The organism is Methylobacterium sp. Leaf118 (genome assembly GCF_920984675.1).
Lineage (GTDB): Bacteria > Pseudomonadota > Alphaproteobacteria > Rhizobiales > Beijerinckiaceae > Methylobacterium.
The window spans coordinates 1-47,772 of sequence record NZ_CAKLBV010000033.1 but is presented as its reverse complement, the minus strand read 5'-3'; the positions used below and the strand labels follow the sequence as shown (position 1 = coordinate 47,772).

Here is a 47,772-nt window from a genome sequence, read left to right as displayed (position 1 = left end):
TCCTTGCGCTCGGGTCCGGGCTGATTGCGGGGCAGGAACGGCTCGATCACCGCCCACTGCTCATCCGAGAGCCAGAACAGATCCGCCACCGCCGCCTCCGCGCTGCAAACGGCGGCCTCGAATCATAAAACTACAGCCCACGCAACACCTTGATGCGGTTTTGACCCTAGGGCGGCCTCGTCCATGCGCGGAACCTGCTGTCCGTGCTGATGCAGTGTTTCTCCATCTGCTGCCTCGCCTCAGTGCTCTGGGCGATCTGCGGCTAAAGCCTCGTCTTCGACGGAGACGGGGCGCTGATCGGCTCGGTGAACAAGGCGTTCCTCGCCGGGCTCGAGCCGGTCCGCTCCGGCACGGTGCTGCCGGAGACCGTGTTCGCGCTGTTCCAGATGACCTTCGCGGTGATCACGCCGGCGCTCATCATCGGGGCGATCCCGGAGCGCGTCGCCTTCCCCTTCGTGGCCCTGTTCTCGGCCTTGTGGCTGCTGGTCGTCTACGTGCCGGTGGCGCACTGGATCTGGGGCGGCGGCTGGCTCGCGGGGCTCGGCGCCCTCGATTTCGCCGGCGGCATCGTGGTCCACACCACGGCGGGCGTCTCGGCCCTCGTCCTGGCGATCCTGGTGGGCCGACGCCGCGGATTTCCGACGACTCTGACCCCGCCGCACAGCCCCGGCCTGACGATGATGGGCGCGGGCATGCTCTGGGTCGGCTGGTTCGGCTTCAACGGCGGCAGCGCGCTGGCGGCCGATGCGGGCGCCGGCAACGCTATCCTCGTCACGCATCTCTCGGCCGCAGCGGGGGCGATGGCCTGGACGGCGGCCGAACGGGTGAAGATCCGCAAGCCCACCTCGATCGGCATCGTCACCGGCTGCGTGGCCGACCTCGCCCCCATCACGCCGGCTGCGGGTTACGTCTCCCCGGCAGCGGCGCTCGCCATCGACACGGCGGGCGGTCTCGTCTGCTTCTTCGTGACCCTGTTCGGGAAGCACCGCCTCGTCATCGACGACTCGCTCGACGTCTTCGCCGTCCACGGCGTCGGCGGCATCCTGGGCTCCCTCCTGCTCGCGGTGTTCCTCCTGCCCGGTCTCGGCGGCATCGGTCTGGCCGAAGGGAATACGGTCCTCGGACAGCTCGCGGTCCAGGCCCTGGCCATCGGCGTCACCGCCGCGTGGTCCGGCCTCCTGACCGTGGGCCTCGTGCGGCTGCTCAGCCTCGTCACGCCCCTGCGCGTCGACGTGGAAGCCGAGCATGACGGGCTCGACCTCGCGAGTCACGGTGAGCGGGCCTACGAATTCACGCCGATGCGCTGAGGCCGAGCCCCCCGGCGAGCGTGCGCCCTCCCGGACGCGCTGATCGCGACTGCCCGCGACACCCGGTCAAGAGCCAGACAGCGCGCCGTCCGATCCCATCACCTGCGGCCCAGATGCAGATGGGGAGCGATCGATGATCGCCCCCCTCGTTCTCACATGGCCGACACCCTCGCGCGGACGGGCCATCGGCGCCGATCCGGCCGTGGGCGCCGCCGCCCTGAGGCCCGCCCCTTGCCCGCTCGAACGAAGAAGGCCCCGCCGTCGCCGGCGGGGCCTTCCTTTTTGGTGGGATCGCGAGGATCAGGCGGTGGCCAGGGTGGGGGCCGTTGCCATCCGCGCCTCGTTGGCGGCGTGGTGCTGCTTCAGCATCGGCCGCAGGACGGTGATCGCCAGGAAGGCTGCGATCAGGTCCATGATCGCCACCGTGTAGAGCACCGAAGCCCAGGTTCCGGTGGCCTGCATCAGCAGGTTGCCGACGGGGACGAACAGCGCGGCGAAGCCCTTGGCACAGTAGAGGACGCCGTAGATCTTGCCGATGTGCTTCGAGCCGAAGGTGTCCGCGGCGGTGGCGCTGAAGAGGGAGTACACTTCACCCCAGGCCAGGAACACGATGCCGGAGAGGATCACGAACGCCCAGGGGTTCGAGCCGAAGTAGCCGAGCGCAACGATGCCGATGCCTTCCATGGAGAAGGCGATGAACATCGTCTTCTCACGGCCGATCCGGTCGGAGACGTAGCCGAAGAGCGGACGCGAGATGCCGTTCATGATGCGGTCGAGCATCAGGGCGAAGGGCAGGGCGGCCATGGCGAAGAAGTACAGGTTCACCTGGAAGTTCTTGACGCCGAGGTCCTGAGCGATGACGCCGAGCTGAGCGACGGCCATCAGACCACCGGTCACCGTGCAGGTGAACATCAGCAGCATGACCCAGAAGACCGGAGTCGCGAGGGCTTCACCGAGGGTGTAGTCGCGACGGCTCTGGAGAACCTTGTTCGAGTACTTGATCTCGTCCTTCTGCGGGCCGCGCAGGAAGAGCGACGCGATCATGATGATGGCGCCCTGGAGCAGGCCGAAGTAGAAGAAGGCCTGAGCGTAGCTGCCGGCGTCGATCATCTTGGCGATCGGGAGGATGGTGAGCGCCGAACCGGCGCCGTAGGCACCCGCCGTGAGGCCGACGGCCAGGCCGCGCTTGTCCGGGAACCACTTGAGGGCGTTGTTGATGCAGGTCGCGTAGACGCACCCGACGCCGATGCCGCCGACGACGGAGCCGAGATAGAAGCCCGACAGCGAGGTCGCGTAGGAGTTCACCACCCAGGCAAGACCCGTCATGAAGCCGCCGAACATGACGACGCGGCTCGGGCCGTACTTATCGATGAAATATCCTTCGATCGGCGTCAGCCAGGTCTGAACGATGACGAAGATCGTGAAGGCGACCTGGATCGCGGCGCGGTCCCACCCGAACGTCTTCTGAATCTCGGGAACGAACAGCGTCCAAGCGTATTGGATGTTGGCGGCGGCGACCATGCAGGCGACGCCGAAGATGATCTGGAACCATCGATTCGGTTTTACAGGGCTGTCTAGGGCGACAGAAGACATTGCCATGGGCGCTCTCCCTCGATCAGGCTTCGGGTGTCCCGGCCTGACTCCTTTACGTGATGAACTTTCGCCGCACATCGTTCGGCTGCCAAGGTCCCAACTCGGATTGGGTGGACCACAGGGCGGCCGTGGCATGCATTATTTGGTATACCAGAGGCCGGATCAAGCGAAATAATGCAGCGGGCCACGCGAATTTGTGAGGATTAAAGTGGATTGGCCGACGTGTCGGCCAGACCCAGAAAGGTCGCGAAGCGGGGCTTTTCCCTCTGCGGAGCGCGTCTCGGACGCCAGCCGCCCTTTAAGAGCGAGGATGCAAAAAAAATCTACGTCGCCCGCGGACGCCAAAATTAAATTGCTTCTGTATCAAGAATTTTCCTGAGACTTGTCCCGTCCTCGGCGCTCGGAAAAAGCCCTGCAGCCGGGCCGACTGCGCCTTCTCGGCGAAGCCGGAGGAGACCCGGCGCCCGCGTCGCGCGGCGCGCGACACAGAGAGAGACAGCCCAAAGAGCATCGGCGAGCCGGGCGAATCGGGCCGATTCCATGGCCGCGCGGATCCGGCCCGGCACTCGGAGTGACCCGATATCCGCGTTGCCGGCTGCGTTGACGGAGCCCGGTGGCAGGATCGTGCCACCTCGCCCCACCGCGCGACGTGCCGGTTCGGAGAGGGCCTGCGACGCGACGCGCGAGACTTCTTCACACAGGCGGGATTAAGGGCCGAAGCTCGTCCGTTGATTCTTATGTTCCGGCGAGCACGGGACGAATCTCCAAAACTCAAGCCCGCCCGGCCTCTTGCCGCGGCGGGCTTTTTCTGGTCTCGCGCCCGCCCGACCCGGAGGTGCCGGCGGCCGCACCCGCCCCGGCATGCAGGCCGGACTGCGGCAAAGCCTTGAGGTATCCTAATACCTCATTTGTCAAATGGCTCCAGAATCTCTCGTTTTTCGATTTCGGCGCGCAGGATCACCCTTGACGCGACCGGCGAACCTCCGTATCGAACGCTCCACACGCCGCTGCGTCCTCCCCGACGCGGCGGCGCCTTGTTTCCAACGTCACCGGCACGGGAATCGGCCATGAAGACTACGTCGCTGAAGCCCGCCGACGTCGACAAGAAGTGGGTCGTGATTGACGCGGAAGGCCTCGTGGTGGGCCGCCTCGCCTCGATCGTGGCAATGCGCCTGCGCGGCAAGCACAAGGCCGCCTATACGCCCCATGTCGATTGCGGCGACCACGTCATCGTCATCAATGCGGACAAGGTGAAGTTCACCGGCCGCAAGTACGACCAGAAGGTCTACTATCACCACACGGGCTATCCGGGCGGCATCAAGGAGCGCTCGGCCAAGTTCATTCTCGAGGGCCGGTTCCCCGAGCGCGTGGTCGAGAAGGCTGTCGAGCGCATGCTGCCCCGCGGCCCGCTCTTCCGCCAGATCCTCGGCCACCTGCGCGTCTACAAGGGTTCCGCGCATCCCCACGAGGCCCAGCAGCCGCAGGCGCTCGACGTCGGCTCCCTCAACCGTAAGAACGTGAGCGCTTGATCATGGCGACCCTTCAGTCCCTCGCCGATCTCAATCGGGCGAACACCCAGACGTCCGGCTCCGAGAACGAGGCGCCCGTCCACGTCCAGAAGCTGGACGCCCAGGGCCGCGCCTACGCCACCGGCAAGCGCAAGGACGCGGTCGCCCGCGTCTGGATTAAGCCCGGCAACGGCACCGTGGTCGTCAACGGCCGCCCGGTCGAGACCTATTTCGCCCGTCCCGTGCTGCGCATGATCCTGCGCCAGCCGCTGGAGATCGCCGGCCGCGTCGACCAGTACGACATCACCGTCACGGTGAAGGGCGGCGGTCTCTCGGGTCAGGCGGGCGCCGTGCGCCACGGCCTGTCCAAGGCCCTGACCTATTACGAGCCGGAGCTGCGTTCGCCGCTCAAGCGCGAGGGCTTCCTCACCCGCGACCCGCGCGTGGTCGAGCGCAAGAAGTACGGCCGCAAGAAGGCCCGCCGCAGCTTCCAGTTCTCGAAGCGCTAAAGCGCGGTTCGGTTTTGGTGTGGGAGAGGGCGGGGCCGCGAGGCTCCGCCCTTTCTTCGTTTCCCGGAGAGCATCGGATGACGAAACGCGCGCCTCCGCCGCAGATGGGGGACCGTCGCGCCGTCCTCGCCGCTGCCCTGGCACGGCTCGCGCCGCGGCTGCCAGCCTTCGAGGCGGAAGCCGTGCTCGACCGGGCGATGCGCAGCCCCGGCCTGCGCGGCGCCGTGCCGGAGACGGCGGTGTGGCTGGCTCTGACGGCCTTCGCCCGCCACGCCTTCACCGAGTACGACGACCTTCTGGCGGAGGGGTACGACCGCGACAGCGCCCGCCACTTCGTCCTCGACGCGATGAACGCGGTGCTGACCGATTGGGGCAGCCGCCGCCTGGTCTCCGAGACGGAGGAGGCCGACGACCGCGCCGATTCCTGAGCCGAGGGAAGCCAAGCGCCGCTTGCCCCACCGGAGCGGGTGGGGCAGGGAGGCCGCGTTCCAGGGAATTCAGCGAGATCCCTCATGAAGCTCAGCGCGCGCAACGTCCTCAAGGGTAAGGTCGTGTCGGTCGAGAAGGGCACCACCACGGCCCATGTGAAGATCGAGATCGCCGGCGGTCAGACCGTGACCTCGGCGATCACGAACGAGTCGGTCGATGCCCTCGGCCTCAAGGTCGGCGGCGAGGCCTACGCCGTCATCAAGAGCTCCGACGTCATCCTCGCGGTGGATTGAGGCGCGTCTCAGCCCTCGAGCGCGAGTGCGATCCCGTGCCGGGCGGTCTCGCCCGGCGCCAGTTGCCGCTGCGAGTCGCGCTCGGCCAACTCCCCCTCGAAGCCGGCCCAGTCCGCATGGCCGGTCCAGGCCTCGAGGGAGAGGAACGGCGCCGTCGGCCGCGTCCAGACGGCGAGATGGGGAAAATCCTCCACCCGCATGGCGATGCTCCGGCCGCCCGGCGCGACGAAGCGCAGGGCGCGGCTCTTGGCGTTCAGGAACACCAGCGCCTCGGTGAACAATTCGGGATCGAGGTCGAGACGGTCGCCCGCGAGCGGCAGGGCCCGCTCCGCGCGCACCAGCAGGCCGCCCTCGCCGACCTCGGGCACGAAGGGCCGCTCGGGCGCCTCGAAGACCACGGCGTAGCCGCCGCCCGCGCGCCGCTCCCCCCCGGCGAAGGGCCAGGGGAAGGCGGGATGGAAGCCGAGCCCGTAGGGCAGGGGCTCGGCCCCTTGATTGCGCACCGTCAGATCGAAGCTCAAGCTCCGCGGCGCGACCCGCGCGGTCACCTCGAACTGGAAGGGGAAGGGATAATGCGCCCGGGTGGCGGCATCGTCCTCCAGCCGCAGGGTGACCGCATCGTCGCTGCGCGCCACCACCGTGAAGGGGAGGTCCCGGGCGAAGCCGTGCTGCGCCATGGGGTAGCGGACGCCGCCCACCCGCACCGCGCCGCCCGCCGAGGCGCCGACCACGGGGAAGAGCCAGGGCGCATGCCGGTTCCAGTGCTCGGGATCGCCGTTCCAGAGATAGTCGCGGTCCTCGACCCGCCAGGACACCGGCTCGGCGCCCTTCAGGGCGATGCGGGCCGTGGTGCCGTCCGCCGCCCGAATCTCGATCGTCTCGTCCATGTCGGCTCCGCAGATCTCGATCGATCCATAGCCGAGCTTCCACCGGCCGGCTACGGCGCCAGGGATGGGGGGGCTTGTCGGGGTCGTTGGCATCAGAAGAGAGCACTTTTTTGCGGCCTTGATCGCGCTCAATCGCCGATCAAGCCTTGTCGAGCAGGCCCCGCATCAATGTCTAGGTCAGGCTCGATAGAGGCAAAAGCCACACTCGCTCGATGCGAGGACGGCCTCATCCAATGATATCGTGAAAACCAGGCTGCTTTGACGCAAAAATCCACGCAAGGGCGACGGCATTGCCCGCTATCGATGATCCTGATCTTGCCCCGATCCCATCCCCGGACCGGCGCCGCCCTCAGATGCCGGCATACCACGAAAAACCGAGTTCGGAGACCATGCTGCCGCGGCCCTGGCTGAGGCGCGAGACGCTCGCGACCGCCTCGATGCTCGCGAGATACTTGAGCGATTTGTAACCGAGTTGGCGCTCGACCCGAAGGCGGACTGGCGCGCCGTGGGCCACCGGCAGGTCGGAGCCGTTCATGCCGTAGGCCAGGATCGTCTGCGGATGGAGGGCGTCGAACAGATCGTAGCTGTCCCACCAGCCGTCGACGGAGCGGATCACGATGAAGCGGGCCTCGCGCTTCAGACCGATGCTCGCCAGCAGGTGCGAGAGCGGCACGCCGGTCCAGCCCCCGATCGCCGACCAGCCCTGCTCGCAGGCATGCAGCGTGATCTGCGTGCGGGCTGGCATCGCCCTCAGTTCGGCCAGGGAGAAGGTGGTGGGACGCTCGACGAGGCCGCTCACCGGCAGACGCCAGTCCGCAAAGCCCTGCGCCTTCGAGCGGCGGTAGTCGGGATTGTCCGGATCGGTGGTGTTGATCGTCGGGAAGACCCGGGAGATCGCCTCCGGGCCGAACTCCCGCACCAGCGGCTGGTCGCGCAGGAGGAAGCGCTGGGTCGCGAAGGTCAGGGTGTCGCTGAGCCCGTAGAGGCCGGACCGGCTCGGCCCGTCCGCGATGAGGTCGCAGCCGCCGAGCGCGCTGCCGAGCCCGAGGGCGGACGTGCCGAGGAGAAGCCGACGGCGCGAGATGTCGTGCATCACAGCCTCTCCCGCGCGCCCGGGGCGCGCCCGGTGATCATGCCCCGCATGAGCCGGAGCGGGTGGTTCACGAGCACCTGCCAGAGATGCACGAGGAGGAAGCCGACGAGCAGGAGGGCGGCCAGGAAATGGATCGTCCGGGCCGATTGCCGGCCGCCGAACAGGGTGAACAGCTCTGGATAGGCCGCGGTGACGCCGGGCGACATGGTCAGCCCCGAGAGCAGCATGACGGGTGCCAGCACCAGCAGGACCGCGAGATAGGCGAGCTTCTGGAGAGCGTTGTAGCGTTCGGGCTCCGCCGGGCCCGCGCCGCGCAGGCGCAGATGGTCCCGGAACTCGCAGGCGAGGGCGCCGGGACGGATCTGGTCCCGGTCCGGCACGAGGCGGCGCAGAAAGTGACCGGTGATCACGGCGGCGAGCCCGTAGACCGTGCCGCTCAGCACGAAGATCCAGGCGGCGAGGAAGTGGAGGTTGCGACCCCAGCCGGTCTGTTCGAGGTTAATCGGCAAGGGCAGCACGATCCAGGCGGGCGCGTCGTTGGCGCCGGTCTCACCCCAGAACAGGCGGGGCAGCGCCAGGAGAATCGCGACGCCGCTGACCACGAGCGCCAGGAAGGCGCCCGCGCTCACCCAATGCGTCAGGCGCACCCAGAGCGGATGGTGCAGGCGCCGCTCAGTCCGGGCCATGGCCCGCCCGCAACAGATCGAGGCGGTATTCCTGCGTCCGCGCCCGCCGCAGGACCGTCAGGGCGCTCGCCGCGATGAAGCCCTCGACGGCCTCATCGCCGGAGAGGGGATAGTCGGTCTCGCCGAGCCAGTGGACGAGCACGCAATCCCCCCCGGGTTCCAGGCTGTGTCCGACCTGCCCGGCTAGGCGGGACAGGTCGGCGTGATCGAGGAAGTAGAGGACCTCGGACAGGACGATCAGGTCAAACCGCCCCGGCGGCCAGGTCGCCGGCACGGCGCCGAGCGCGAAGCGGATATGGGGGAGGCCGGCGCAGCGCTCGCGGGCCGCCTCGATGGCGGCCGGCGCCGGATCGAGGGCCACGAGCTCGGCGCAGCGCTCGGCGAGGTCCCGGGTGAAGACCCCGATGGAGCAGCCGACCTCCAGGGCCCGGCCGTACCGGGCCCGCGGCAGGGCCTCCAGGGTCGCATCGTATTTCGCGCGCTCGTAGGCGCTCGAGGTGAACTGCCACGGGTCGGGGTTCGCGGCGTAGATGTCGTCGAAATAGCCGGCCGGCAGGCTGTGTTCGTGGCGTCCCCCCATGGGTCAGGTCTCCTCGGGCCAGAGGTCGTGCAGCGGCTCCTCGGCCTCCAGAACGTGGGCGGCCATGCCGGTCAGCGCGAAATCCGGCGCGGGCTGGCGCAGATAGGTCGCGAGATCCCGCATCCGCTCCTCCAGCGGATGATCCTCCAGGAAGCCGGCGAGCCCGACCGAGCGCTGGGCCAAGGCGATCACGTCGAGCCCGGCCTGCTCCACGGCGGCGCGGGCGAGGTTGACGCCGGCGATGATCCGCGCCGACGCCGCCGTCTCGGCCGCCGCCAGCGCGGCGGCGCGGGCAACGAGGAGGCGGCTGGATTCCAGCGCGATCAGGCTCTGCCCGAACCGGGCCTGCTGGTGCGGATCGCCGCCGCGGCCCGTAGCCTTGAGATGGGCCCGGTGGGTCTCGACCACGGCCTCGATGCCGCCGACCTGCACGGCGAGGAAGCGCCATGCCCCCGCGAAGAAGAAGGGCTGGCGCGAATAGTCGTCGGGCGCGCCGATCACCGCCCCGTCGCCGACATGCAGGCCGGAGAAGGCGACCGTGCCGGTCGCAGTGGCCCGCATGCCGTGCGCCCGCCACGCGCTGAGATCGGCCCGCGTCCCCGGCTCCAGCCGCATGACCAGCATCAGGCGGCGCCCATCGGGCATCCGCGCCGTCACGAGGGGCCGGGTGACGGAGCCGGCCCCCGAGGCGAAGCTCTTGGCGCCGTGCAGACGGCCCGCGGCGTCGAGGGTCAGGCCGCCGTCTCCCGGCTCGGTGTTCCAGACGCCGAACAGGTGGCCGTCCCGGGCGTCGTGGGCGAGCCGCGCCTGGGTTTCGGCGTCGGCGTAGCGCAGGACCAGAGCGAGGGCGTTGACGTGGCCCTCATAGAGCCGACCGACCGGCAGGCTGTCGCGCCCGACCCGCGTCAGGCAGCGGCGCAACGCGTCCACCCGGTCGGGGGCGCATAGGCCGGCACCGCCGAGATGTTCGGGCAGAGGCGCGGCGAGCGTTCCGTCCCGGCGCAGGCGCGCGATCTCGGCGGTCGGGAAGAGGCTCCCGGTCCCGTGCGGTGCCACGGGACCGTGATCGTCTGCGGCGTGAACGAGGTGGAGCGTGGGAGAGGGCGACAAAGGGGGCTCGCGCGTTCCGGAGCGGCCTCGGCATGCCCTCACGGATCGAGGGAACGCGCGGTCACGGCTCCATGTTCATTGCGCGTTTCGCAGCCGTCGTCACGTGCCGCAGAAGGTCCGGTAGCCGACACCGCCGCCCTCCGGCGCCTCGGCGTAGCGGGCGTGCTCGGGCTGGTCGTCGTAGGGCCGCGACAGCACCGCGAGCAAGGTCTCGAACGGCGCGAAATCGTTCCGTTCGATCGCCGCCTCGATCATCGCCTCGACGCGATAGTTGCGGGGGATGAAGGCCGGGTTCACCGCCCGCATGCTTCGGCCGCGGGCCGAGGGCTCCCCCGGCTCCTCGGCGAGGCGCTCGCGCCATCGCAGGGCCCAGCCATCGTAGGCGGTGGGATCGACGAAGCGCTCGCGCACCGGCCCGTCGGCTTCCGGATCCTCGGCCGCCGCGCAGAGAAGACGGAAGGTCAGGGTGTGGTCAGCCTGGTTCTCGGCCATCAGCCGCAGCAGGTCGCCGCACAGTTCGGCATCGCCCTCCCGCAGCTCCGACAGCCCGACCTTGCGGGCGAGACCGCCGCGATAGGCCGCGTCGAAGCGCGGGCCGAAGGTGGCGAGGGCGGCCTCCGCCTGCTTGATCGCCTCGTCCTCGTCGGCAGCCAGGAGCGGCAGCAGGGTCTCGGCGAAGCGGGTGAGGTTCCACAGGGCGATGCGCGGCTGCTGGCCGTAGGCGTAGCGCCCGTTCCGGTCGATGGAGCTGAACGTGGTCCGGGCGTCGTAGGCGTCGAGGAAGGCGCAGGGGCCGTAATCGATGGTCTCGCCCGCCACCGACATGTTGTCGGTGTTCATCACGCCGTGGACGAAGCCCACCAGCAGCCAGCGGGCGACGAGGTCGGCCTGCCGGCCCACGACCGCCTCGATCAGAGCGCGGACGCGGTCGCCGCCATCACCGCCGATCTCGGGATAGTGCCGGGCGATGACGTGATCGACGAGCGCTTGCAGGCCGTCGGTGTCGCGGCGGGCAGCGAAGAACTGGAACGTGCCGACCCGGATATGGCTCGCCGCCACGCGGGTGAGGACCGCGCCGGGCAGCACGGTCTCGCGGATCACCGGCGCGCCGGTCGCGACGGCGGCGAGCGCCCGGGTCGTCGGGATGCCAAGCGCCGCCATCGCCTCGCTGACGAGGTATTCGCGCAGCACCGGCCCAAACGCCGCGCGCCCGTCGCCGCTGCGGGAGAACGGGGTGGGCCCCGCCCCTTTCAGCTGGATGTCGCGGCGGCGTCCGTGCCGGTCGATGACCTCGCCGAGCAGGATGGCCCGCCCGTCGCCGAGCTGGGGGACGAAATTGCCGAACTGGTGTCCGGCATAGGCGGCGGCGAGGGGCTCCGATCCCTCCGCCACCCGGTTGCCCGCCAGCACCGCCACGCCGTCGGGGCCGCCGAGCCAGTCGGGATCGATGCCGAGTTCCTCGGCCAGCCCCCGGTTCAGGTGGATCAGCCGGGGCTCCGGAACCGGCGTCGGGGCGAGCCGCGCGTGGAAGCGGGCTGGGAGCCGGGCGTAGCTGTTGTCGAACGGGAAGGACATGGGCGGGACTTCGATCCAGGGATTCTCTTGAGGCGAACAGGCCTGACGGCCTGGGGTTCACGCAAGCCCGCGATGCGATGGGACGGGTTCTCGCCACGCGGGGCACCGCTCGCCGCTTGAGCCCTTCGTCCGCGCGCCACGCGGGCTGGCGGTCGTTCGGCGGGCCATCGGCTCGAATCATCACCTCACGCGATCACCCGGGGCGTGCCCGACGCCTCGGTCGACTCCCGTCCGGCGCGATGCTATAAGCGCGCCCGATCTCAAGCCTAACCGCTTGTTCCTGAACCATTTTGTCCGGGATGGGCCCGTGTCCCGCCGCCGCCCGGGGGCCGGGCCGGAACGGCTCTCCCGGTCCTCGCACCGGTGACCGTTTGAGGACCCTCCTCGATCTCCTGCGGGTGATGCGCCCGCGTGACCGGAGCCGGCTGGCATGGCTCTGCGCCGGGCTGGGGCTCGCTGCGCTGCTCGAAGTCGTCGGCGTGGCCTCGGTCCTGCCGTTCCTGACGCTTGTCGGCGATCCGGGGGCGGCCACGCGCCTACCCATGCTCGCGACGCTGCGCGATGCCCTCGGGCTGACGGACGATCGCAGCTTCCTGCTCGCGACCGGCCTCGCGGCGCTCGGCGCCATCCTGCTCACCAGCGTGGTCAATGCCGGCCTGGCCTTCGCGCAGCTGCTGTTCTCCCACCTCGTCGGCTACGACTTCGCCCGGCGCCTGCTGGCCCGCTACGTCGATCGGGAGCGGCTGTTCTTCGCCCGGGCCAACAGCGCGGAGCTCGCGAAGAACGTGCTCTCCGAGACCGACCGCCTCGTCCTCGGCGTGCTGACGCCGGCTTTGGTGATGGCGGGCCGGTCCACCTCGGCGCTGGCGGTGGTGGGGTTCCTCGTCGTCTACCAGCCGCGGCTGGCGCTGATCCTGGGCGGCGGCTTCGGCAGCCTCTACGTCGCCATCTACCTCTTCGCCCGCGCCCGCCTCGCCCGGCTCGGCGCCCGGGCGGTCTCCGACAACGAGGGCCGCTTTCGCGTCGTGCAGGAGACCCTGGGAGCCCTGACCGAACTCAAGCTCTACGGGCGGGCGGAGACCTTCGCGGCGAGCTTCGACGCACCGGGCCGAAGCTACGCCCGGGCCATGTCCGACAGCCTGCTGACCGGGCAGCTGCCGCGCTTCGTCATCGAGGCGCTCGCCTTCGGCGGCGTGATCGCGGTGGTGCTCTTCGCCCTGACGCAGGGGCTCGACACCGCCGGGATGCTGCCCCTGCTCGGCCTGTTCGCCTTCGCGGGCTACCGCATGCTGCCGGCCTTCCAGAACATCTTCACGTCGGTCTCGCAGCTGCGCTTCCACCTCGCCGGGGTGCGCCTCATCGTCGATGCCCTGGAGGGCGAGCGCACGCCCGTTCCGCGCAGCACGGAACGCCTGCCCTTCGCGCGGGAGATTCGGCTGGAGGGGGTCGGCTTCGACTACGAGCCCGGCCGCCCGACCCTTCAGGGCATCGACCTGGTGATCCCGGCCCACACCACGATCGGCCTCGTCGGCCGCACCGGCTCGGGCAAGTCGACCCTGGTCGGCCTGATCCTCGGCATCCTGACGCCGATGCAGGGGCGCATCCTGATCGACGACCGCGCCCTCGACGCCGACAGCCTGCCGGCCTGGCAGAACCGGATCGGCTACGTGCCGCAGGACGTCTTCCTGATCGACGGCACCGTCGCCGAGAACATCGCCCTCGGCCTCCCGGCGGAGCGGATCGATTCCGCGGCGGTGGAGCGCGCCGCCCGCCTTGCCGGCCTCCACGAGGTCGTCGCGGCCCTGCCCGAAGGCTACCGCACCGGCGTCGGCGAGCGGGGCGCCCGGCTCAGCGGCGGCCAGCGCCAGCGCGTCGGCATCGCCCGGGCGCTGTATCACGACCCCGACGTCATCGTGTTCGACGAGGCGACCTCGGCGCTGGACGGCGAGACCGAGGCCGCGGTCATGGGCGCCCTCGGGGCGCTGGCCGGCACGCGCACGATCATCATGATCGCCCACCGCCTTTCGTCCCTGCGCCGCGCCGACATGGTCCATGTCGTCGAGGCCGGCCGCATCACCCTGTCGGGCCCGCCCGCTCAGGTGATTCCGGAGCTGGCGGAGAGCGGCAGCTGAGCGCCATTCGCTGGCCGTCCGATCACCGGGCCTGCGCCTTTCGGACATGTCGGCCCCTCAGGTGCCCGGTGGGGGATTGCAAGCCCCGCCGGCGGTCGGTGCAGTGGGCAGGGATCGGGGCCAATGTGCGGGGACAAGGGTCACACTCGCAAAGATTCGTCTGCGAGCCGGCCGCCGCCCTCGCACGGGCTCCCGATCGCCACGCGAAGCCTGGGCCCGAGGGGAGCGCCGACGACCGGGATCGGCGCTACCGGGCATCCTCGCCCGCGGCGATGCCACGGGTGGGGCGGGGGATCGTTCCCGACGATCCCGAGGCGGCAAAAAAGCGGACCGCGCCCGCACGAAGGGGGTTGAGTCCCGCCGATCCTCCGCTTATAGAACCGGCCGTCGGCAACGGGCAGCGCCCGGAGCGAGACACCGCCGAGACCTCCAGCGGTCGCGGCGAGATAGGTTGGGGCCTTAGCTCAGCTGGGAGAGCGCTTCCATGGCATGGAAGAGGTCATCGGTTCGATCCCGTTAGGCTCCACCATCCTTCTCTTCACCGTTCTTCGCAGACAGCCGCCTCCGGGCGGCTTCTTCGTCTCTGCGGCCGATCCGCCCGGAGCGATGGACCTTTGCGGCCCGGCGACGTATTGCGCTGCACGATGGATGCGGCGACTCGGATTCTGATGGTGGGACTCGCGACGGCCGGTGCCATGACGCCGCCCGCCGAGACCCGGGCGCATGAGACCCAGGACAAGACGCAGGACGAGGCCGGGGCGCGCGCCGTGATCGAAACCCTGAGCGCTCGCCTGCTGGCTGCCCCGAGCGCCACCGCCGTGCTGGAGGCTTGGTGCGCCGAACGTGGGCTGGCCACCGATCCCAGGATCGTCGCCGTGCGGGTGCCCGGCATCGACAAGCTTCCGAGCCCGACCCAGCGCGAGCGTCTCGCGGTCGGTCCGGATGAGGCCGTGCGCTATCGCCGGGTGCGGCTCACCTGCGGCGGCCACGTCCTGTCGGAGGCGGACAACTGGTACGTCCCGGGCCGGCTGACGCCGGAGATGAACACCGCGCTGGACGCCACGCAGGCGCCGTTCGGCACCGTGGTGCGCCCGCTGAAGCCGAGCCGGCGCAACCTGTCCCTGCGGATGCTGTGGCGGCCGGGGGAGGGGACCGCGCCGGGCCCCGACGCGCCGCTCTTCGCCGTGGAGGCGGTGCTCTCCACGGGCGGCGTGCCGTTCTGCGAGGTGGCCGAGACCTATACCGGGGCCGTGCTGGCCCAGGGTGGGCGCTGACGGCTCGTCAGAACGCCTGATCGACCCGCCGCCCCTCGCGGGCGAGCCGCAGCAGATTTTGGCCGTACTGGGTCTTGGCGAACAGCTCGCCCCGGGCCAGGAGCTGCTCCCGGCCGATGAAGCCCTTCAGATAGGCGATCTCCTCCAGGCAGGCGACCTGAAGCCCCTGCCGGCGCTGGAGGACGCGCACGAACTCCCCCGCCTCCAGCAGGCTGTCATGGGTGCCGGTGTCGAGCCACGCATAGCCGCGGCTCATCCGCTCCACATGGAGCTGTCCGCGGTCCAGATAGGCCTGATTGACGCTCGTGATCTCGAGTTCGCCCCGCTCCGAGGGTGTCACCGCGGCGGCGATGTCGAGCACCTGATTGTCGTAGAAGTAGAGCCCTGTGACCGCCCAGGGGCTCTCCGGGGTCTTGGGCTTCTCGACGAGATGGACCGGTCGGCCGTCGTCGTCGAGGGTGACGACGCCGTAGGCCTCCGGATGGTCGACATGGTAGGCGAACACGGTCGCGCCGCCGGTGCGGGCGCGGGCCTTGCCGAGCAGGGCGCTCATGCCGTTGCCGAAGAACAGGTTGTCGCCGAGCACGAGGGCGACCGAATCGGTGCCGACGAAGTCGCGGCCGATGACGAAAGCCTGGGCCAGTCCCTCGGGCCGCGGCTGCACCGCGTAGACGAAGGTGAGGCCGAACGGCTCGCCGGTGCCGAGCAGGCGCTGGTAGTTGCCGAGATGTTCGGGGCTGGAGATGATCAGGATTTCGCGGATGCCGGCCAGCATCAAGACCGAGATCGGATAGTAGATCATCGGCTTGTCGTAGACCGGCAGCAGCTGCTTGTTGATCGCGAGCGTGGCCGGATGGAGCCTTGTGCCGGAGCCGCCGGCGAGCACGATGCCCTTCATCGCATGAACCCTTGCGTTCCGTGGGCGGGCCCGACCAGCCGGTCGAGGATGTCGTCGAGGGCCGCGCTCCAGGGGCGCGGCGCGATCCCGTAGGCCTGCGTCAGGCTCGCCGTCGAGAGGCGGGAATTGGCCGGGCGCCGGGCGGGCGTCGGGTAGGCGTGGGTGGGGATGCCCTCCACGGGCACCGTCCGCCCGCCGCGCCGGCCCGCACCCTCGACGATGGCGCGGGCGAAGCCGCACCACGTGGTCGCCCCGTCATTGACGAAGTGGAACGTGCCGGTGGGCGCGGCGTCGTCTTGGGCGAGCCGCAGGGCCACCGTGGCGAGCGCCGCCGCGAGGTCGGCGGCGGAGGTCGGGCAGCCGTGCTGGTCGTCCACCACCGTGAGCCGGTCGCGCTCGTTGGCGAGCCGCAGCATCGTCTTGACGAAATTGCCCCGGTGCGGGCTGACCACCCAGGCGGTGCGCAGGATCGCATGGCGCGGATGAGCGGTGCGCACCGCCATCTCGCCCGCGGCCTTGCTGGCGCCGTAGACGCTCGTCGGATTCACCGGCGCGTCCGGCTCGTAGAAGTCTGCGCCGGTGCCGTCGAACACGTAATCCGTCGAGACGTGGACCAGCGGAATGTTCCGGCGTCGCGTCTCGGCGGCCAGGATCGCGGGCGCGAGCGCGTTGAGGCGCCACGCTTCGGCGACCTCGCGCTCGGCGGTGTCCACCGCCGTATAGGCGGCGGGGTTGATGACCGCCGCATAGGCGCGGGCGTCGAGGGCGGCGGCCACCGCCGTCGCGTCGGTGATGTCGAGCTGGGCGCGGTCGGGGGCGTGAACCCGCACGCCCGCGGGCCAAGCCAGGGCCTGCAATTCCGTGCCGACCTGGCCGGAGCCGCCGAGAACGAGAATCTCCATGGTCAGGCCTTCGCCGGGGCGAGGCCGAGGCGTTCGCCCGCGTAGCGGCCGTCGCGGATCGGCCGCCACCACGCCTCGTTGTCGAGATACCATTGCACGGTCTCGACTAGCGCCTCCTCGAACACCCGGGTCGGTGCCCAGCCGACCTCGCGCTCGGCCTTGGACGGGTCGATGGCGTAGCGCCGGTCGTGGCCCGGCCGGTCGGGCACGAAGGTGATCAGGCGCTCATGCGGACCGTTCTCGGGCCGGACCCGGTCGAAGGCCGCGCAGAGAGCCTTCACCACCGCGAGGTTGTTGCGCACGGCGCGCCCGCCAAGCAGGTAGGTGTCGCCGATCCGGCCCCGCTCCAGCACCGCGACGAGGCCGCTTGCGTGGTCCTCGACATGGATCCAGTCCCGCTCGTTCATCCCGTCGCCGTAGACCGGGAGGTTCCTGCCCTCCAATGCGGCGAGGATCATGAGCGGGATCAGCTTTTCCGGGAAGTGACGCGGCCCGTAATTGTTGGAGCAGTTCGTCACCAGCACCGGCAGGCCGTAGGTCTCGTGCCAGGCGCGGGCCAGATGGTCGGAGGCCGCCTTCGAGGCCGAGTAGGGCGAGCGCGGATCGTAGCGGCTGGCCTCGGTGAAGAACCCGTCCGGCGGCAGCGAGCCGTAGACCTCGTCGGTGGAGACGTGGAGGAAGCGGAAGGTTCTGCGCGCGTCCTCGGCCAGGCCCTCCCAATGGGTGCGGGCCCCGTCGAGCATCACCTGGGTGCCGATCACGTTGGTGCGCACGAAGGCGCCCGGATCGGTGATCGAGCGGTCGACATGACTCTCGGCGGCCAGGTGCATCACCGCCTCGGGAGCGAAGGCGGCGTAGAGGGCATGGACCCGGGCCGGATCGCAGATATCCGCGTGTTCCAGCCGGTGGCGCCTGTCGTCCTTGAGAGACCCAAGGGAGAGCGGGTTGGCCGCGTAGGTCAGCGCGTCGAGGGTGAGGACCTCGTGGCCGAGGTCCCGCACGAGATGCAGCACCAGCGCGGAGCCGATGAAGCCGCAGCCGCCCGTCACCAGAATGCGCATCGCGAAAGGTCTCCGTCGGTCCGGTTCGGGGGAGGCGTCGCTCAGAACACCCGGCCGAGATCGGCCAGGAGCGGGGCGTTCTTGTCCTTCCCCGAGAGGATCGCCTCGGCCTCGCTCACCGGCCAGGCGATGGCGAGGGCCGGGTCGTTCCAGCGCAGGTTGCGGTCGTTCTCGGGGCTGTAATAGGCGTCGACCTTGTAGGCGACCATCGTGTTCGACTCCAGCGTGCAGAAGCCGTGGGCGAAGCCCGCCGGGACGAAGAGCTGCTCGCCGCCCTCCGCATCGAGCCGCACGGCGACGGAGCGGCCATAGGTCGGGGATTCGGAACGGAGATCGACGGCCACGTCCAGGATCGCGCCGGCCAGCACCCGGATCAGCTTGGCCTGGGCGGCGGGCGCCGTCTGGAAATGCAGGCCGCGGACGGTGCCGGCCGGGGCCGAGAAGGACTGGTTGTCCTGGACGAACCCGTTGGCAATGCCGGCCTTCGCCAGCATGTCGGCGCGGAAGACTTCCGAGAACCAGCCGCGGGCGTCGCCGTGGCGCTTCGGGATCACCCGCTTGACTGCTGGGATCTCGGTCTCGACCACCTGCATGCCTCGCCTCCTGCCACGCCTCGGCCGTCCGCCGCGCGGCCGATCCGGGGCTTGGGACGCCTCGCGACAGGGAAGTCAACGCCGGGTCCGGAAAAATCGCACCGCGCCCCGGCCTTGCGCCGGGATGGCCCGGACCCTACCGCTGGGCCCGGCCGCCGCAAGGCGGCGCTCAGGTGGAAGACGACACGCATCCGATGGCCGCGCGCATTCCCGTCCGCCGAACCGTTCGCGGGCTCCTTGGCAGAACCCTCGCCGCCGCCCTGCTCCTCGTCGCGGGTGGGGGCGCCCAGGCGCAGAGGGATCTCGACCTCGCGGGCCTCTGGCAGACCGAGACCCCCGGCTCGACCGTGCGCCTTGCCCGTTGCGGCGCCGGCTGGTGCGGCACCTTCGCGGCGACGGCCGGCACCGGCGTCGACGCCCAGAACCCCGACCCGTCCCTGCGCGGACGCAAGCTCGTCGGCGTCTCGATCATGAAGGCCGACACCCCGAGCGGCGACGGCTTCGAGGGCAGCCTCTACAACCCGAAGGACGGCAAGACCTATTCGGGCAGCCTGACCCCGAAGGGGCCGAACACGGTCGAGGTGGCGGGCTGCGTGCTGAGCGTGATCTGCAAGCGGCAGACCTGGCAGCGGGTGCGGTAGGGGCAGGCACGTCCCGTCGCCCGCGCGCATGCGCGCCGGGAGGGCCTCCGGGGCCGTCGGGGAGACGCGGAATGCCGGGAAACCCTGGCAGACCGATCGTGTCTCAGAAAAATCCGGTTCCCCGGCATCCCGCGGCCCGGCCCGCTGGCGCGGAGTCCGGACCGATTTCGCGTCGCGGTGTTCTCGACCGGGCCCGGCCTGCGGATAGGCGTGTCCGGGTCGCCTGCGCGAACCCCGGGTTGCCACAATCGCATCCTCCACGAACGGGCGCCCCGTAGTGAGCGCCGCCGCAGGTCTCGCCTCCGGCCCAGATCGGGGTCGCGGGCCGGGCATTTCCTCCCGGGCCGCGCCAAGCGCCTGTCCGCGCCCCGATCCGAGTCCGGCGTGACGCCGAACCGGCCGCCCGGAGCGGGGGGACCGAACCCCCGTCGCAGGCACCGCCTCCTCCCCCCGACCTGAGCCCCCCGTTCGGTCGCCGGGGCGCTCCCCCGTGCGGGAGGCGAGTGGCGGGAGACTTTCACAAGATAGGAATTTTGTCAAGGTTTGGCGAAGAGGCCCGCCGGTTAGCGGACGCCGCCGCCGACGTTGATGACCTCGCCGGTCACCCAGCGGGCGTCGTCGGAGGCCAAGAAGGCGACGACCCCGGCGATGTCGTCCGGCTGACCGGCGCGGCCGAGGGGCGTCTGGGCCACCATGCCGGCCTCCATCTCGGAACCGGTGACACCCGCCGCCCGGGTGCCCTCGGTCACCACATAGCCCGGGCTGACGACGTTGACCCGGATCTTGCGGGGGGCCAGCTCGTTGGCCAGCACGCTCGAGATGGTGTTCACGGCGCCCTTGGTGCCGCTATAGACCGAAGCAGTCGGAACCGGCAGGGTGGCGGCGACCGACGAGATATTGACGATGCTGCCGCCCTCGCCGAGATGCCGGGCCGCCGCCTGCGTGGTCAGCAGGACGCCCAGCACATTCACGTCGAAGAGGCGCCGGTAATGCTCCTCGGTCACCTCCTCGATGGCCGCGAATTCGTAGACGCCGGAATTGTTGACGAGCACGTCGAGCCGGCCGAACCGCGCCACCGCCGCCTCGATCAGGCCGCGCGCCTCGGCGGCCTTCGTGACGTCCCCCTGGATCGCCACCGCCTTGCCCCCGGCCGCGCTGATCGCGTCGACCACCGCCTCTGCGCCGGCCCGGCTCGACGCGTAGTTCACCACGACCGCCGCGCCCTCCTGAGCCAGCGCTCGGGCGATGGCCGCGCCAATGCCCTTCGATGCGCCGGTGACCACGGCGACCTTTCCGTCGAGCCTTGCCATCTGTGCTAACCTCATCCCTGGGCCGCCTCCGGATCGAAGGCTCTGGTCCCATAGTTCAGGATTTCGGAACTACTGAAGCACGCTGCAAGCCCCCATAGGGTTGAAACATGAGGCCCCTGGTTCACCCCGCGATTGAGGCTATCCGCCCGGAAGCGATCCTGCACGCGCTGTCCGATCCGTCCCGCGCGGCGATCTTCGCCCGCATTATGGGCGCGGGCTGCGTCGAGGCCTGCGCCTCCGTCTCGACGCTGGGGGACCGGGTGATCCCGAAATCGTCCCTGTCCAGCCATATCAAGGTGTTGCGCGAGGCCGGCCTGATCCGCAGCGAGCGCCACGGTGTCGAGATGCGCAACCATTCCCGCGGCGCGGAGGTAGAGGCTCGTTTCCCGGGCCTGCTCGGCGCGATCATGAACGCCTACGCGTCGGAGGACAGCGCCGCTCGCGCCGCAGCCGATGCGGGGGCGGCCGAGGGTCAAACTCCATCGGCGTGACCCTGTGAGGGTCCGCCTCCGAGCCGTTGCAGACGCTCAGCATCCTGCCAGGATGGTCCTACGGCGGGGGCTGGATGATGCCGATTCTACAAATCCATGACCTCGAGCCGCAGCGAACTGCTGTAGTCGATCCTCTTCTCGTGCTGCTGATGCTCGGCGAGCGTGCAACCCGGGCTTCATGGCAGGTTGCCGGAGTCGCTCGCTATGACGGGGCGCTCTTGATCGTCGGGGATGAGGCGGCCGAGCAACTCGAAAATCTTGCACGGTCTTCGGATCGCTTCTCGGGCGCGCTGCTGAGCGATCTCCTCAATCGGGTCGCGCAAGTCATCTGGGGCGAATCTGTAGCCTACGAGAATGGCCAGGATAAGCCTTGGGTGATCGTGCGGGCCATCGACAGTTCGTGGTGCGAGGTCGAAACGGACGAAATGGGTATTGTCGATCGGGTGCGTGAGATTTTCGTGGACGTGCGGTTGGTCCCGTAGGGGTCCGCTTCCCGCCCATATCGGCACCTCGCCCGGTCAAGCGGATGGCGTTGTGACCCTAACCCCGCGTTGATCACGGAACGGGTTCGCCCTCTCCGTCATCGGACGGTGGAGCCGACGCCATGCGGCGGAGCGGCCCTGCCCTCCGCGTCCGTCGCAAGGGCGGACGCGCTCAGTGCGCCTCCTCCCAATTCCCCGCCGCCCGCGCCTCCACCACCAGCGGCACCCGCAGCGTCAGGGCCGGCGCTGGCGCCTCCTCCATGATCCGGGCGATCACGGGAATCGCCCGCTCCACTTCGTCGTCGGGCGCCTCGAAGACCAGTTCGTCGTGCACCTGCAGCAGCATGCGCACGTCGAGCTTTTCCGCCGCCAGCGCGTCTTCCATCCGCACCATGGCGCGGCGGATGATGTCGGCGGCGGTGCCCTGGATCGGGGCGTTGATGGCCTGGCGCTCCACGCTCGCCCGCTCGGACGGGTTGTTGGAGCGGATCTGCGGATAGTGGCAGACGCGGCCGAACAGGGTCGTGACGAAGCCGGTCTCGCGGCAGCGGCGCTTGGTCGTGTCGATGTAGTCGCGGATGCCCGGGAAGCGCTCGAAATACTGCTTGATGAAGGCGGAGGCCTCCTCGCGGCCGATACCGAGACGGTCGGCGAGCCCGAAGGCCGAGATGCCGTAGATGATGCCGAAATTGATGGTCTTAGCCCGGCGCCGCAGGTCGCCGGTCATCTGGTCCAGCGGCACGCCGAACATGGCCGAGGCGGTCGCCGCGTGAATGTCGAGCCCCTGCTCGAAGGCCTCGCGCAGCTGCGGGATGTCGGCGATGTGGGCCAAGAGCCGCAGTTCGATCTGGGAATAGTCCGCCGAGATCAGCTTCTTCCCCTCGGGCGCCACGAAGGCGCGGCGGATGCGCCGGCCTTCCTCCGTGCGGATCGGGATGTTCTGGAGGTTCGGGTCCGAGGAGGAGAGCCGGCCGGTCGTGGTGGCGGCGAGCGCGAACGAGGTGTGGACCCGGTTGGTCTTCCGGTCGGCGTGCTCCTGCAGCGAGTCGGTGTAGGTCGATTTCAGCTTGGAGAGCTGGCGCCAGTTGAGAATCTTCTTCGGCAATTCGTGGCCGGCCTGGGCCAGTTCCTCGAGCAGCGTGGCGGGGGTGGCCCACTGGCCCGAAGGCGTCTTCTTGGCGCCGGGCAGGCCCATCTTGCCGAACAGCACGTCGCCGATCTGCTTCGGGCTCGACACCTGGAACCGCTCGCCCGCGTCGTCCTGAATCTCCTCCTCCAGCCGCGCCAGGATCTGCGAGAAATCGCCCGAGAGGCGGCTCAGCATGTCGCGGTCGATGCGGATGCCGGCCCGCTCCATCCGGGCGAGGATCGGCACGAGCGGACGCTCCAGGGTCTCGTAGACGGTCACCCGCCGCTCGGCGGCCAGCCGCGGCTTCATCATCCGCCACAGCCGGAGCGTCACGTCGGCATCCTCCGCAGCGTAGGCGGTCGCCCGGTCGATCGCGACCCGGTCGAAGGTGACCTTGTTGCGGCCGGTGCCGGCCACGTCGGCGAAGGTGATCGGCTGGTGGCCGAGATGGCGGCGGGCGAGCTCGTCCATGCCGTGCCCGCCCTTGCCGGCATCGAGCACGTAGGAGATCAGCATCGTGTCGTCGAAGGGCGCCACGTCGATGCCGTAGCGGTTCAAGACCGAGAGGTCGTATTTCAGGTTCTGGCCGATCTTGAGGGTGCCGGGATCCTCCAGCAGCGGCTTCAGAAGCCTCAGCGCCGTGTCGAGGTCGATCTGGCCGGGCTGCCGGTCGGAGGTGTCGGCGTCCGCGCCGGGCTCGCCGAACAGGTCGCCACCCTTCACCTCGGGCTTGACGTGGGCCAGCGGGATGTAGGCGGCCCGCCCCGGCGCGGTGGCGAGGGAGACGCCGACGAGCCCGGCTTTCGCCGCGTCGAGCGCATCGGTCTCGGTGTCGACGGCGATCACGCCGGCCTCGTAGGCTTCCGCGATCCAGGCCTCGAGCTGCTCCACCGTCGAGATCGTCGCGTAGGCCGCCGTGTCGAACGGTTTGACGGCTTCCGCCGCGCGGGCGGCGACGAGCGTCGAGGGTGTGGGTTCGGCGGGACCGCGCTTTTTTTTCGCAGCCGCATCGGGAAGATCGAGATCGGCGAAGGGATCGTCGAAGGGATCGGCCCCTTGCGGCGCCGCGCCGTCCGTCCGCTCCGGGGCGGCGTCCATCTCGGGATCGACCGGCACCGCGTCGCCGAAGAAGGGCACCGCGTCCGAGCCGCCCGCCGCGTTGGCGTAGGCGTGCGGCTGGGCGCCCGGCAGCAGCGCCGGGTCGGGCTTCACGGCTTCCGGGTCGACATGGAGCATCTGGGCGATGCGCCGGGTCAGCGTGTTGAACTCCATCGCCTTGAGGAAGCCGACCAGCTTGTCCGGGTCGGGCTCGGGCACGCCGAGATCGTCCAGCGGCACCGGCACCGGCACGTTCTCCTCGAGCGCCACCAGCTTTCGCGAGAGGCGCGCCTGATCGATGCTGGCGAGCAGGGTCTCGCGGCGCTTGGGCTGCTTGATCTCGGCGGCCCGCTCCAGCAGGGCGTCGAGGCTGCCATATTCCTTGATGAGGGCCGCCGCGGTCTTCAGGCCGATGCCGGGCACGCCCGGCACGTTGTCCGAGGTGTCGCCGATCAGCGCCAACGCGTCGCCGATCTGCTCCGGGGTCAGGCCCTCCCACTTGGCGATGATCGCGTCGCGGTCGAGGTTGCGCTCCGGCCGGTAGCCGGGCTTGCCCTTGGCGCCGGATTCGAAGTCGTAGAACCGGATCCGATCCGAGACGAGTTGCATCAGGTCCTTGTCGGAGGACACGATGATGACCTCGGCGCCCCGCGCCTCGGCCTGCCGGGCATAGGTCGCGATCAGGTCGTCGGCCTCGTAGCGGATCAACTCGACCGCGTGCAGGCCGAAGGCCCGCACGGCATCGCGCATCAGCGGCATCTGCCGCTTGAGGTCGTCCGGGGCGTCGGGGCGGTGGCCCTTGTAGTCGGGGAACAGCTCCTTGCGGAACGAGCCCTCGGACTTGTCGAAGACGATGCCGAGATGGGTCGGCTTCACGCCGGCCGCACCGTCCTGAAGGAACTGGGCGATCTTGGTGCAGAACAGCCGCACCGCGCCGGTCGGCAGGCCGTCGGAGGGCCGGATGTTGTATTTCTGGTCCTGGTTGATCGACTGGAAATACGCGCGGAAGATGAAGGACGAGCCATCGACCAGGATGACGCGGTCGTCGGCGCCGACCGGCTTGGCCTGAATGGCAGGAGTCGCGTCGGTCATCGGTCGGGCCAGCCTTCGGGAAACGCAGGACGAGATCGGCAGCGGGATGCATAGAGCATTTTTCGGCCGAGCCGCCATCGCCGCGCGCTCCGGAAATGCCGCAGGCGCGGGCGCTGTTCACCGCTGATGCCGGGCCGCCACCGATCCAACGGTGCCGAAAGCCGCGAAACCCCGCGTCCGACGACGCGCCGAGGTGCCATGCGTCACCTGCCGCGCGTGCGGCGCAGCGAGGACGGAACACGTTGCGAGAAATCGCGAATTCCGGACGCGCATCCTGTCGCGGCACGAAAGTGCATGCGCTGAAGTACAGTTCGAAAAATAACGTTGCTGCACCGCGACAAACTGGCAGTTGTCCGGCAAACGAACGGCACCAGTTCAGGGTCATCGCAGACGAGCGGCGACGAAGAGACCGATCAAAACCGCATCTCATCGTCCATGAGACCGCTCAAGACAGGCATAGGAATCGACCATGAACGTTCTGACCAAGATCACCGCCGCGGCCGCACTGTCCCTCGGTTTGGCCGCCACGCCGTCCCTGGCCCAGGGCGTCTACGGTGACAGCGCCAGCTACAACCGCGACGGCACCCTCAACGTCTGGGGCGCCCATATCGACCCGCCCGGCCCGCGCGGCGGCCTGATCGACGGCGTCGGCCGCGTGGTCGGCGGGACCGTGGGCGCAGCCGGCACCATCGTCGGCGGCACCGTGGGCGCGGCGGGCAATGTCGTGGGCGGCGTGGTCGGCGGCACCGTCGGGGCGGCGGACGACATCGTCACCGGCTCGGTCGGCCCGCGCCGCGGCTACACCGATTACTCGGCCCGCGCCGGCAATGCCGAGCAGAACAACCGTCTCGTGCCGCAATACGGCCGGGTCAGCGGCGGCCCGGCGGCCTACTGAGCCGACGCAGCCTCAGGACGGATCACGGGAGCGGCGGGGCAGGAGCCTCGCCGCTCCCTTTCGCGTGCGTGCCCGAGCCCGTAGGTTCAGGGCGGCACCGATGCCACGCCACGCGCGTCGGGCCCCCCACGAGGAACCGCCCGATCATGCGATTGCCGATCCGACGCGCCGCGATCCTGATGCCCCTGCTGGCCCTTCCCGCCTTCGCCGCCGGCGAACACCACGCGCCGGCCGGCGCGGTGACGCTCGCCGATAGCAGCGCCGTCCGCTGGCAACCGGGCCCAGCCAACCTTCCCAAGGGCACGCAGATCAGCCCCCTGGCGGGCGATCCGGCCAAGCCCGGCCCTTTCGTCTTGCGGATCCGCTTCCCCGCCAACACGGTGATCGCGCCGCACACCCACTCGAAGGACGAGACGCTGACGATCCTCTCGGGCTCGATCTATCATCAGCACGGCCGGACCCTCGACAAGAGCAAAGGCGAGCCGCTCAGGGCCGGCGGCTTCGTCTACCTCCCCGAGGCGATGCCGCACGCCCTGTGGACCACCGACGAGGACGTGGTCCTCCAGGTCAACGGCAGCGGCCCCTTCGGCGTCGACTACCTCGATCCGGCCGACGATCCGAGCCGGGCCGGGAGGTAAGGCTCCGGGAGACCGGCGGGCGCGGCCTGACGGCGCCGGAAGGCCCGGCGGCGCAGGACGTAGAGCGTCACGCCGGTCGCCGCGAAGAGCGGCATCGCCAGGGCGGCGAGGAAGAACAGGAACGCGACCGGCGCACCGAAGAAGCGCCCGCGATGCACCTCCAGCATGTTGTCGGCGATCCTGCGGCCGAGCGGCTTGTCCGCCGCCCGCTTCAGGGTGAGCGGGGCGCCGGTGGCGGGGGCGAAGGTCATCTCGTCCCGGTCGTCGGGCTCTTGCCCGCTGCCGGCCTTGAGCCAACGGATGCGGATCGCCGCCATCTCGGGCCCCGGCAGGGTGATCGTCGCCAGGGTGGAGTCGCGGCCCTCGCCGGCCATGAAGGCCCCCCAGGCCGCGTCGAGGGCGAAGGGCGGTTGTGGGGCGGGCGCCTTCGCGGCCTTTTGCACCGGAGCGGCCCCGGTGAGGAGCCAAGTCGCGCCCGCGCGATACGCCTCGTAGGACCACCACAGACCGGTCAGGGCGACCACGAGATAGACCGGCACCAGCCAGGTGCCGAGCACCGCGTGCAGGGACCACCAGCGTGCCCGGCCCGGCCGAGCGAGGCTGGGTTTCAGCCAGATCCGCCAGCGGTGGATCCGGGGCCAGCGCAGATAAAGGCCTGTGGCGAGGACGGCGAGGAGCGCCAGCGTGCAGGCCCCCGTGACCGTCCGGCCCCAGCCCTTGCCGTCGCCGGGGATCAGCAGCCAGCGGTGCAGGGCCCGGATCGTCGCGAAGGCGCCTTCCGCCCGCGCCCGCCCGCGCAGGGCGCCGTCGTAGGGGTCGAGATAGGCGGAGGCCGGGCGCACGCCCTCCACCCGGGCAAAGCGTGCCCGCGGGGCGCCCGCCGCCGCGCCCGGCATCGCCAGGGCGTCCACCGTGAGCCCGGGCAGCTGCGCCTGGGCCCGCGCGATCAGCGCCTCGGGCCCGAGACGCGGCCGTTCCAGGATGTCGACCTGGGCGAGGTCGGCATCGAAGCCGGCCTGGATCGCCTCCTCGTAGCTCAGCAGCCCCCCGGTCACGCCCATCAGGGCCAGGACGAGGCCGGCGGTGAGGCCGAGGGCCCAGTGCAGGCGGAACAGGAGCGGGCGCAGGCTCACCGTCCTGCGGGGCGTCCGGAGCGGGATCACCAGAACACGCGGCCGGTGAGGATCGCCTGGAAGGGCTCGCCCACCGCCACGTTGAGCGAATTCGTGCCGATGGAGGACGGGTAGTAGGTCGCGTCGGTCAGGTTGCGCAGGTTGAGCTGCAGCGTGGCAGGGCGGCCGGCGATCTGCGTGTCGTAGGCGACAAAGGCGTCGGCCACCGCGTAATCGGGCAGGGAGAAGGGGATCGCGGCGAACGCCGGAAAGGTCGCATAATCGGCGGCGCTGAACCGGTTGGTGGCGTTGCCCGGCCGCGCGCCGACGTAACGCCCGCCGATCCCCGCCTGCAGCCGTCCCTCGCCGAAGGGCCCCGGCACGACCCCGAAATCGTGGGTCAGGAACAGCGAGGCGGTGTGGGGGGCGACATTGGCCAGTCCCTTGCCGTCGATGGCCGGATCCGGATCGCTGGTCACCCGCGCGTCGGTATAAGCGTAGGTGGCGATGAGGCTCCATCCCTCGGCGATCTGGCCGGCCACGTCGAGCTCGAAGCCGCGGGAGCGAACGCGGCCGGCGACCCGGCTGGAGGTGATGCCTCCGACCGTTTCCGTGAACAGCACGTTCGACTTGGTGATGTCGTACAGCGCCGCGGTCGCCGTGATGGCGCCGAACAGCTCGGTCTTCAGCCCGACCTCGAAGGCGTCTCCCTGCTCCGGCGGCAGCGCGCCGACGAAGCTCGAGATGGACGAGTTCGGCCGGAAAGTCTCGCTGTAGGAGCCGTAGACGGAGAGGCTCGGCGTCAGCAGGTAGACGAGGCCGACCCGCGGCACGACCCGTCCGCCCGAGACGTCGGTGTTGCGCTTGAAGTCGACATTCTTGTCGATGGCGGGATCGTAGTTCGCGGAGGCCAGAGTGCCCAGCACGCCGCGCCCCGCGTCCTGATCGAACGACTGGTAGCGCAGCCCCCCCACCAGGGTCAGTTCCTCGGTCAGGGAGATCGAATCCTGCGCGTAGACCGAGGCGGTGGCGATGTGCTCGCGCTGGTTGCTGTCCGAATTGAAGACGAAGGTGCTCGGCTGGGTGAGGCCGTAGACCGGCGCGAAGACGTTGAACGGGGTCCGGAGGGGATCCCGGATCAGCCGGCTCCGCACGACGTTCGATTCGTCGTAGGAGACGCCGACCAGGATCTCGTGGGGCAGGCCGAGCAGCACCTCGCGGCCAACCACGTCGAGCCGGCCGGAATGGACGGTGAAGTTCGAGTCCTGGGTCGCGTCCGAGCGGCGGATCAGGATGCCGGTGGCCGGATCGTAGCTGACCCGGCGGGACTGGTCGTCCTGGTAGAAGTTATGACTGAAGGCGTAATTGACGTTCGCCTTCCAGGTCTCGCTGAAGCGGTGCTCGATCGAGAGCGAGGCGATGTGGTTCTCGCCCGCGGTGTTGGCCCAGGGCTCGTCGAGGCGGCGATCCCGCGGGATCGCCACCGCCTTGCGGGTGAAGGGATCGAAGACCGTGCCGCGGTCGAACGGCGTGCGGTAATGCGACCACTCGTAGCCGACCGTCACCCGGGTGGCATCGCCCTCCCAGGTCACGGACGGCGCGATGACCTGCTGGTTCTGCAGGCCGAAATTGCGCCAGTACTCCTGATTGCGGTGCTGCGCGATGAAGCGATAGGCGAGCGGGGTCCCCTCGATCGGCCCGGTCTGGTCGAGTTCGATGCCGCCGCCGTTGAAGCTCGTGCCCCAGGCTTCGAGATAGCCGGCCTGCACGAAGCGCGGCTTCTTGGTGACGACGTTGATGAGCCCGCCCGGATCGAGGATGCCGTAGAGGGCGGAGGCCGGGCCTTTCAGCACCTCGACACGCTGGGTCGTCGGCATGAAGGAGCGCGGCAGCGCCGTCCGCAGGCCGTCGCGCAGGATCGAGCCGTCGCGGTTGTCGCCGAAGCCGCGGCGGATGAAGGCGTCCTGCGTGCCGCCGAGGGTGTTGGTCTGGGTGATGCCGGAGACGTTGATCAGCGCGTCGTCGAGACTGCGCACCGCCTGATCCTGCAGCACCTGCTCGGTGACGACGGCGACCGCCTGGGGCACCTTGATGAGCGGCGTCTCGGTGCCGGTGGCGATCGAGGAGCGCACCGGCTGGTAGCCGCGGGAGACCGGTTTCCCGTTGCCCTCCACCGAGATTTCGTCGAGCGCCACGACCGGGTCGCTCGCCCCGCCACTCACACCCTGGGCCAGGGCGCCGGGGGCGGCGAGGATCGTGCCGAGCAGGATCAGGCGTGGGGCGGGAAGGCGTCGGAGCATGGAAGGCGAACCGTCATCCCGGCCCGCCGCCGCGGCACGCGGGCCGGTTCCGGCTTTCGAGAGAGCCCCTGGCTAATAAATGTTAAGCTCTCGCGTCAAGACGTTTCCAGCAATATCGGCATCGTCTTATCTTTGTTTGATATAATTCTAAACTTTATAAGCCACTGTTGATTGCTGCATCATTTCTCCATCGGCCGGCTTCGATCCATCGTCGCGGGTCTTTGTCGGTTCGCACACGGGCAGGATGATGCCGGCATGCGAACCGACAGTCTCACGCTGCCGCGCCCACCGTGTCGGCCATGCGGGCGTCGCGGGTGCCGAGGGGCTGCGGCGGCCCGACGGTGGTATCCTTGGCGGTCTGGTGCTCGATCTCGGCATTGAGCTGGGCGCCCAGCAGCACAATCGTGGTCGAGATCCAGATCCAGGTCATGAAGCCGATCGCGGCGCCGAGCGACCCGTAGGTCTTGTCGTAGGAGCCGAAATTCCCGACGTACCAGGAGAACAGGGCGGAGCCGGCGAGCCACAGGAAGGCCGCCAGAATGCCGCCCGGCGTCACCCAGCGCCAGCGCGGCGCGTCGCGGCTGGGGCCGTAGCGATAGAGCACGGCCAGCATCAGGATCACCACCGCGAACAGGGCCGGCCAGCGCAGGAGCGCGAGCCACCACGCGTCGGGCCCCAGCCCGATGGTCTGCATGACGACCGGCACCGCGACGATCGCGGTCAGCGCCAGCACCACGAACAGCAACGCGCCCGCGGTGAAGGCGAGGGAGACGAGGTTCAGGGTGAAGAACCCGCGCCGCTCCCGCTCCCCGTAGACGAGGTTCAAGGCGTCGAAGACGTGCTTCACGCCGCCATTGGCGCTCCAGACCGAGAGGGCGATGCCGATGAGGGCCGTGAGCCCGAGCGCGGCGTCCCCCTTCTCGGTCACGCGCTTGACCTGCTCGGCGAGGATGTCGACGCCCCCCGAAGGCAGGAGGCCGCGCAGGGCCTCGATCTGGCTGTTGATGGTCGCGACGTCGGCGATGAGCCCGTAGACCGAGACCAGGGCGGCGACTGCCGGGAACAGCGCGAGCAGGACGAAGAAGGTCACGCCCGCCGAGACCAGCATCAGCCGGTTCTCGCCGAGATCGCCGTAGGTGCGCTTGAGAATGTCCCACCACCCCGCCGCCGGCATCTCGGTCGGGCTCTCGGCGGCGCGGCCGCGATGCGCCTCGCGCTGCGCGACCCGATGGGCCTCCGCCCCCTCGTGCGAGGGGGATTCCCGCCGGGCGGCGTCCCACTGACCCGCCTCTGCCGGGCGCGCGCCTGGTTCACGCGCGCCTTGGCCCGCGCCTCCCGGCCCCGGCGCTCCCCGGCGCGGCAGGGCGACGAGGCCGAGCAGGGCAGCGGCCATGGCCATCGTCCACAGGGTGGAGTGGCGCTGCTCGGGCAGGGGCATGGGCAGCGGCACGGGAACAGCTCGGTCGGGAGAAGGCATGGACGATCGGCTCCGGCCGCCAGGGGCGAAGGCGGCAGGGATGGCAACCGGCCAGCGCCGATCCGGGTTCACAGCACCGTGAGCCGTTCGGCCGAAGACAGTCTCGGGCCGGGACATTGTGTGCCGAGTGCCTTCTTCGCCGGGAGCCTCCCCGGTCGGGACCATTCTGGTGAAGGACATCCGCGGCCCGGCACCCATCTGGGCCCCGGCGCGTCGCGGCCATGACGGGCCCCGGCCCCCGATTTTCTTACCGGATGGGCCGTCGCGATCCCGGAAAACCTTCAGCCACAAAAAATTCACAATTTCGTCACGCTCCTGCCGGAACCGCACAGCTCGGCCTCTTGTTGAAGGCGCATCGGTCGAACGCGACCACTCGCCTCAGGAGCCGTCGATGCCGTCGACCCCGCCCCGCTCCGGACGTCGCCTCGCGCTCGTCCTCGCCTCGTCCGTCCTCGTTCTCTCCACCGTCGCGGGCGTCCACGCCCAGGAAGCGGGCCTCGGCGGCCTGTTCCAGCAGCTCTTCGGCGGCGCGCCCCAGGCTGCTCCTGCTCCCGCCGCGCAACCCGGACCGGCCGTCTACGGCGGCGGCGAGGTGAACGAGCGCTACCGCTGGCGCCGCCATGGCCAGGGCCGCACGACGGAGCGTCAGCGCCCCAAGGTGCGCTACGCCGCCCTGCCGAAGGCCGAGGACGTCTCGGGCATCAGCGGCAAGCAGCCGGTCGACCAGAAGGCCATCGCGGCCAACCCGACGGCGGCCCTCTTGCGCGACGACACCCTGCGTCCCGGCGACATCGTGGTGATGCCCGGCGGCCCCAAAGTGTTCCTCGGCAACGGGGATCGCGGGCGGGGGGCCAAGGCGGCCCGCCACCGGATGACCGATTTCGAGGACGCCAAGCGCTCCCGTTCCGTCGACGGCAAGACCCGCAAGTTGCTTCTGGCCATGATGGTGCCCCAGGGCGCCCTGCCGGCCGACGAGGCCCGCAGGGTTTTGGCCAAGGCGCGCCGCCTCGCCCCGAAGGAGGCCCCCGACGCCCCGGAGATCCAGCAGGCCCGCGCCGAGACCGGCCACCGGGTGATCAGCCTCTGGCAGAGCGCCCGGTAGCGTTTTTTTGGGATCGCCGGCCGGCGCCTGGGCGCCGGCCCACGCCCATCGCTGCCCTCTCGGCCGGAATTGGCCCCGAACCGCGTCGCGGCGGCTGATGCCGCGTCTTGTGCGCCGCTTGCACCGCGTTTGCGGAAGCCCGGGAGGGGGCGGGACCTCCCCGACATGGAAGGGCACCACCGACCCGTCGGCTCTCTTGCGGAACAAGAACAAAACAGGTACAAAATGCGTCGGCCCGGGCGCATTGAGCCTCGCGCCCCTCCCATGCATAAGGAGCCGCACGCGATGGCCCAGCCTGCGCTGAAGATGGTGGAATCCTCGACGATGGCAGCAGCGGACAAGGACAAGGCGAAGGCGATCGAGGCGGCGCTGACGCAGATCGAGCGGGCCTTCGGCAAGGGCTCGATCATGCGCCTCGGCAAGTCCGACAAGGTGCAGGAGGTCGAGACCATCTCGACCGGCTCGCTCGGCCTCGACATCGCCCTCGGCGTCGGCGGCCTGCCCCGGGGCCGCGTCATCGAGATCTACGGGCCGGAATCGTCGGGCAAGACGACGCTCGCCCTCCATACGATCGCCGAGGCCCAGAAGAAGGGTGGCGTCTGCGCCTTCGTCGACGCGGAGCACGCCCTCGACCCGGTCTATGCGCGCAAGCTCGGCGTTCATCTCGACGACCTGCTGATCTCGCAGCCCGATACCGGCGAGCAGGCGCTGGAGATCACCGACACGCTGGTGCGCTCGGGCGCCATCGACGTGCTCGTGGTCGATTCGGTCGCCGCGCTGACGCCGCGGGCCGAGATCGAGGGCGAGATGGGTGAGAGCCAGCCTGGCCTCCAGGCCCGCCTGATGAGCCAGGCCCTGCGCAAGCTCACCGGCTCGATCTCGCGATCGAACTGCATGGTCATCTTCATCAACCAGATCCGCATGAAGATCGGCGTGATGTACGGCAGCCCCGAGACCACGACGGGCGGCAACGCGCTCAAGTTCTACGCGTCGGTGCGCCTCGACATCCGCCGGATCTCGACGCTCAAGGATCGCGACGAGGCGATCGGCAATCAGGTCCGCGTCAAGGTCGTCAAGAACAAGGTCGCGCCGCCCTTCAAGCAGGTCGAGTTCGACATCATGTTCGGCGAGGGCGTCTCCAAGGTCGGCGAGTTGATCGATCTCGGCGTGAAGGCCGGCATCGTCGAGAAGGCGGGCGCGTGGTTCTCCTACGACAGCCAGCGTCTCGGCCAGGGCCGCGAGAACTCCAAGGGCTTCCTGCGCGACAATCCCGACCTCGCCAACCGGATCGAGGCGTCAATCCGGCAGAATTCGGGGCTCGTCGCCGAGCGCATCCTCGAGAATGCCAAGCCGACAGCGGAGGACCTCGACGAGGGCGAGGCCTGACGGCCTCAGCGAACGATCACGACGCGACCCGGGGCGGGAGGATCACATCCTCCCGCCCTTTCTCGTTCCGGGGGCGCGCCGACTCGGAGAGCCGCGCCGCCCGCCCCGTGGCCCGCCCCACGCCGGTCGGATCGCGGCTTGCGATCGCGCACATCATCGCACCCACAATCGCCCTTGCATAATGTATACGCGGATTAAAGCGCCAAACCGCCTTCAGTCCTTTCGTACTTTGGCAAATTGATCCCCGCACATCGGCTGTTCGTGGATTAAGCCTCTACCTTTCACGTCCATCATGGTAGCTACCGAATGCGTAGCTACTCCAGAAACGACTTGGCCCGTCCTGAGGGACGGGCCCTTTCTGCGCGACATGGGATGCGTTTGTCGATTTCCACCCTGAATCAGAGGCAGATGCGGGCCTTGCAATGGCTCGCGGACCGGGACGAGCATCGCTGGATCGCGGTGGTCGAACGAGGTCCGTGCCGTACCACCCTCAACGCCCTCGTCCGCCGCGGCCTCGCGGTGCGCTCCTCCGCGAATGCCGACCACTACCGGCTGACGATGCAGGGGCGGGCGGTCAGCCCGACCCTGTGACGGGCGCCGGCTCATTCCAGAGCCGGCGCCCCTTCCCGGCGCGACCCTTGAGCCGCGTGCCGCGCATCGAAGGTCGCCGCGAAGCGGGCCCCGGGCCGGTCCATGCAGCGCGCGACCCAGGCGTCGATCACCGGCATGCCGGGCTTGCCGAACCAAGCATAGGGCGAGTGCAGCAGCAGGTCGGCCGCCGTGTAGCGCTCGCCGAGCAGGTAGGGCGTGGTCTCCAGCGCCGCGGCGAGACGGTCCTGCACCGCCTCCGCGCTGCGAAAGGTCCGGGCGAGGCCCGGATGTTCGATCCCCAGCGCCTGCAGCGTCAGGACCGGCTCGACCACGCCCGCGGACCACGCGAGCCAGCCGAGATAGGCGCCCCGCCGCGGATCGCCGGCGGGAACGCTCAGCCCGGCCTGCGGGAACAGCTCGGCGAGATGCTGGATGATCGCGCTCGATTCCCGCACCAGCACCCCGTCATGGTCGAGCAGCGGCACCTTGCCCTCCGGATGGGGGTTGCGCGGGTCGCGGGCGCCCGAGCCGTCCATGCGCGGGATGGTCACGACCTCGATGGCGACCGCATCGAGGGCATCGAGTTCGTGGAGGAGGGCGAGGATGCGCGTCGAGCGGCTCTGGGGCGCGTGGTACAGGGTGATCATCGGGAGGCTCCGGCTGGCGCGGTGACGGGGGCCGTTGTACCCCGGCCCTCCTGCCAGTTTCCGTCAGTTGCCCGATGGCCCGAACCGACCGGCTCTACCGGCTGCTCCATGCCATGCGCGTCCTCCCGGCCCCCGTCACCGCGGCGCGGCTCGCCGAGGAGACCGGCGTGTCGCTGCGTTCGCTCTATCGCGACATCGACAGCCTGCGGGCGGCCGGGGCCCGGATCGAGGGCGAGCGCGGCTACGGCTACCGGCTGATCGAGGACCCGGCATTGCCGCCGCAGACCTTCGATCGGATCGAGATCGAGGCGCTGGTGCTCGGCCTGTCCGAGGTGCGCCAGATGGGCGATCCGGCGCTCGCCGCAGCCGCGGCCTCCGTCCTCGCCAAGGTGGCCGCGACCCTGCCGGACCGGCTCGAGCCGCACCTGCTGCACGCGGTCTCCCAGGTGCGCCGGTTCGAGGCCCGCTTCCCGACGATCCCCGGGATGGAGACGATCCGGGCCGGGTGCTGGCGCGAGGAATCCCTGATCCTGCGCTACGCGGACGGGGACGGCGCGGTCACCGAGCGGGAGGTCCTGCCGCTCTCGATCGTCTATCTCGATCGCAAGATGACCCTCCTGGCCTGGTGCTGCCTGCGCGCGGCCTTCCGCAAGTTCCGGTTGGACCGGATCCAGGAGGTGCGCTTGGCGGGCACGAGCTTCCGGCCGCGCCGGGTGACGCTTCTGCGCAGCTATCTCGCCGCGCTTCAGGCCGGGTGACGAGCCGACGTGACTCGCACAGCTCCGGCCCGTATGAGGGCGCGAGACTTCCCGCCGTGCTGCCCTCAGCCGGTCCCCGACGCGACTTGATTTTCGAGCCTATCCGATGAGCGGCGTCAACGAGATCCGATCGACCTTCCTGGACTACTTCCGGGATGCCGGGCACACGGTGGTGCCGTCCTCCTCGCTGGTGCCGAAGAACGACCCGACATTGATGTTCACGAACGCCGGCATGGTGCAGTTCAAGAACGTCTTCACGGGGGTCGAGAAGCGTCCCTACGTCAAGGCGACCTCGTCGCAGAAGTGCGTCCGCGCCGGCGGCAAGCACAACGACCTCGACAACGTCGGCTACACCGCGCGCCACCACACCTTCTTCGAGATGCTCGGCAATTTCTCGTTCGGCGATTATTTCAAGGCCGACGCGATCGAACTGGCCTGGACGCTGATCACCAAGGAATTCGGGCTGTCGCCCGAGCGACTTCTGGTCACCGTCTATGCGGATGACGAGGAGGCGGCCGGACTTTGGAAGAAGATCGCCGGGTTCGACGACCACAAGATCATCCGGATCGGCACCTCGGACAATTTCTGGCAGATGGGCGACACCGGCCCCTGCGGGCCGTGCTCGGAGATCTTCATCGACCAGGGCCCGGCGCTCTCCGGCGGCCCCCCCGGCTCCCCGGACGAGGACGGCGACCGCTTCCTCGAATTCTGGAACCTCGTGTTCATGCAATACGAGCAGGTCGAGCCGGGCGCGCGCCATCCGCTGCCGCGGCCCTCGATCGACACCGGCATGGGCCTGGAGCGCATGGCCGCGATCCTCCAGGGCGTCCACTCGAACTACGACACCGACCTGTTCCGCGCCCTGATCGACGCGGTGGCGCATGCCGTGTCGAAGGCGCCCGAGCCGGCGACCCGGGCCTCCTACCGGGTCATCGCCGACCACCTGCGCTCGACCGCCTTCCTCATCGCCGACGGCGTGCTGCCCTCGAACGAGGGTCGCGGCTACGTGTTGCGCCGGATCATGCGCCGGGCCATGCGCCATCTCGAACTGCTCGGCGCCCGCGAGCCGGTGATGTACCGCCTCGTCCCCGCGCTGATGCGCGAGATGGGCCAGGCCTTCCCGGAACTCACCCGCAGCGAGGCGCTGATCTCCGAGACCCTGCGGCTGGAGGAGGGACGCTTCCGCCGCACGCTGGAGCGGGGCCTGTCGATTCTCGACGCCGAGAGCCGCGATCTCCGGGCCGGGCAGAACCTCTCGGGCGAGACCGCCTTCACCCTCTACGACACCTACGGCTTTCCCCTCGATCTCACGCAGGACGCCCTGAAGTCCCGCGGCATCGGCGTCGACACGGAGGCGTTCTCCGCCGCCATGCAGCGCCAGAAGCAGGCGGCCCGCGCCGCGTGGCAGGGCTCCGGCGAGGCCGCGACCGAGACGGTCTGGTTCGGCATCCGCGAGCGCACCGGCGCGACCGAATTCCTAGGCTACGATTCCGAGGCGGCGGAAGCCGTGGTCGGCGCCACCCTGCGCGAGGGCGCCGAGGTCGCGGCCTTGAAGGCCGGCGAGAGCGGCCTCGTGGTCGTCAACCAGACGCCGTTCTACGGCGAGTCCGGCGGTCAGGTCGGCGACATCGGCACGATCACCGGCCCCGGCCTCACGGCGCGGGTGACCGGGACCGAGAAAAAGCTCGGCGACCTGTTCGTGCACCACGTCACCGTGGAGGAGGGGACGCTCGCGGTCGGGGGCGCCGTGGAGCTGCGGGTCGATCACGCCCGCCGGGCCGCGATCCGCGCCAACCACTCCGCGACACACCTCCTGCACGAGGCCCTGCGCCAGGTGCTGGGCGACCACGTCGCCCAGAAGGGCTCCCTCGTCGCCCCCGAGCGCCTGCGCTTCGACATCAGCCATCCCAAGCCCATCGACGAGGCCGAGCTCACCCGCGTGGAGGAGATCGCCAACGCGGTGCTGCTCCAGAACGGTCCGGTCGTCACCAAGCTGATGGCGGTGGACGAGGCCATCGAATCCGGCGCCCGCGCCCTGTTCGGCGAGAAGTACGGCGACGAGGTGCGCGTCGTCTCCATGGGCCGTCCGGTCGACGACGAGGGACGCGAGGTCGAGGGGCGCCTGCCGAACTTCTCGATCGAGCTGTGCGGCGGAACCCACGTGTCGCAGCTCGGTGAGATCGGCCAGATCACCGTGCTCGGCGAGAGCGCGGTCGGCGCCGGCGTGCGCCGCATCGAGGCGATGACCGGCAGCGCGGCCCGCCGCCACCGGCAGGCCGAGAGCCGCACGTTGTCCGGGCTCGCGGGGCTGCTCAAGGCGCCCGTGGCCGACCTGCCCGACCGGCTCGCGACCCTCATCGAGGAGCGCCGCCGGCTCGAGAAGGACTTGGCCGACGCGCGCAAAAAGCTCGCCATGGGCGGCGGCGCGGGCGGGGGCGACGAGACCCGCGAGGTCGCCGGCGTCAAGCTGATGGCCCGGGTGGTCGAAGGCGTCGAGATGCGCGACCTCAAGGGGCTCGTCGACGAGGGCAAGAGCCGGATCGGCTCGGGCATCGTCGCCATCGTCGGCCTCGCCCCCGACGGCAAGGCCGGGCTCGTGGTCGGCGTCACCGAGGACCTGATCGGGCGCTACGACGCGGTCGGCCTCGTGCGGGCCGGGGCGGGCCATCTCGGCGGCAAGGGCGGCGGGGGACGGCGCGACATGGCCCAGGCCGGCGGCCCGGACGGCGCCGGGGCGGAGGCCGCGCTGACGGCCATCACCGAGGCACTGGCGGCGGCCTAACCCACCGAACCCGCGCGGGCGCCTTGGCGCCCCGGGGGCTACGAGGACCGAACCCTTCGTCAGGGGCGCTGCGACCGAGCGTTGCCGATCTCGTCGCGGGTCGGCGGCGCGGCCCTCGGCTTTCGCCTGCGGGATCGGATCACAAAAACTTCAACGCCCGCGGAACACCGGGGGCCGTGGCGACTTTGATGGCCGCCTCCTCTCCTGCCCGCCTCTTCCACCGCCGGTCTTGCATGCCCGTTGCATCGCCCGGCGCCTGGGCGTTCGCGAAAGATCTGTGATCCGATGAAGCTGTTTCGCTGTCAGGCCTGCGACAACGTCCTGTATTTCGAGAACCGAACCTGCCAGCGCTGCGGCCACCGCCTCGGATACCTGCCGCAGGCCGGCCGGCTCTCGGCGCTCGAGCCCGCGGGCGACAACAACGCGTGGCAACCGCTGGCGCTTCCCGAGAGCACGAGCTTCCTCTGCACCAACGCCGCCCACGACACCTGCAACTGGATGGTGCCGCCGGGCTCGACCGATGCGTTCTGCCTCGCCTGCCGCCACAACGGCACGGTGCCGGACGTGTCCGACCCGATGAACCTGCGGCGCTGGCACGAGATGGAACTGGCCAAGCACCGGCTGTTCTACACGCTCCTGCGCTGGAACCTGCCGCTCAAGACCCGCGCCGAGGATCCCGAGCACGGCCTGATCTTCAACTTCCTGGCCGACCCGCCCGCCGCCCACGGGCCCAAGGTGATGACGGGCCACGAGAACGGCGTCATCACGATCGCGCTGATCGAGGCGGACCCGGCCGAGCGGGAGAAGCGCCGCGCCAGCATGGGCGAGCCCTACCGCACCCTGCTCGGCCATTTCCGCCACGAGGTCGGCCACCATTACTGGGACATCCTGGTGCGGGACGCCGGCCGCCTCGACGCCTGCCGGGCGGTGTTCGGCGACGATTCCCAGGATTACGGCGCCGCGCTGCAGCGCCATTACGACCAGGGCCCGCCCGCCGATTGGCAGGAGCGGTTCGTCTCGGCCTACGCCACCACCCATCCCTGGGAGGACTTCGCCGAGACCTGGGCGCATTACCTCCACATCGTCGACACCCTGGAGATGGCGGCGGCCTTCGGCATGCAGGTGCAACCCGCGATCGATGTCTCGGGCCAGATGGCGGCGCGGATCGGCTTCGATCCCTACGCCGCGAGCACGATCGAGCAGATCGTCGATGCGTGGCTGCCCTTCGTCTTCGCCCTCAACAGCGTCAACCGCGCCATGGGCGAGAGCGACCTCTATCCGTTCGTGATCGCCCCGCCGGTGGTGCGCAAGCTCGGCTTCATCCACGACCTCGTCCACGGTCGGGTCTGACGGACGCCTGACGTCTCCACCGCCTCGTTCCGTCGATGGGCGGGCCTGGGCGGTGGACAGGCTTGGCGGTGGGCGGGCCGACTGATGGTGAGCCTTCGTTGGCCGCGCGAGGGCCGCCCCCCGATCGCCACCTGAGGCAGAGGCGTCGGGGCCTCTCGCAAAACGCCCACGCGTTCGTCGCGACCGACAAGAGGACGCCCGGTGATCGGGCGGCCTCCGAGGCGCATTTCGGGCCATCCCGGGCGGTCGGTTTCCGGCACATCGCCGACGCGCCGCAGTAACGTGGACCATAGCCGCCACGTACCGGTACTTTTCTACCAGACCGTCCGGTTCTATACGTTGAGAAATCGTGCGCGCGAGGCGGTGCCGGGCATGACGATCAGCGGGGATACGTTACGCGAAGTCCAACTGCTTCTGCGCGAGGCTCTCGCGAAGCTGGGCCCGGACGGGGCCTTCCGCCAGACCGTGCTGCTGCAGATGGCCCTGTGCGAGGTGGAACGTGATCTCGGTCCGCAAGGGTCGGACGAGGCCGATGCCTCCGACGGGCGCGCCGAACCGGGGGAATGACCCTCCGGCCGCCATCGCCATCAGCCTCGGGAGGCGCCGGTGGGGCGCACCCCTCGATCCGGCGAGGGCTCTCAATTGGCCATGGTCCGCTTTACGGTCTCGACCAGCTGCTTGAGGCTGAAGGGCTTGGGCAGGAAGTTGAAGGCCTCGCCCTCGGGCAGGTTCTTGCGGAAGGCGTCCTCGGCATAGCCCGAGACGAAGATCACCTTGAGGTCGGGCCGGTGCTTGCGCAGCTCGCGCAGCAGGGTGGGGCCGTCCATCTCGGGCATCACCACGTCGGAGACCACCACGTCGATGCCGTCGGCATGCTCCTCGATCAGGCGAAGGGCCTCGACCCCGGAGGCCGCTTCCAGAACCGTGTAGCCGCGGGCCGAGAGCGCCCGCGAATTGACTGCGCGCACCGGATCCTCGTCCTCGACCAGCAGCACCGTGCCCTGGCCGGTATGGTCGGCGCCGGGCTTGATCGGCTCGGATTTCGAAGTCCCCGCCGCGTCGCCCTGGCGCGCACCGTCACTGGCGGCCTTGCCCGGCCCCTCGGCGGTCTCGGAGCTCGACGGGGAGGCGGCCGCGCCCCCCTCGCCGGAGGCCGTGCGCGTCTCGTCCCGGGCGGAATCGCCCAGGGGCCGCGGGAGCGCCAGCGACCCGGCCTCCGGCAACGTCTCGATGCCGGGCTCGTGCCGGGGCAGATAGATGCGGAAGGTGGTGCCTTCGCCCACCGTCGACTGGACGTCGATGGCCCCGCCCGACTGGTTGACGATGCCGAACACCGTCGAGAGGCCCAAACCCGTGCCCTTGCCGATCTCCTTGGTGGTGAAGAACGGCTCGAAGATCTTCTGCAGCACGTCGGGCCGGATGCCCTCGCCGGTATCGGTCACCTCGATCATGACGTGGTCGCCCGCCGGGATGCCGACGGGACGCTCGACCTCGACCGAGCAGTTGGTGGTGCGGATCAGCAGGCGCCCGCCATTCGGCATCGCGTCGCGGGCGTTGACCGCGAGATTCACGATCACCTGCTCGAACTGGTTCACGTCCGCCTTGATCGGCCAGATCTCGCGGCCGTGGCGGAAATCGAGCTGCACGCGCTCGCCGAGCAGGCGCTTGAGCAGCAGCGTCAGGTCGGACAGGGCCTCGCCGACGTCCATGACTTCCGGCCGCAGGGTCTGACGGCGGGAGAAGGCCAGCAGCTGGCGCACCAGGGACGCGGCCCGGTTCGCGTTCTGCTTGATCTGCATGATGTCCTGGAAGGCGTGGTCGGTCGGCCTGTGGCTCGCGAGCAGCAGGTCCGAGTAGCCGATGATCGCCTGGAGGACGTTGTTGAAGTCGTGGGCGATGCCGCCGGCGAGCTGGCCCACCGTGTCCATCTTCTGGGTCTGGGCCACCTGCTGCTCGAGCTGGCGCTGGGCCGTGGTGTCGAGCGCGTAGAGGATCACCCGTTCGCGGTCGGCCTCGTTCTCGTCGGGATGCGCACCGTCGGCGTCCGACGGGCTCATCCAGACGCGGGCCGAGCGCTCGCCCTCGCCGGACAGGCCGACCTCGATCGGGTCGAGCCCGCCGAAGCCGTTGGCCGCCCGCGCCAGCGCCGCCTCGATCGTCCCGCGGTCGCGCTCCAGCACGGCGTCGCGCATCATCGGCTCGGGGGTCTCGCGGCCGGCTTCCTGGGCGGGCTGACGCGGCATGCCGGCGAAGAGGCGCACGAAGGAGGCGTTGGCGCGGATCACCCGGCCGTCCCGGTCGAGGGTCGCGATGGCGATCGGGCTCGAATTGAGGAAGCGGGCGAGCCGCACCTCGGCGGCGCGCTGCGGCTCGTCGGAATCCGAGCCCGCCGAGCGGTTGAGCACGAAGGTGCGCGACGGGCCCGGCGCCCCGTCCTGGCCATAGGCGACACGGTGATAGAGGCGGGTCGGCAGGGGCTGGCCGTTGCGGCGGCGCAGGTCGATGTCGAACCGGTCGGTGCGCACCTCGCCGGGCAGGCCCGGGGCGGCGGTGAGCACGTCGGCGCCCGGCGCGATCTCCAGGAGCTTGAGCCCGCCCGAGCCCACGGTCGCGAGGTCGTAGCCGAGCCAGGAGGCCAGGGTGGCGTTCATGTAGACGATGGCGCCCGCCGCATCGATCGAGAGGAAGCCGGCGGGGGCGTGGTCGAGATAGTCGATCGCGTGCTGGAGCTCCTGGAAGACGTTCTCCTGGCGCTCGCGCTCGTGCGTGATGTCGCTGACGGTCCACAGGGCGGCGGCGGCATGCGGCCGGGGAATCGGCCGCACGGCGATCCGGTACCACGCGAAATCCCGGTCGGCGGCCCCGCCCGGGGGCGGGGACATCCGGATCTCTTCGGTGTAGGCGCGTTCGTCCCGGGCCGCCTGGGCGAGGCGGTAGACGGCCTCGGACACTTCGGGTGCGCCCACGAAGATGCGCTCGATGGAGCGCAGGTTCGAGAAGTTGTCGCCACCGGCCAGGCGCATATAGGCCTCGTTGGCGTAGATCATCCGCCCGCTCTCCTCGACGACGAGCTTGCCGTCGGGGGCGGCGTCGGCGATGGCGCGGGTGATGTCGTCGCGGGAGGCCGGGCCGGCGAGCTGGATCGCCCCGATGGCGAGGGCGAACAGGAAGAACACGCCGGCCATGGCGAGCAGCGCCAGGAGGCCGAGGATCAGCGGCTGAGCCTGCTCGTTGGCGACGAAGGACAGGCCGACGGCGGCCCCGACGAGGAGGCCCGCCAGCAGCAGCAGCAGGCCGACCCGGCCCGGCCGTTCCGAACGGTCGATCGAGCCCGACGCCGGCACCGCTGGTCCGCTGACCTCAGCCATCAGGCCCTACCCATCCCTCGCGCCCAGCCTCCGGAGCCGTGCCCCGCGGCCCGAACGCGTGCATCCTAGCCCGACAATGGTGCATAAACCGTGGCATCTGAGGGACTTCCGCCGCGCCGTCGCGCGGCCGGGCCCATGTCGGGGTCCGATCTCGCAGCGTCCGGCGGGACATCCGCTCAGGCCGCCCGACGGCGCAGGCGAAGCACGAAACCGATCACCTCCGCAACCGCGCGGTAATGCTCGGCGGGGATCTCGTCGTCGACCTCGACGGTCGCGTGCAGGGCACGGGCCAGGGGCGGGTTCTCCAGCACCGGCACCCCGTGCTCGGCGGCGACCGCGCGGATGCGCAGGGCCAGGGAATCGACGCCCTTGGCGACGCAGACGGGCGCGGCCATGCCGGCCTCGTAGCGCAGGGCCACGGCGAAGTGGGTCGGGTTCGTCACCACCACGGTGGCGGTGGGGACGGCGGCCATCATCCGCTTCTTGGCCTTGGCCTGGCGCAGCTGGCGCTGGCGGCCCTTCACCTCGGGGCTGCCCTCCGTCTCCTTGTGCTCCTGCTTCATCTCCTCCTTGGACATCCGCAGCCGTGACCGCCACCGGTGGCGCTGGTAGAGCGCGTCGCCCAGCGCGATCACCGCGTAGACGGCGAGCATCCCGCCCATCATCTTGACGGCGAGGGCGAGCGTCACGGCGAGCGCCGCCCCGAGTTCGAGCTGGGCAAGGGATTCCGCCCGCCCACGCTCGGCCCAGAGGATCGCGCCGGCCACGACCCCGACCAGGGTGATCTTGGCCAATCCCTTCCCGAAATTGACCCAGGCCTCCATCCCGAACAGGCGCTTCATCCCGGCCATGGGCGAGATGCGGGAGAATTGGGGCGCGAGGCTCTGGGCCGTGAGGATCGGCCGGTGCTGCAGGAAGCCCGCCGCGAGGCCGGCGACCAGGGCGAGGCCGAGGGGGATGGCCAGGGCCTTGAGCCCGATCCAGGCGGCGCGGGTGGCCACGCCGAGATAGGTCGCCGGATCGCCGGGCATCGCGGCCGCGTGGACGAAGAAGCCGCGCATGTCGCGCGACAGGCTCTCCGCGATCGGCTTGGCCGAGACGATCAGGACGAGGGTCAGGGCGGCGAGGATGAAGAAGGTGTAGATTTCGGGCGAGTTCGGCACGTCGCCGCGCTCGATCGCCTGCTCGATGCGCCGGAAGGTCGGTTCTTCGGTCTTGTCTTCCTGGTCGGTCTCCTCGGCCACGGCTCAACGGTCCCTCAGCGCCCGACGAGCTGGCCCAGGGTGCGGCCGAGATCGTCCAGGAACAGGCCCATGAGCAGCCCCAGGGCGCCGGCCAGAATCAGCATGCCGAGGATCACCGAGGCCGGCACGCCGAGGAAGAACACCTGCAATTGCGGCATCAGGCGCGAGAGAACGCCGAGGCCGAGATTGAACAGGATCGCGAAGACGATGAACGGGCCGGCGATCCGCACGCCCAGCGCGAAGCTGCGGGCGAAGGCGTCCAGCGCCAGCTTGGCGGCGTCGCCCATCGCCGGCAGGCCGGTGGGGGGAATCGTGACGTAGCTGTGCCCGATCGCCTCCAGGGCGAGATGATGCAGGTCGGTGGCCAGGATCAGCGTGATGCCGAGCAGCGACAGAAAGTTGCCGATCGCCGCCTGCTGGCCGCCCATGGTCGGGTCCACCGTCATGGCGTAGGCGAGCCCGAGCTGCTGCGAGATGACGTTGCCGGCGGTCGTCAGGGCGGCGAGGACCATGCGCACGCACAGGCCCAGCATCAGCCCGATCAGGATCTCGCCGAACAGGAGCCCGATCAGCGCGGGCGGGGCGAGCGTCCCGTTGCCCATGGGCAGGAGCGGACGCACGGTCGGGAACAGCACCAGCGTGACGAGGAGCGCAAGGGCCAGCCGCAGGCGCGGCGAGACCAGCCCCTCGCCGACCCCCGGCATCAGCATGATCAGCGTGCCGACCCGGGCGAAGGTGAGCAGGTAGGCCGCGGCGAGCCCCGGCAGCAGCAGGTTGAGCGAGGTGTTCATCCCCGGCCATCCTGTAGCCCCGGTCTCCGCCTTGCGCGAGGGGCCGCATCAGCCGCCCGCGGCGATACGCGCGGCGATGCGGGCCATGTAGGCCGCCATGGCGTCGCCCATGAAGGGCAGCATCAGCAGCAGCACGCCGAACACGGTCACGATCTTGGGCACGTAGATCAGCGTCTGCTCCTGGATCTGGGTCAGCGCCTGGAACAGCGACACGACGAGGCCGACCACGAGGGCGACCAGCATCAGGGGGCCGGCCACCTTCAGGAACACGAAGATGCCGTCGCGGGCGATATCGAGGATGGCGAGGCCGGTCATGGTTTTCAGGATGTCCCGTCCAGGGGGATCGGTGCCGGGCCAGCGCTCTCCCTCGGGGACGGGAGAGCGATCAAGCTCGGGAAACAATCAGATCGGCATCCGCATGATCTCTTCGTAGGCCGAGATCACGCGGTCGCGCACCGCCACCAGCGTCTGGAGGGCGGTCTCGCTCTCGGCGACGGCGGTGACGACATCGACCACATTGGCCTTGCCCGCCGCGGCCGAGAAGGCGGCGCGGTCCGCCTGGGCGCCGCTCTGGGCCACGCCGTCGAGCGTCTGCTGCAGGAAGCCGGTGAATCCGTTGGCCGCGCCCGCCGCCTGGGCGGGTTTGGCGGCGGCCCCGGGGCGGGCGACGTTCTGGGCGGCGGCGTAGGCGCCTGCGGCGAAGGCGGAGGAGGTCATCGACGTCACGCCTTCAGGATCTCGAGGGTTCGGGAGATCATCCGCCGGGTCGCGGTGACCATGTTGAGGTTGGCCTCGTAGGAGCGCTGGGCCTCGCGCATGTCCATGTTCTCGATCAGCCCGTTGACATTGGGCAGGCGCACCTCGCCCCGGGCGTCGGCAGCGGGGTTGCCGGGGTCGTGCTTCGTGCGAAACGGCGAGGCGTCGCGGCGCACGCGGCCGGCCTCGATCACGTTGGCGTTCAGTTCCCGGTCGAACCGGCTCGCGAAGGTCGGGATCTTGCGCCGGTAGGGTTCGCCGCCGACGGAGGGGGCGGTCGAATCCGCGTTGGCGATGTTCTCGGCGATGATGCGCATCCGGCCCGACTGGGCCTTGAGGCCGGAGGCGGCGATGCCGATGCTCTTCAGGAAATCCATGGCCATCCTCGCTCAGCGCTTGCCGACGGCGATCTTCAGGGCGTCGAGGCTCTTCTGGTAGAGCGAGGCGACGAGCTGGTAGTCCGACTGGTTGTCGCCGGCCTTCATCATCTCCTCCTCCAGGTTCACGCCGTTGCCCGAGGGGCGGACCTCGAAGCCCTTGAAGCGGCGCGGGTCGGCGTTCGGACCGCCCTGCGCGGACAGGCCGAGATGGGCGACGTCGGTGCGGGCGAGCCCGTCGCCGCCGACCGCCGCCCCGACCGGCGGGGCGAGGCCCGCGGCGGTGCCGGTCCCGGCCGGCTCGGCGAGATCGCGCGGGCGGAAATTCGGCAGGTCGGCATTGGCGACGTTCTCGGCGAGCAATGCCTGGCGGGCCTGGTGCCAGTGCATCCGCGTGCGCAGCATGCCGAGGAGGGGCAGGTCGGTGAGGGACATGGGGGACCCGGGACCTCCGGCGGCCCGCGCCGGGAGGACGCGGGACCGGACCCGGCAGAAAGTGCCGCCCGCATGGTTAAGGAGGCGTTAAGCCGGCAATTTCTTCCCACCCATCGCGACACAGAGCCCGCCGGACGTCCGTTCCGGCACAACCAGCCTGTTAACGAAGCCTTCGGCTTTGTTGCGGCGTTCCCCCGTGGCGGCGATACTCCGGTCCGTGTCACGAGTGGGCCCGACCGGGCCCCGACTGCGAAAGTCGCCGGTCTTGCAAGCGTTCTTCAGTTCCGACGGCTCTTACGTCGTTCAGTTCGTAGTCCTCTTCATCGTCATCCTGATCCTGATGATCGGAGGATACCTTCTGCTGCGGCGCCTGACCGGGCGAAGCCTATCCCTCACGGCGGGCGCGGGGACTCGGGGGCGGCAGCCGCGGCTCGGCATCGTCGACATCTACGAACTCGACCGGCACCGGCAGCTCATCCTGCTGCGGCGGGACAATGTCGAGCATCTGCTCCTCGTCGGCGGGCCCAACGACGTGGTGATCGAGCGGCACATCCAGCGCGGCGCGGGCGCGCGCTACACCGCCGACGGCGCCCGCGAGCCCGAAGCGGACGGGCCGGACGCCCTCGACGGGCCCCGGGCCGAGCGCTTCCTCGACAGCCCGGCGCCACCGACCTTCACGATGCCCGAGGTCGTGCCACCCGACCTGCCCGGGGCCGAGCCGGTGCATCCGGAGCGCTCGCCCCCCCTCGATCCCGGCCTGTTCGAGCCGGAGGAGCCGTCGACCGAGCCCCCGGCACGGCCGGCCTCGGCGATGAGCCGCCTGATTCGCCGGACACCGCCGCCCCTGGCGACCCCGCGGCCCGAGCCCACGGCCGAACGTCCGCGCCCGGATGCGACCACACCGAGACCAACCCCGCCCGCCACGGCCCGCCTCCCGCAGGCCGCCGAGCCGATACCGGAGCCGCCCCCGGTGATCGCCGGGCGCGGGCCGCGGCCGGTCGATCCCTCGGTGCTCTCCGACATGGCGCGCCAGCTCCAGGTCGCGCTCAAGCGGCCGTCCTCCGCGGTGACGCCGCCCCCGGGCCTCTCC

Annotated in this window: 44 protein-coding genes, 1 tRNA gene and 1 pseudogene; 21 read left to right on the top strand and 25 right to left on the bottom strand. The window is 70.1% G+C overall.

Features of this window, described 5'->3' with window-relative positions; genetic code table 11:
* A pseudogene (locus LW587_RS14870) lies at positions 1-89 on the bottom strand (IS5/IS1182 family transposase); the annotation flags it as partial.
* A 216-nt stretch (positions 90-305) separates the two neighbouring features.
* On the opposite strand from LW587_RS14870, the gene LW587_RS14865 reads away from it, so the two are divergent.
* Positions 306-1,307, top strand: a complete 1,002-nt coding sequence (locus LW587_RS14865; protein ID WP_232630368.1) for an ammonium transporter — start codon at positions 306-308, stop codon at positions 1,305-1,307.
* Positions 1,308-1,607: 300 nt separating this feature from the next.
* Here LW587_RS14865 and oxlT read toward each other — a convergent pair whose 3' ends face one another.
* Complete coding sequence (gene oxlT / locus LW587_RS14860; RefSeq protein WP_269780336.1) at positions 1,608-2,906, bottom strand: oxalate/formate MFS antiporter; 1,299 nt, start codon at positions 2,904-2,906, stop codon at positions 1,608-1,610.
* 1,061 nt (positions 2,907-3,967) lie between these two features.
* On the opposite strand from oxlT, the gene rplM reads away from it, so the two are divergent.
* The 4 genes from rplM to LW587_RS14840 all read left to right on the top strand — a co-directional run bounded on the left by rplM (position 3,968) and on the right by LW587_RS14840 (position 5,639).
* Positions 3,968-4,429, top strand: coding sequence for a 50S ribosomal protein L13 (gene rplM, locus LW587_RS14855; RefSeq protein ID WP_232630367.1), 462 nt, complete (start codon positions 3,968-3,970; stop codon positions 4,427-4,429).
* 2 nt (positions 4,430-4,431) lie between these two features.
* A complete protein-coding gene (gene rpsI / locus LW587_RS14850; protein WP_232630366.1) occupies positions 4,432-4,917 on the top strand; it encodes a 30S ribosomal protein S9 in 486 nt (161 codons plus the stop codon).
* Positions 4,918-4,994: 77 nt separating this feature from the next.
* Positions 4,995-5,345: a DUF2293 domain-containing protein gene (locus LW587_RS14845; RefSeq protein ID WP_232630365.1), complete on the top strand. Its 351-nt coding sequence runs from the start codon at positions 4,995-4,997 to the stop codon at positions 5,343-5,345.
* An 84-nt stretch (positions 5,346-5,429) separates the two neighbouring features.
* Entirely contained in the window at positions 5,430-5,639 is a 210-nt protein-coding gene (locus LW587_RS14840; RefSeq protein ID WP_232630364.1) for a TOBE domain-containing protein, read from the top strand.
* Between the two features lie 8 nt (positions 5,640-5,647).
* On the opposite strand, the gene LW587_RS14835 is transcribed toward LW587_RS14840, so the two are convergent.
* From LW587_RS14835 to LW587_RS14810, 6 genes are all read right to left on the bottom strand, one after another.
* Positions 5,648-6,526: an aldose 1-epimerase family protein gene (locus LW587_RS14835; protein WP_232630363.1), complete on the bottom strand. Its 879-nt coding sequence runs from the start codon at positions 6,524-6,526 to the stop codon at positions 5,648-5,650.
* A gap of 349 nt (positions 6,527-6,875) precedes the next feature.
* Positions 6,876-7,619, bottom strand: coding sequence for a molybdopterin-dependent oxidoreductase (locus tag LW587_RS14830; RefSeq protein WP_232630362.1), 744 nt, complete (start codon positions 7,617-7,619; stop codon positions 6,876-6,878).
* On the bottom strand, positions 7,619-8,305 hold the full coding sequence (locus tag LW587_RS14825; RefSeq protein WP_232630361.1) for a cytochrome b/b6 domain-containing protein: 687 nt from the start codon (positions 8,303-8,305) through the stop codon (positions 7,619-7,621). The genes LW587_RS14830 and LW587_RS14825 overlap by 1 nt, the downstream gene beginning before the upstream one ends.
* Positions 8,292-8,885, bottom strand: coding sequence for a class I SAM-dependent DNA methyltransferase (locus LW587_RS14820; protein WP_232630360.1), 594 nt, complete (start codon positions 8,883-8,885; stop codon positions 8,292-8,294). The genes LW587_RS14825 and LW587_RS14820 overlap by 14 nt, the downstream gene beginning before the upstream one ends.
* A gap of 3 nt (positions 8,886-8,888) precedes the next feature.
* Positions 8,889-9,941 carry an acyl-CoA dehydrogenase family protein gene (locus LW587_RS14815; RefSeq protein ID WP_232630359.1) on the bottom strand — a complete coding sequence of 351 codons (1,053 nt, stop codon included), beginning with the start codon at positions 9,939-9,941 and terminating at the stop codon, positions 8,889-8,891.
* Between the two features lie 153 nt (positions 9,942-10,094).
* Positions 10,095-11,570 carry a protein adenylyltransferase SelO gene (locus tag LW587_RS14810; protein WP_232630358.1) on the bottom strand — a complete coding sequence of 492 codons (1,476 nt, stop codon included), beginning with the start codon at positions 11,568-11,570 and terminating at the stop codon, positions 10,095-10,097.
* Positions 11,571-11,941: 371 nt separating this feature from the next.
* On the opposite strand from LW587_RS14810, the gene LW587_RS14805 reads away from it, so the two are divergent.
* The 3 genes from LW587_RS14805 (at position 11,942) to LW587_RS14795 (ending at position 14,976) form a co-directional block, all read left to right on the top strand.
* A complete protein-coding gene (locus tag LW587_RS14805; RefSeq protein ID WP_232630357.1) occupies positions 11,942-13,702 on the top strand; it encodes an ABC transporter ATP-binding protein in 1,761 nt (586 codons plus the stop codon).
* A 453-nt stretch (positions 13,703-14,155) separates the two neighbouring features.
* Positions 14,156-14,231 (top strand) — tRNA-Ala (locus LW587_RS14800).
* 115 nt (positions 14,232-14,346) lie between these two features.
* A complete protein-coding gene (locus LW587_RS14795) occupies positions 14,347-14,976 on the top strand; it encodes a hypothetical protein (protein WP_232630356.1) in 630 nt (209 codons plus the stop codon).
* Positions 14,977-14,983: 7 nt separating this feature from the next.
* Here the strand turns inward: LW587_RS14795 and rfbA are convergent, their stop codons facing one another.
* The 4 genes from rfbA to rfbC are packed head-to-tail and all read right to left on the bottom strand — an operon-like array spanning position 14,984 to position 18,430.
* The gene (gene rfbA / locus LW587_RS14790; protein WP_232630355.1) at positions 14,984-15,874 is read right to left on the bottom strand and encodes a glucose-1-phosphate thymidylyltransferase RfbA; all 891 of its coding nucleotides are present in this window, start codon (positions 15,872-15,874) and stop codon (positions 14,984-14,986) included.
* Entirely contained in the window at positions 15,871-16,776 is a 906-nt protein-coding gene (gene rfbD, locus LW587_RS14785; RefSeq protein ID WP_232630354.1) for a dTDP-4-dehydrorhamnose reductase, read from the bottom strand. Before rfbD ends, rfbA begins: the two co-directional genes overlap by 4 nt.
* Before the next feature lie 2 nt (positions 16,777-16,778).
* Complete coding sequence (gene rfbB / locus LW587_RS14780; RefSeq protein WP_232630353.1) at positions 16,779-17,837, bottom strand: dTDP-glucose 4,6-dehydratase; 1,059 nt, start codon at positions 17,835-17,837, stop codon at positions 16,779-16,781.
* Between the two features lie 41 nt (positions 17,838-17,878).
* Positions 17,879-18,430 (bottom strand): dTDP-4-dehydrorhamnose 3,5-epimerase, encoded by a 552-nt coding sequence (gene rfbC, locus LW587_RS14775; RefSeq protein ID WP_232630352.1) that lies wholly within the window; start codon positions 18,428-18,430, stop codon positions 17,879-17,881.
* Positions 18,431-18,624: 194 nt separating this feature from the next.
* On the opposite strand from rfbC, the gene LW587_RS14770 reads away from it, so the two are divergent.
* Entirely contained in the window at positions 18,625-19,071 is a 447-nt protein-coding gene (locus tag LW587_RS14770) for a DUF2147 domain-containing protein (protein ID WP_232630351.1), read from the top strand.
* Positions 19,072-19,634: 563 nt separating this feature from the next.
* Here LW587_RS14770 and LW587_RS14765 read toward each other — a convergent pair.
* The gene (locus LW587_RS14765; RefSeq protein ID WP_232630350.1) at positions 19,635-20,381 is read right to left on the bottom strand and encodes a glucose 1-dehydrogenase; all 747 of its coding nucleotides are present in this window, start codon (positions 20,379-20,381) and stop codon (positions 19,635-19,637) included.
* A gap of 107 nt (positions 20,382-20,488) precedes the next feature.
* Between LW587_RS14765 and LW587_RS14760 the strand changes: the two genes are divergently transcribed.
* Positions 20,489-20,872 (top strand): ArsR/SmtB family transcription factor, encoded by a 384-nt coding sequence (locus LW587_RS14760; RefSeq protein ID WP_232630349.1) that lies wholly within the window; start codon positions 20,489-20,491, stop codon positions 20,870-20,872.
* A gap of 26 nt (positions 20,873-20,898) precedes the next feature.
* On the top strand, positions 20,899-21,354 hold the full coding sequence (locus tag LW587_RS14755; RefSeq protein ID WP_232630348.1) for a hypothetical protein: 456 nt from the start codon (positions 20,899-20,901) through the stop codon (positions 21,352-21,354).
* A gap of 172 nt (positions 21,355-21,526) precedes the next feature.
* Here LW587_RS14755 and polA read toward each other — a convergent pair whose 3' ends face one another.
* The gene (polA, locus tag LW587_RS14750) at positions 21,527-24,673 is read right to left on the bottom strand and encodes a DNA polymerase I (protein ID WP_232630347.1); all 3,147 of its coding nucleotides are present in this window, start codon (positions 24,671-24,673) and stop codon (positions 21,527-21,529) included.
* 469 nt (positions 24,674-25,142) lie between these two features.
* On the opposite strand from polA, the gene LW587_RS14745 reads away from it, so the two are divergent.
* On the top strand, positions 25,143-25,568 hold the full coding sequence (locus LW587_RS14745; protein ID WP_232630346.1) for a hypothetical protein: 426 nt from the start codon (positions 25,143-25,145) through the stop codon (positions 25,566-25,568).
* Between the two features lie 146 nt (positions 25,569-25,714).
* Entirely contained in the window at positions 25,715-26,206 is a 492-nt protein-coding gene (locus tag LW587_RS14740; protein ID WP_232630345.1) for a cupin domain-containing protein, read from the top strand.
* Here LW587_RS14740 and LW587_RS14735 read toward each other — a convergent pair.
* The 3 genes from LW587_RS14735 to LW587_RS14725 form a co-directional block, all read right to left on the bottom strand.
* Positions 26,164-27,339 (bottom strand): PepSY-associated TM helix domain-containing protein, encoded by a 1,176-nt coding sequence (locus tag LW587_RS14735; protein WP_232630344.1) that lies wholly within the window; start codon positions 27,337-27,339, stop codon positions 26,164-26,166. The two genes, LW587_RS14740 and LW587_RS14735, sit on opposite strands and share 43 nt — an antisense overlap.
* A 26-nt stretch (positions 27,340-27,365) precedes the next feature.
* On the bottom strand, positions 27,366-29,618 hold the full coding sequence (locus LW587_RS14730; RefSeq protein WP_232630343.1) for a TonB-dependent siderophore receptor: 2,253 nt from the start codon (positions 29,616-29,618) through the stop codon (positions 27,366-27,368).
* Positions 29,619-29,889: 271 nt separating this feature from the next.
* A complete protein-coding gene (locus tag LW587_RS14725) occupies positions 29,890-31,095 on the bottom strand; it encodes a YihY/virulence factor BrkB family protein (RefSeq protein ID WP_442919151.1) in 1,206 nt (401 codons plus the stop codon).
* Positions 31,096-31,486: 391 nt separating this feature from the next.
* On the opposite strand from LW587_RS14725, the gene LW587_RS14720 reads away from it, so the two are divergent.
* The 3 genes from LW587_RS14720 to LW587_RS14710 all read left to right on the top strand — a co-directional run bounded on the left by LW587_RS14720 (position 31,487) and on the right by LW587_RS14710 (position 34,174).
* Positions 31,487-32,197, top strand: coding sequence for a hypothetical protein (locus tag LW587_RS14720; RefSeq protein ID WP_232630342.1), 711 nt, complete (start codon positions 31,487-31,489; stop codon positions 32,195-32,197).
* Between the two features lie 306 nt (positions 32,198-32,503).
* On the top strand, positions 32,504-33,583 hold the full coding sequence (recA, locus tag LW587_RS14715) for a recombinase RecA (protein ID WP_442919152.1): 1,080 nt from the start codon (positions 32,504-32,506) through the stop codon (positions 33,581-33,583).
* A gap of 408 nt (positions 33,584-33,991) precedes the next feature.
* On the top strand, positions 33,992-34,174 hold the full coding sequence (locus tag LW587_RS14710) for a hypothetical protein (RefSeq protein ID WP_232630341.1): 183 nt from the start codon (positions 33,992-33,994) through the stop codon (positions 34,172-34,174).
* Between the two features lie 11 nt (positions 34,175-34,185).
* Here the strand turns inward: LW587_RS14710 and LW587_RS14705 are convergent, their stop codons facing one another.
* Positions 34,186-34,821, bottom strand: coding sequence for a glutathione S-transferase family protein (locus LW587_RS14705; RefSeq protein WP_232630340.1), 636 nt, complete (start codon positions 34,819-34,821; stop codon positions 34,186-34,188).
* Between the two features lie 74 nt (positions 34,822-34,895).
* On the opposite strand from LW587_RS14705, the gene LW587_RS14700 reads away from it, so the two are divergent.
* From LW587_RS14700 to LW587_RS14685, 4 genes are all read left to right on the top strand, one after another.
* Positions 34,896-35,579 carry a helix-turn-helix transcriptional regulator gene (locus LW587_RS14700; RefSeq protein ID WP_232630339.1) on the top strand — a complete coding sequence of 228 codons (684 nt, stop codon included), beginning with the start codon at positions 34,896-34,898 and terminating at the stop codon, positions 35,577-35,579.
* A gap of 106 nt (positions 35,580-35,685) precedes the next feature.
* The gene (gene alaS / locus LW587_RS14695; RefSeq protein WP_232630338.1) at positions 35,686-38,361 is read left to right on the top strand and encodes an alanine--tRNA ligase; all 2,676 of its coding nucleotides are present in this window, start codon (positions 35,686-35,688) and stop codon (positions 38,359-38,361) included.
* 285 nt (positions 38,362-38,646) lie between these two features.
* On the top strand, positions 38,647-39,711 hold the full coding sequence (locus tag LW587_RS14690; protein ID WP_232630337.1) for a zinc-binding metallopeptidase family protein: 1,065 nt from the start codon (positions 38,647-38,649) through the stop codon (positions 39,709-39,711).
* Between the two features lie 282 nt (positions 39,712-39,993).
* The gene (locus LW587_RS14685) at positions 39,994-40,278 is read left to right on the top strand and encodes a hypothetical protein (RefSeq protein ID WP_232630336.1); all 285 of its coding nucleotides are present in this window, start codon (positions 39,994-39,996) and stop codon (positions 40,276-40,278) included.
* A 71-nt stretch (positions 40,279-40,349) separates the two neighbouring features.
* On the opposite strand, the gene LW587_RS14680 is transcribed toward LW587_RS14685, so the two are convergent.
* From LW587_RS14680 to flgB, 7 genes are all read right to left on the bottom strand, one after another.
* Positions 40,350-43,079, bottom strand: coding sequence for a response regulator (locus LW587_RS14680; RefSeq protein ID WP_232630335.1), 2,730 nt, complete (start codon positions 43,077-43,079; stop codon positions 40,350-40,352).
* A 176-nt stretch (positions 43,080-43,255) separates the two neighbouring features.
* Complete coding sequence (flhB, locus tag LW587_RS14675; RefSeq protein ID WP_232630334.1) at positions 43,256-44,323, bottom strand: flagellar biosynthesis protein FlhB; 1,068 nt, start codon at positions 44,321-44,323, stop codon at positions 43,256-43,258.
* Between the two features lie 14 nt (positions 44,324-44,337).
* Complete coding sequence (fliR, locus tag LW587_RS14670) at positions 44,338-45,114, bottom strand: flagellar biosynthetic protein FliR (protein WP_232630333.1); 777 nt, start codon at positions 45,112-45,114, stop codon at positions 44,338-44,340.
* A gap of 48 nt (positions 45,115-45,162) precedes the next feature.
* Positions 45,163-45,429 (bottom strand): flagellar biosynthesis protein FliQ, encoded by a 267-nt coding sequence (gene fliQ / locus LW587_RS14665; RefSeq protein ID WP_232630332.1) that lies wholly within the window; start codon positions 45,427-45,429, stop codon positions 45,163-45,165.
* Positions 45,430-45,516: 87 nt separating this feature from the next.
* Positions 45,517-45,831 (bottom strand): flagellar hook-basal body complex protein FliE, encoded by a 315-nt coding sequence (fliE, locus tag LW587_RS14660; RefSeq protein ID WP_232630331.1) that lies wholly within the window; start codon positions 45,829-45,831, stop codon positions 45,517-45,519.
* Positions 45,832-45,836: 5 nt separating this feature from the next.
* The gene (gene flgC / locus LW587_RS14655; RefSeq protein WP_232630330.1) at positions 45,837-46,247 is read right to left on the bottom strand and encodes a flagellar basal body rod protein FlgC; all 411 of its coding nucleotides are present in this window, start codon (positions 46,245-46,247) and stop codon (positions 45,837-45,839) included.
* 12 nt (positions 46,248-46,259) lie between these two features.
* Positions 46,260-46,682, bottom strand: coding sequence for a flagellar basal body rod protein FlgB (gene flgB / locus LW587_RS14650; RefSeq protein ID WP_232630329.1), 423 nt, complete (start codon positions 46,680-46,682; stop codon positions 46,260-46,262).
* A 265-nt stretch (positions 46,683-46,947) separates the two neighbouring features.
* Here flgB and LW587_RS14645 point away from each other — a divergent pair.
* The coding region (locus LW587_RS14645; RefSeq protein WP_269780334.1) for a flagellar biosynthetic protein FliO at positions 46,948-47,772 on the top strand (825 nt) is incomplete at its 3' end.

Coding starts and splice junctions, on each gene's coding strand:
- oxlT (WP_269780336.1), bottom strand. CDS start 2,906: ATGGCAATGTCTTCTGTCGCCCTAGACAGCCCTGTAAAACCGAATCGA.
- rplM (WP_232630367.1), top strand. CDS start 3,968: ATGAAGACTACGTCGCTGAAGCCCGCCGACGTCGACAAGAAGTGGGTC.
- rpsI (WP_232630366.1), top strand. CDS start 4,432: ATGGCGACCCTTCAGTCCCTCGCCGATCTCAATCGGGCGAACACCCAG.
- LW587_RS14845 (WP_232630365.1), top strand. CDS start 4,995: ATGACGAAACGCGCGCCTCCGCCGCAGATGGGGGACCGTCGCGCCGTC.
- LW587_RS14840 (WP_232630364.1), top strand. CDS start 5,430: ATGAAGCTCAGCGCGCGCAACGTCCTCAAGGGTAAGGTCGTGTCGGTC.
- LW587_RS14835 (WP_232630363.1), bottom strand. CDS start 6,526: ATGGACGAGACGATCGAGATTCGGGCGGCGGACGGCACCACGGCCCGC.
- LW587_RS14830 (WP_232630362.1), bottom strand. CDS start 7,619: ATGCACGACATCTCGCGCCGTCGGCTTCTCCTCGGCACGTCCGCCCTC.
- LW587_RS14825 (WP_232630361.1), bottom strand. CDS start 8,305: ATGGCCCGGACTGAGCGGCGCCTGCACCATCCGCTCTGGGTGCGCCTG.
- LW587_RS14820 (WP_232630360.1), bottom strand. CDS start 8,885: ATGGGGGGACGCCACGAACACAGCCTGCCGGCCGGCTATTTCGACGAC.
- LW587_RS14810 (WP_232630358.1), bottom strand. CDS start 11,570: ATGTCCTTCCCGTTCGACAACAGCTACGCCCGGCTCCCAGCCCGCTTC.
- LW587_RS14795 (WP_232630356.1), top strand. CDS start 14,347: ATGGATGCGGCGACTCGGATTCTGATGGTGGGACTCGCGACGGCCGGT.
- rfbA (WP_232630355.1), bottom strand. CDS start 15,874: ATGAAGGGCATCGTGCTCGCCGGCGGCTCCGGCACAAGGCTCCATCCG.
- rfbD (WP_232630354.1), bottom strand. CDS start 16,776: ATGGAGATTCTCGTTCTCGGCGGCTCCGGCCAGGTCGGCACGGAATTG.
- rfbB (WP_232630353.1), bottom strand. CDS start 17,837: ATGCGCATTCTGGTGACGGGCGGCTGCGGCTTCATCGGCTCCGCGCTG.
- rfbC (WP_232630352.1), bottom strand. CDS start 18,430: ATGCAGGTGGTCGAGACCGAGATCCCAGCAGTCAAGCGGGTGATCCCG.
- LW587_RS14770 (WP_232630351.1), top strand. CDS start 18,625: ATGGCCGCGCGCATTCCCGTCCGCCGAACCGTTCGCGGGCTCCTTGGC.
- LW587_RS14765 (WP_232630350.1), bottom strand. CDS start 20,381: ATGGCAAGGCTCGACGGAAAGGTCGCCGTGGTCACCGGCGCATCGAAG.
- LW587_RS14760 (WP_232630349.1), top strand. CDS start 20,489: ATGAGGCCCCTGGTTCACCCCGCGATTGAGGCTATCCGCCCGGAAGCG.
- polA (WP_232630347.1), bottom strand. CDS start 24,673: ATGACCGACGCGACTCCTGCCATTCAGGCCAAGCCGGTCGGCGCCGAC.
- LW587_RS14745 (WP_232630346.1), top strand. CDS start 25,143: ATGAACGTTCTGACCAAGATCACCGCCGCGGCCGCACTGTCCCTCGGT.
- LW587_RS14740 (WP_232630345.1), top strand. CDS start 25,715: ATGCGATTGCCGATCCGACGCGCCGCGATCCTGATGCCCCTGCTGGCC.
- LW587_RS14730 (WP_232630343.1), bottom strand. CDS start 29,618: ATGCTCCGACGCCTTCCCGCCCCACGCCTGATCCTGCTCGGCACGATC.
- LW587_RS14725 (WP_442919151.1), bottom strand. CDS start 31,095: ATGCCTTCTCCCGACCGAGCTGTTCCCGTGCCGCTGCCCATGCCCCTG.
- LW587_RS14720 (WP_232630342.1), top strand. CDS start 31,487: ATGCCGTCGACCCCGCCCCGCTCCGGACGTCGCCTCGCGCTCGTCCTC.
- recA (WP_442919152.1), top strand. CDS start 32,504: ATGGTGGAATCCTCGACGATGGCAGCAGCGGACAAGGACAAGGCGAAG.
- LW587_RS14710 (WP_232630341.1), top strand. CDS start 33,992: ATGCGGGCCTTGCAATGGCTCGCGGACCGGGACGAGCATCGCTGGATC.
- LW587_RS14705 (WP_232630340.1), bottom strand. CDS start 34,821: ATGATCACCCTGTACCACGCGCCCCAGAGCCGCTCGACGCGCATCCTC.
- LW587_RS14700 (WP_232630339.1), top strand. CDS start 34,896: ATGGCCCGAACCGACCGGCTCTACCGGCTGCTCCATGCCATGCGCGTC.
- alaS (WP_232630338.1), top strand. CDS start 35,686: ATGAGCGGCGTCAACGAGATCCGATCGACCTTCCTGGACTACTTCCGG.
- LW587_RS14690 (WP_232630337.1), top strand. CDS start 38,647: ATGAAGCTGTTTCGCTGTCAGGCCTGCGACAACGTCCTGTATTTCGAG.
- LW587_RS14680 (WP_232630335.1), bottom strand. CDS start 43,079: ATGGCTGAGGTCAGCGGACCAGCGGTGCCGGCGTCGGGCTCGATCGAC.
- fliR (WP_232630333.1), bottom strand. CDS start 45,114: ATGAACACCTCGCTCAACCTGCTGCTGCCGGGGCTCGCCGCGGCCTAC.
- fliQ (WP_232630332.1), bottom strand. CDS start 45,429: ATGACCGGCCTCGCCATCCTCGATATCGCCCGCGACGGCATCTTCGTG.
- fliE (WP_232630331.1), bottom strand. CDS start 45,831: ATGACCTCCTCCGCCTTCGCCGCAGGCGCCTACGCCGCCGCCCAGAAC.
- flgC (WP_232630330.1), bottom strand. CDS start 46,247: ATGGATTTCCTGAAGAGCATCGGCATCGCCGCCTCCGGCCTCAAGGCC.
- flgB (WP_232630329.1), bottom strand. CDS start 46,682: ATGTCCCTCACCGACCTGCCCCTCCTCGGCATGCTGCGCACGCGGATG.